The following is a 56,555-nucleotide window of genomic DNA, read 5'->3' on the forward strand; positions in this document are numbered from 1 at the left end:
TGCGGCTCGCGAAGTACGGCGTCCCCCTCGCCCAGACGGCCCCCGCGGGCCTGGCGGCGGCCGGCATCGAACCCGTACTGCTGCCCCCCGCGCCGGCACCCGCGACGGAACCACCGCAATTCCCAGCCGCACCCGACGGTCCTGACCCCGCGGCCGACGGCGGGGGAGAGCGGCTCGCCCTCCCGAAACCCGTGGTTGCGGAACCCAGCGTCGCCACCGGCGCTCAGCCGAGCCACACGAGGCAGTCGCTGGGCGAGCAGATCGACGCCAACGGCGTGTGCGCAGAGGCCTACCAGACCTGGCGCACCCACTTCCAGATGGAGCCCACGACCCGCCAGTTCGCGGCCTTCCTCCAGGACCGGTACGCCATCACCACCGGCGCCGGACACCCACTCTCCGACGAGCAACTCCACCCGATCCTCGTCACTCTGCGAGAGCGCTACACGACGGATGAGGCCACCACGGAGCAGGACCCCGCAGCGGAGTCCGTCGAGACAGGCGGCGACGTCGAGTGGGAGGAGTTCTTCTACCGCTCCTGGCAGGCCTACGTCCGAGAGTCCGGCCGGTATCCCGACGCGGAGGAGCTCGCCGGCTTCGTCTTCCAGCGCGACGGCATCACCGCTGTTGGCGGCAGGCCGCTCGCGGGCTCGGACATCGAGGGATTCGTCGAAGACTTCTGGCAGCGGGAGTTCGGTGAAACCTCACCGGCCCCCGAGGGTCACGCGGCGGCTGCGGTTTCGTCGGTCCCGTCGCAGGCCGGGCTCCAGGATGAGCGCAGTGAGGGTGCCGTGCCGAATGCAGCGGGGGCGCGTCGGCAAGAGATCCGGGTCCCGATCGGACCCGGCTCCGAGGGTGAGGACGAGTCGCCTGACCCCACTGTCGAGGACGAGCAAGAGGCCGACGAGTCGGCGGCGGTGCCGGGGGAGAGGGGCGCACTGACGACCGTCGACCGCTACTACCTCGCCTGGGCCGACTACCTGACGCAGTACGGCCAGGAGCCCCGAGACCGACAGCTCTCCGTCTTCCTCGCGGAGCAGCACGGCGTCCTTGGGCGCGGCGGACAGGGCGTCAGCCCGAGCACCCTTCGCCGATACCTCCCCGGCTTCCGCATCTACGCGGCCTGGGCTGCGCTCCGCGAACACACCGCGGTCCCCAGTGCGCAGGACGTCGAACGCGAATGCGCAACTCGCCAGATCTCAGTGCGCAAGGCTGCCGTCACGGCCGAGTTGATCGAGCCGGACCTGGTCGACTTCGAGCGCCGCTGGCACGCCATTCCGCGGGATGTGCGTCAGGCATCGGCCCAGTAGCGGAACCTGCACACAATCGTTCGCCGCGCTAAAGAGTTGCGCATTGTGGCTCTGACCTGCGGGAACACTCGAAGCGTGGCCGTAGTGATCCGCCATGGGCGGCGGTGCCGATGGATCCCGGAACACCGCCGCTGAGGTTGCGCAGTCCCGTGGGTCGAACCGCACGCCATCGGGCGACTCTCCCGTCGTCAGCCCAGGTGCGCACTCGCCCCCCTACGCGGGCACACCGACGCTCGCGCACCCCCGCGCCGCGCCGCCAGCGTCAGCCAGTCCAGTCTGGTCGCTACCGAGGCGACGCCGCTCCCGCCGCGATCTCACGCTTCCTGGAGCGCCCGGCGGAGCCGGTGCGGTCGAGGAGTTCATTGATGAGGTGCTCGGTCTCCAGTTCCAGCGAGAAGTCGAGGGCTCGGTTGACTTGCTGGACGCGGGCGATGGCGGTGTGGAGTCCCTGCCGGTTTCCAGCGGAGTGCTCGATCCGTAGCCAGTCCCGGTAGAGGAGCTCTGCCGTGTTGTCGACGTCGAGGCCGCTCGAGACCGCCCGGCGAGCCGCGGTGAAGTCCTGGTGCGGGCCCGCCGGAGTGCGGTAGGTGGCGACGGTATGCGCGACGTCGACGATCCTCGTGATCATCTCCTGCTGGTAGGGCTCCGCCCACGGCAGCGGCTTGCCGGCAAAGGGCGGGCCCTGCACAAGGGCGAGGGCCTCCTCCAGGTCGGGCAGGCCGGCGTGGCCCAGCGGCAGTGCGCGTTCGACGAGTCCTTCGAAGCGGGTCCAGTCGCACCGCACGCTGGGGGAGAGGTGGTAGGGATCGTCCGCCGCCTTGCGGCGCGGGACGTAGGGGATGCCGTCGGGGTTGTTGCCGAGGGCACGGCGCAGACCGCGCAGTCGCGCGTGCAGGGTGCTCAGGGTCCAGGGGCTGACGGGGTCCATGTCGGAGCAGACGATGTGGGCGCTGCGTCCGGGCCGGAAGTACAGCAGGGTGGCGAGTTGGGCGATGCGAGGGCCGTGGCCGTTGCTGTCGACGCCCGTCACCGTGACGGGCCCGAGGACGCGGATCTCTGGTGGGTGGGGTGCCTGAGTTTCACGCGGGTCCGGATCGCTGTCCTCGGCTTCGCCGCGGCCGGGGCCGCCGTCCCGGGCCGGCGCGTTGCTGTTCTCGGCAGGCGCGGCGTCCGGAGCGGCTGCGGACGGAGGCCGGTCCGTGTCTGTCTCGGCGCGTGGCGCACGTGATTGCAGCGGCGGTGCGGAGGGGTTGACGGTGGCGGCGAGCAGAGCGGGGAACACGTCATCATGCGCGTCTTCATCGGCGGGCGACGCCTCGGCGACCGCAGCCGGATCGTACGTGGCCTTCTCTTCGTCGTTGGGCCGCTGGACGTGGTCCGGCTCGGCTGGGACGTCCCGCCAGGACCCTTCAGCGGAGTGCGCCGGCTGCGCGGACAGCTTCAACGCGGTCGTGATCTGGAGGTAGGAGGCGTGCTCCAGGCGCTGAACGGTGATGTCGGTGCCGACGGGCTCGAGGCGTTGCGGCGCGTTGAGCGAGGCGTTGAGGATCTCCGCCTCCGGGAATTGCGCGGCCGCCGAACTCGCTGGCGCGACCAGGGTGACGGGTACCGGTCCGGCCTTGGCGATGATGTCGGCGAAGCCCCAGGCCTCGTCCGGGTCCAGGACCGCGGCACACAGCAACAGGTACGGCTGGCGGCTCGATTCGGGCATCTGGTGTGCTTCCAGCAGCCGTTCACCTACGTCACGCAGCGCGTGCGCGGGCTGCCGCATGTGGGCGATCCGTGCGGTGGGCAGCAGTTGAGGCAGGTCTTCGCCGAATCCGACGGTGACGACTTCGACTTCACCGGCCCAGGGACTCATCCCGAGTTCGAGGGCGAGCGAGGTGCACACCTCGGTGATGTGGACGGGGTTGCCGTCCAGCAGCAGGGCCGGGACGCGGGCGAGATCTACGAGGATCAGGTCGCCGTCCTCGGCGCTGCCGATGGTGACCAGGCCCGGATACGGTGCCGGAACTTCGCGGGCGGCGTCTTCGTCCAGGAGGACGGCGTCGGCGGCGAGCGTCCACCACCCGCCTGTCCCGGAGGCGAAGGGCGTGTACGGATCCAGGGCAAGGTCTTCGGGCAGTACCTCAACCGTGCGGCTTCCGATGCGCGCGGCGCGCAGCGGGGGAGGGGAGACCGGTGTCTCGTCCTGGCGCAAGTGGTGGGCCATGGTCCGCAGGGCGCAGTCGAGGCGGACCGCTCCGCCCGGCTCGGCGGCGGCTGCCAGCAGGGCCTCCGCCGGGGAGGTCTCTGTGGCGATGGCGATCTTCTGGCCTGGCGTGCGGCGGCGGCGCTGCAGCGCTCGGCGCAGGGCGAGAGCCGCGGTGATGGCCGCGGCGAGCAGGGCACCCGCGCCGAGAACGGTGCGCAGGCCCGGTGGTCTGTCCGCCGTCGACGGGTCCTTGGATGCTGCGGCGGGCGAGAGGCCAGCGGAGCCGGAAGAGTGCGGTGCCGCGCTCGCGGTCGGCACGCTGCTTGCGGACAGTGATGGCGTGGAAGAAGGAGCGGCCCGACCCGGGCGGTGCTCTGTGGTTGACCGGCCGGGCGTGGTCGGGGCCGATGACGCCGGCGTGGACGCGCCCGGCTGCTGAGGGGAGGCCGGCGTGCTGTCGGGTTCCTGACCGTTCCGGGGTGCGTGGCTGGCGGGGGGAGCGCTCTCCTGGGAGTCGTTGTGCTCCTGGTCGTCGCTGGGCTGCTTATCGACCGTGGCGGCTCCCGGCACGGTGACCTGCTGTCCGGGGTAGATGGCATCCGGGTCGGTGATCGGAGGTAGTCCGTCCGGCTGGTGTGTGCCGCGGCTGGCCTCGAACAGCGCCGGCCAGTCACCGCCGTCACCGAGTTCCTTCTCCGCGATCTTTGACAGGTAGTCGCCCGGGCGGACCGTGACGACGTGCTCGGACTGCGGCGTCTCGGTGGCCGGGGCGGTGGCGGCCTGTTGCGTGCGGATCCCGTCCGCAGGGCCTGAGGTGTCGGGCATGAGGAGCCGCCATCCCGGTTGAAGGAAGCTGCTGGGCTGGAACGTGTTTCCGTCGGCCATGGTCCTGCCCTTGTTCAGGGCGGCGATCTCACGCCAGCGCTCACCGTCGCCCAACTCCTGCTCCGCGATCCCCCACAAGCTCTCCGCCGGCCGCGTCTCCTTCACCGTGTACGTGGTCGGTGCGGCCGCGGCCGGAGCTGACGTCGTCGACGCTGACGAGGAAGGCGCGGACGTCGCCTGGGGCGACCGGGCCGGCTGACCGGACCGGTGGGCGACGGTGGCTGAGGGAGTGGCATGAGCGTCGGATGCCAGCGCGGTACCGGTGGGCAGGAGAACCAGGATGCTGCCGATGAGGAGAGCCGCGGCACGCTGTGACGCGCCCAGCCCGCGGGGCGCGTGCCAGGTCCGCCCGCGGAGTTGAGCGATGAGCTCGCGGACCGCGCAGAAGGTGAACTGTGCCCAGCCGATCCAGCCCACCGCGGCGAGGAACAGCAGAACGACCGCGCCGGTGTCCTGGCGGTCCAGCAGGTGGGTGAGGTCGTCGTGGGTGGCGGCCCAGATGACCGGGGTGGCCCAGGCCAGCAGATACGGCAGGCCGGCGACGGCGGCCGCCAGGGCGATCAGGCTGATGACGGCCTTGAGGATCCGGCGGGCGGCGCGGCCCGCGTTCGCGGCGGGAGAGGAGGTGGTCGTCATCAGGATCCTTCGGGCGCGGTGACGCCGTGCAGGAGGGTGGCTGAGCCGTGTCCGGTCACGGGCAGGGAGCCGATCCCGACGGCCGACAGGAACTTCGTGTCGTAGGAGCCGGTGACGGTCACGGCGAGGGTCTTTCCGTCGCCGGACACGCTGAGCGTGCCCGTCGCTCCGGCGGAGTACAGGTACGCCTGGGCGGCGGCCTGGGCGTCCTGGGGGGCGACCACCACCGCGGTACCGCTGATGGCTTTCGCCGGATCGATGGCCTGGCCGCCGGCCCGGGCTGCCTCACCGGCGAGGTAGTCGGCCCGTTCGGTGGACCGCATCTTGCTGCCGCCGTCGACGGCGACGCCGATGATGGCGATCAGCGCGAGGACGCACACGGCGACGAACACGGTGACGCCACCCCGGTCACCGCCCCACCAAGGCTCTCGCGTCTGCAGGTGGATCACCTCCACCGTGGCCTTCGGCCATCCCTCACGGCTACTCGCCACGGAATGCGGTGCGCAGTGCATGGAGTGGGCTCCGTTTCGTGTGGGGGTGCGATCACTGGACGCCCACGCCACTTTGAGACTGAGGGGGCCTGCGAGTGGGCAAGGTATTGCCTCCGACCTCGTCGGCAGAGGGGAACCCATGTGATAGCGGTGCGCGTGCACCATCGGGTGCTCGAAACGCTCGGTGGAGTTGCAGTTCTGGTTGCGCTGGCCGCGATCGTCTGGCTTCCGGGGATGCTCTATCCACCCCTCACCTCGCGAGAGCTCGGGCACGTAACCGACCAAGAGAAGCGTGTGAACCTGCAACAGGCGCAGTCTCAGATCCAGAACGACTTCCGCGGCCAGTTGCTGCAGGCCATAGGCGGATTGGTCGTCGTCGCCGGTGCAGCGGCCGGCTGGCAACAACTGAGACTTGCCCGCGAAGGGCAGATCACAGAACGCTTCACGCGCGCCATCGACCATCTCGGCAGCGAAACGCTCGACGTCCGGCTTGGAGGCATATATGCCCTTGAACGAGTTGCGAAGAATTCTCCCGATGACCGCCCTACCGTCACGGACATTCTGAGCGCGTTCATCCGAGAGCATGCGCGGTGGGCGGTCGGCGCTCCTGACGGACCCGAACACCCCACCGCCACCGTGGACCTTCGCGTGCCCTGGCTCACCGCCCGCGCACCAGACGTGCAGACTGCCCTGTTCGTCTTGGGTCGCCGCCAGCGCCACCCTCAGGAGTACACGTTGTACCTGTCGCGAGTGGACTTGCGCAGGGCGCTGCTCGAGGGGGCACAGATGGCAGGTACCAACCTGCGACACGCCAACCTGTTCCGTGCCTACATGCCCGATAGCAACTTCGAGGGCGGGCAGATGATGGACATCGATCTGCGCTACGCCAACCTGCGGGGCGCCAGTCTGCAGAGCGCAGACCTGCGCGATGCGCACCTGGAACACGCTGATCTGCGGCGAGCAACCTTGCGTGGCGCGGACCTGAAAGGGGCGAACCTGGCGCATGCCAACTTGGAGGGTGCTGACCTTGCCGACGTCCAAGCCGACGACAGGACCATCTGGCCAGAGGCGCGCCGGCTCTAGGCTGACCAGCCGCGCCAGGAGAAGAGACGCGTACGAAAGACGGCAATCGGGCATTGGTCACCTCCCTCGGGGAGCTGGGCGCCACAACCGAGAAACCTCAGAGGGAACGAGCCCCGCAGTTCGCTGCCGGTACTGATCGACTACTGAGGACGCCGTCGACGTGAGGGTCCTCGCCCCGGGCACGCCCGGGAGCAGCAGATCCGAGAGGGGGACCGTGCAGGTCACGGTCACCGTGACGGTCCCGACCTGGCCGACAGGCACGCTCAAGCCGCCGGTTGCGACGCTGACGCTCGTCGACGAGCACCTGATGCCCTGGTCATTGAGGGACTCCGCGGCCGCGGCGTGCGCGGCGCGCTGCGCAGAGCCGACCGTGCGGTGGATGGAGGCCTCCCGTGCGGCGTCCTCGGCCGCAGAGTCGATCTTTGAGCCGGAGGTGACGATGCGGCCCCCGGCGATGGCCAGGCACAGAAACATGATCAGCGCGGGGAGGACGATGGCGGCCTCGATCGCCGCACTGCCCTCATCACCGCAGCATCGGTTGGTCCATCGGGCCCTGCTTCGCACCTGGTTCACTCTCCCGGGACGGTCCAGCGCTCCACTGGGCCGGACGCCGACTGGCTGAGGTGCAGGCCCGGCAGGCCCGGAATCATCGACAGGGCCGTCCCGGAGACCTGCACCCGCACCCGCTGCCCGTCGCTGCCGGCGGCGATGCTGTAGCCGATCAGGCTGTCGCCCGCACTGCGCCCCAGCACGCTCGCCGCCCGCGCCCGGCCGTCGGCGGGCCCGGCCTGGTAGGCGCGTGCGGCGGTGAGGCCTTCGCGGGCTGCGGTCAGGGCGATCTGCCGGGCGTAGAACCACAGGGACGCCTGGACGACCGCGATCGTGGCGAGCAGCACGATCGGGAAGACGATCGCCATCTGGATGGACGTGTCTCCGCGGTCGTCGCTCCAACGCCGCTCCTCCCACCAGGCCTTCAGCCGATCGTGGGCGGACATCACAGGCCGGTGAGCTTGCCGTTGTACTTGTTGATCACGATGGTGATCGTTCCGGCGATCAGTACGGCACCCGTGATGCCGGCCGCCCAGATGATGACGGTCGTGATGCTGACGTCGCCGCGGTCCGGCCGGCACGATGCCTTCTGCAGGCGGGAGCGCAGCCGGATGCCGCACACGTGGACCACGCCGATCGCGCGGGCTCCGATGGTCTTCATGATCTCAACTCCTTCGGTGAATGAGGGGGGGTGGGCGTCAGACGGCGAGCATGCGGATCACCGCGGGGAACGCCATCAGCAGCATCACGAGCACCGCGAGGAGGGCACCCGGGGCGGTCATCTTTTCGCTGGCCGCGTTCGCCTCCGTGGCCTGTACGGCGAGCAGTTCGGCGTTGAGCGCTGCGGTGCGGGCCCGCAGCGCCTGGTACACGGCGGCGCCGTCGGTGGCCGAGCCGCGCATGATGTCGGCGACGTCGGTCAGGACCGGCAGGTCGTACTCGGCGGCCAGTTCCGACAGCGCCTGGTAGGGCGGGATCTTCTCCATCCGGGCCCGGCGCAGCGCCGCCTGCAGATACAGGAACGGCCAGCCCCGGCCGACGTCGGCGGCCTTCTCCAGCGCCTCGCCGGGCCCGGCGTCGGCGGCACGCTTGAGGGCGACCAGGTCCAGGTAGGCGGACAGGGCGTGCGCGAACTCCTCCCGGGCCCGCTTCGCCTCGTCGCGCACGGCGAGATCGGGGGTGATGAACAGCAGCCCCGCGGCCAGGAGGCCGACACCGGCGGGCATATAGAAGGGCAGGCCCACCCCGGCGATGATCCACGGGATCGTCGCGATGACCGGGCAGAACAGGCCGAGCGCGGCCAGCGCGGTCTTCTTCAGCATGAACCGGCCCGGCCCCTGCCCGAGCAGCGCGAGCTCCTTCGTGGGGACCCGGACACCGGGGAGGTGCTCAAGGCGGGACAGCAGCCACCGCCCCCACGCCTCGTCGCGGTCCGGCTCAGGCGCGGGCGCCTTCAGGGCCGCCGGGGCGCTGCGCGCGAGAGCGGGCCCCAACGCCGCCTGCGGGAGCAGGAGTTCCCGCACAAAAAGCGCGGTCCCGGCGCCGACGGTGCCACCGGCCAGGAGAGCAGGAACCAGGTTCACGACAGGACTCCTTCGGGCTCCCGGCCGGCAGCAGGGGCGTCCGCATCCGGGGCGGGCGCCGGGAGCCGGACCGCGCTGGACGGGTCGGTGACCAGGAACCGCGGGATGCGGCGGAACACGCCCAACTGCCGCATCAGCGCGAGGACGGCGATGAAGGTGGCGGTCAGGAAGCCCAGGACGAGCTGGCCGAGGAGCGTGGAGTAGGGACGGGTGTAGGAGGGGACAAAGAACCCGGCCACCACGACACCGACGGTGATGGTGGTCATCCACCGCACCGTCGTGCGGGGTTTCGCCCGCGCCGCCTCGACGTCCCGCTTCTTGGCGACCTCCTCGCGGACCGTGCCCGCCAGGTCCTCCAGCCCGTGTGCAAGGCCGGGACCGCGGTCGTTGACGGACAGGATGAGCGCGGCGACCACCCGGTCCGCGGTCACGTCGTTCAGTTCATCGGCGAACGCGCGGAGCGCGCCCTCCGGCCGCCACCCCAGCCGCAGCCGGTCGGACAGGTTGATGACCTGCGGGGCGATCTCCTCCGGCACCCCCTGGCGGCTGGTCATCATCGCCTGCTCCAGGCCCATCCCCAGACGGAGCAGACCGGCCAGGCGCTGCGTCCACTCCGACAGGCCCTCCAGCTCGCCAATCCGTTCCTGCGCCATCCGGGCCGGGCTGACAAGCCACGGAACACCGATGACCGCACCACCCAGCAGCACGCCGCCCGCGAAGTTGCCCGAGACCAGCCACACCGCGACGAACACCACGCCGGCCACAGCCGCCGTGGCCCGCCGACGGCCCTGCACGCTCTCGCCCTGCCCGGTCCGGGCCGTCCACGCCCGCCACCGTTGCGCGAGCGTGGCGCCGCGCGGCACGGTGGTGCCCACGGCCCCCGCGACGACGCCGATCAGCCCGGCCACCGCGGTCATGCCGCACAGAAGTCCCCACACCACGGTCACCGGCCCGCCACCACCTTCAGCGGAAGCGGCGCCGCCCAGGCCCCGTAGGGCTGCTGGAGCAGGGCGGAGTCGAAGCCGACACGGCGCAGGTCATCGACGCAGCCCGGGTCCATCCGCGGCACCGCCCGCAACTCCCCGAACTCGGCGCCGGGTGAGAACACTTCGTTCGTCGCCGGCCGCCCGGACTCACCGATCCCGGTCACCTCCAGGACGTGCGAGACATAGCGGTGACGGCGGCCGCCGATCCGCGTCTCATCGGTCATGTCGACGTACACGATGAAGTCCAGACCGTTCGCCGTCTGACGGTAGGCGAGCTGCTCGGACAGGTTCTCCTGGGCGAGCGCGTACAGCTCCGCGATCCGGTCGAAGACGATCCCGGGGCGCCGGGCGTGGATGGTGCACAGATTGCCGCCGGAGCCGTTCGTCAGCGCCTGCATCATCGCCACGACCTCGCGGCCGCGAACCTCGCCGACCACGATCCGCTCCAGCGACATCCGCAGCGCCGGGTGAATCAGGTCCAGGAGCGTCACCTCACCGGCGCTGCGGCCGGCCGCGTCACGCTCTCCGTTCGACTCGCGTCCGACCAGGGAGACGACCTGGCGGTGGTAGCCGTTGGCGTGGGCGAACAGCTCGTCCTCGGTCTGGATGGTCGCGAACCGTGTCTCGGGGTCGAACTCGCGGAGCATCGCCCGCAGCAGCGTCGTCTTCCCGGCCTTCTGCTTGCCCGCGATCATGATGTTCTTCTCCGCACGGACGCACGCGCCGAGGAACTCCCGCAGCACCGGGTCGATGGTGCCCAGGCGCACCAGGTCGTCCAGCCCGGCGTGGGAGACGCGGTGCCGGCGGATGACCGCATAGGTCATCGGCCCCAGCCCGGTGATCGCCTGCAGGCGGGAGCCGTCCTGCAGGGACAGGGCCAGCGTCGGGTTCGCCGTGGAGATGGTGCGCTCGCTGTGCCCGGAGCCCCGGGCCAGCTCCCGCAGCAGGTCCAGGAGTTCTTCCTCGGAATCGGCGATCGGCCCGACCATGCGCCGCTCACCGTCGCCGTAGTCCAGCCACACCTCGCCCGGGCCCTGGATGATGATGTCCTCGACGCGCTCGTCGTCGAGGTAGGGCTGCAACCGGCCCGCGCGGAACAGCAGATCGTAGACGGCACGCCGCAGGGCGGCATCCTCCGCCGGGGCCATCGCCTGCGCGTCCGACCACAACGCGACCGCCTCATTGATCCACTCCAGGCAGCGCTGCTCCTCACTGTCCCGGCCCACGTCCGGTGACGCCTTCAGCAACTCCTCGCGCTGCTTGGCGACCTGCGCCGCGATGTGCCGCGCCACCCGGTGATCGACCGTCGCCTGAGGCCCCGCCGTGCCGAGGACCTGCGTGCCGGCCACACTGCCGACATTCCGGCCGGGGGAGACGTTCGCACGGCGGACCGGACGAGAGGCCCCGGACGGGACGGCGGCGACGGGTTCGGTGTGCAGAGGCCTACCGCGCACGGGCCACCTCGCCTCCCGCAGCCCGCGTCCCGGGATCCAGGCGTGCCCGGCGCACCGCAGCCGTCTGAACCAGCAACGTGCTGCACGTGCGGGCGGCCTTCATCAGCGCCGCCCTCTCGAACCGGCGGGGCTGTTCCGCGCCATCGGACAACACCCGGGCGTCGCCCGGCGCATACGGCAACGTCGCCACGACCGGAACCTGCAGGACCCGCTGCACCTCACCTGCCGGGTAGGGGCCCTCGTTGATCAGGACCACGCCGACACCGCCGATCCGCTCCTCCAGCGCCCGCACCCGGCCCTCGGCGGCCTGCAGGCTGCGCAGGGTGTTGCGGACCACCACGAACACGGCGTCGGCCTGCTCGGCGAGCTCCCCGGACGGGCCGAAGGCGCCACGGCGCCCGAGGTCGATCAGGACATCGTGGCCGTGCTCCGCGTCGATGCCTCGGAAGATGACACCCAGGGCCTTCCACACCGACCCCAGGCTCGCTGCCTGCGCGGGGTCGGTGATGCCGGGCAGCAGCAGCCGGTCGTGCGCCGCCTCCCTGGCTCCGTCCTCGCCGCCCAGGTCGATCAGCTGGCGCCAGAAGCTGTCGCCGAGATCGCCCTGCCGGGCGGCGACCGACAGGTTGCGCAGCCCGTACCGGTCGCCGAGCGTGCCCTGCAGCAGCCCGTGGAGCACCGCGCTGCCGTCGGGATCGCACTCGGCCAGGATCATCCGCCGACCCGGCTCCAGCGGCCAGGACAGCAGCAGCGCCAGGGCAGTTGTGGTGACACCAGGCGCGCCACTGCATCCGGCCAGGGCTACGACGGCCATCAGCGGCCGTCCGCGGCGGCGAGGACCAGGCGCAGGGTGCCCGCGGCCACCCAGGCGGCGGCCGTGGGACCGTCCGTGGCCGAGGTCGCGACGTCGACGACCACCACACCGGTGCCCGGCGCGGCACCGGAGGCCTTCACCACCCGGCCCGGCACGGTCTCCGGCCCGCTATCAGGATCCTTTTCGGCGTCCGTCGCTCCTTGGGCGGGGACGTGTACCAGCAGAACCTTCTGGCCCGGCACCAGAGCGGTGGCCGGGACCTGCTCGGGCTTCAGCCCGATCGGCACCAACTGCTCGCCCGGCTTGACCAGCACGTCGCTGGTCACCTGGGAGTCGGCCAGGAGGGAGCCGGGCTTGAGCTCGACGGCGGCCCGCTTGCCGACCACCTGGTCCAGGGCGCTGGCCCGCACCGCCTCGACGGCCGGGTCCAGTGCCACGGATGCCGTGCCCAGATCGGCTTCGGTGAGAACCTGACCGACCTGGACATCGCGGGCGACGGTCACGACCTCGGTGCGGTGCCCGACCTGCAGAAGCAGGACCGCAACGCCCGCGCCGCCAGCGGCAACCAGCGCCAGCGACAGGGCGATGACGCCCGGCCGCCGACGGCGGGCCGACACCCGCGGAGGTGTCACCGCCCGGGCCACCTGCTCTTGCTGCTGTGGTCGGCTGCTCAGCTGTGTGTCTGTGCGTACCTGGGTCCTGCTCACCGTTGTGTCCTCCCGACGGCTCTACCTGACGACTTGAACTTCGCCGACGGCTGCCTGCACGTTGCTCTGACGGACCTCCGTGAGCTGGCCGGCCGCTCCGCCGCCCTGCCAGTCGATGGTCCACGTCGACGTCGCGGTCACCGCGAACGTGCCGCCACCGGCGCCGGCCGACGTCGTGGAGTACAGGTGCCCGCACGTCGGCGACGGGGCCACGCCCTCAGACGCCGTGTACGGAGTTCCGGGACCGTTGCAGGTCACGGACGTGCCGTCGCCCATCGTCCACACGATCTTCGACACCTTGGCCGTCGCGGTGACGGTCACCCCGCCGGCCGTCGCGGACGCGGTGTTCGGCCCGTAGGTGGTGGCGCTCTGGTTGACCCACATCCACATCGGGACACCCACCGTGTACTTCCCCGCCGCTCGAGGGCTGGCGATATCCGGACCGAGCAGAGTCATTGAGTCGATCGCGCGCTGGGCCAACTCCTGGGACTCCACCTGGGGCGCAGGAGGCTGGCCCTCCGGGACGATGATGAAGCCGTCAGGATTATTCTGACCGCCATCCGAGCAGGACATGAAGTACATGTCGTACTTCTCGGGGTCCTGGTCCTTCCAAGCCGGGTGCTCGGCCGGCGGCTTGGGCTCGATCTTGATGTACGCGCATTTCAGATGGTTGTCCCTGCTCCCACTGCCGCTCTGTGAGCCGTCTGCCTGCCCCTCGCCGCCGGTCTCGTCACCGGCGCCGGCGCTGACGCAGAACTTGACGAGATGGCAGGAGCCCGCTCCGACCTCGGGGCCGTCATCACTGGCGTGTGCTGCCCCTGCGGTGCCCGCGATCGCCAGAGCGAGCGCGGCCGCGAGGATTCCCAGGCGTCGCGTCAGCAGGCCTTCTCCTGCGCAGCCATCTTCGTGACCATCCACGTGGTCCCCCACTTTTCGAGTGTCGCGATGCTGACGTATCTCAGGAGCCGCCCCGAGGGCAGCCGGACCCTCTTCTTCGAGGTCTTGTCGACCAGCGTCCAGGCGGTGATGTCGACGCAGTCGGTGAGCGTGGCCCGAGGGATGGCGCCTGCTGTGACCTTGGGGTCTTCCGGGTGGATCGCCGGCTTCCCTGTGGCGATCTGGCCGGCCTCGCGCAGCACCTTGAGGTCGGACTCGATAACCAGCAGGGCACGGGCCGTGGTGGTCTCCCTCAGGCCGGTCCCTGCCGACGAGGCCTTCGCGTAGGCCTTGACCGACGCGTCCCACGAGTCCCTGTAGACGCCGAGCACCGTGGCCTTGTCGTCCAGGGCCGTCGCCGTGGGCGCAGGCGAGGACGCAGAGCCGGACGTCGCGACGGTGGGGCTCTTGGACGCCGGCGCTTCATCGGCGCTGTCCGAGCACCCGGCAAGAGCCACCAGACTGCCAGCCACCACGACAGCGGTGGCGCAGTTCCGGACGCGGATGAAGGAGTGCCTCATCCCCGGACGGCGTACTCGTGCTGCAGTCACGTTGTCTCCCGTGCGACGCGTGCGTCGCCCTCGAAATCGACCGGCGGACGGTGGTCTACATCCGCTGCTTGGCAGGTCGGAGGTGGTGCGGTTCCGTGATCGAAAGGCTACGCACCGGCAGGTCAACTGCCTACCTGCACAGGCCGGTTCACCTGTGCAACAGCGGAGGAAAGGGGGCATCTTGACTGACCATGTCGATTTGTAGGTGAGTAGATTTCCAGCCGCCCAAACTGGTCGGCGCCCGGTTTGTCCACCGCGCGAAGGCCCCGCCCCGCCACACACCCATCACCCCGCAACCGGGCACGCACGCCGCCGGAGGCGGCTCCTCGCCGCAGAGACCGGTCACGTGTAGCGCCTCTGTAGCCCGGGGACCTCAACGTCGCTGGGGGCTTGGTCGGCGAGGAAGGCCGTGACGCGCTCGAACTGCTCGGCGGCCCGCTGGGTGAGCACACGGAGGGGCAACGCCGCGGCGTTCTGGAGGGCCGCATGCTCCAGGGCGGGAACCCCCTGGGGGCGGGCCTGGTCGGCGAAGAGCGTGTCGAGGTGGGGCCCGCGCAGTTGTACCGGACCCACGCGATGACCGTGCACGTTCAGAGAGACGTAGTGGTGGAAACGTTCCATGGTGGCGACCCGCTCGGCGCTGGGAGTGTCACCCCATTCCGCGGTAATCGGCGCGATCGCGGAGATCGATCCCGCGGTGGTGGCCAGCGTGGATGCGTTCTGGACCAGCGAAAGGCGGACCGCTGCGGGCAAGCGGGCCAGGAGCTGTGTCATGCCGTGGACCTGGCAGCGGTACTTGCGGAAGTCCTCGAACATGGCGGCGATGGTCTCGGGTGCCGCACCCGTCAGCGTGATGAGCTCGTCGAAGTACGGGCGGAACGGAACCCGCTGGTCGTCCGGGGTGTCCCGGCGCGATCGCACCGCGCGCAACAAGTCCCGTGCGAGCAGGGCAGTGATCAGCCGGTCGGTGGGCCCGCTGCCGCCCGGGCACACCCACACGATCATTCGAGAGTCCATCGCGGTGCGGATGTTGTACGCGCCGACCGGCTGGCCGAGGAACGCCCGGGTGACGGGGTTCGACGACAGGCGGGCGATGGGGTTGAGGACCACGCCGAAAGCGTCCGGGGGCAGGGTCGGGAAGACGGCATCCCACCAGGAGCGCGTCTCCTCGTCCAGCCGGCCTGCCACCGCGAGGAGCGCCGCCTGGCGGAACGCGGCATCGGTCAGCAGGGCCCGCACGTGGAAGATCGTGGACTGGTCCTGGGCGCGGCCGGCCTGGCAGGCGGCCTCGTTGACGGTGACCAGGACGGCCAGCGCGGAGGTCAGGATGGTGATGGCGCGGGGCGCGGTCACGTCGTCCCAGCCCAGTGCGGAGGCGTAGGCGTCGGTGATCGCCTCGACGACCTCGTGCGCCGACTGTCCGTTCTGCATGCCGAGCGGATTCCACGAACTCACCCGGGGCGCCGGCCCCAGGCCGTTGAGGTCGATCAGCGCGATCCGCTCCATCAGCGGTTCGTGCGCGAGGAACGGGAGGGCCCGCGGCCAGGAGTCCCGGTGCGGGTCGAGGAACAGGAGGCCGCCACCGGCGTGGGCCCAGCCGATCGCCTGTGCGAGGGCACGTTCCGTCTTGCCGCCACCCGCCTTGCCCACCCCGACCTCGAACAGGGTCTCCTCGGCGTAGGTCGCGACCAGCCGTCGCCGCCCGTCGGGGCCTTGGTAGATGCCCTGGAGGAGCAGGTCTGGGTTTCCGAACTCGAACGTCGGTAGATCACTGGCCAGCACGGGCAAGCGGCAGTGCACGGTCGGCGGCTTGAGCAGGCCGGTCAGTTCCTCCAGCCGCACCCAGTTGGCGCGCGGCGGCTGGCAGTGGCCGAGGTCCCAGCGCCGCTCGAAGCCCTTGCGGGTGGGCCAGTGGTCGGCCCCCACACGCCACGGTCCCAGCCGCCATCCGCGCATCGCCCACCGGGAGCGGCCGCCAAACACGTCGAACGCGGCCTGGAGTTGGGCGAGGCGGGCCTGGGCCCGCCCTTCGATGTTCGAGGCGCACAGGACGAGGAGTTGCACGCGAACGAGCTGGTCGTCGTCGGCGAGCTTGCCCAGCGCCTGGGCCGGCTCGACGCGGCGCGGGACCGGGGGCATGACCAGCCTGCGGCCGGGGCCGCCTGAGCGGGGCTTGCCACTGAGGAGTTCTTGCAGGTGCCAGCTGAGCGAGTCGTCGATGCCGGCGGCGTCCTGTCGCAGCCAGCGGGCCGCCCGCCGTGCCTCCCGGTGCTCGGAGCGGCGGGCAGCGCTCATGAGCTGAAGCCGCCTGGCCTTCAACGCCCACTTGGGGGCGCGCTGGATGTCGAGCCGGATCTCGGCGAGGTCGCCGAGGTCTCCCCGCAGGTCCGCCACGGCGTCGATGAGGGGCTGGAGCGGGTCGGGGACGAGGGGCACCTCGCGCAGGGGAGCGGTGGGCTTCCCGCGCAGGATGAACTCGGCCCGCACCGTGTGCCGGCGGGGCTTGTCGGTGATCGGCAGGCCCTTGATGACGGTGACGTCCGGACCGAACGGGTCGATGGACAGCAGACGTTGACCGCCCGCGGGCCCCTCGATGCGGTAGCGCAGCGGGCTGGAGCCGTCCGCTCGCATCCGGATCTGCACCGTCTTGGCGCGGCGAGGGGCCCACCAGGGCATGGCCGTGGACGCACGGGACAGTTGCACGCCGCGGCGGAAGATCTCCTCCAGACTCGGCTCGAAGTGCCTGTTGGGAACCAGCTCCAGGGCCATCCGTTCCTCCGACGCCTTGGCGGCCAGGCGCCGCACCACGTTCTGGCCGGCCGCCCACCCGGCACCGATGAGCAGGGCCAGCAGGTACCAGTGGTCATAGAGCCAGGCCACTGCATCGAACAGGCCGGTGACCAGGCCGACCACGTGTCCGGCCGCCGTGGTTTCGGCTGTGTTCAGGTACGGGGTTGCGGGATCCACGCGGGACCTCCGTTTCGCGTCGTGGGGGTGAAGTACCAGTCGGTGATGCGGCCGTCGGTGTAGGTGCCGCCGCGGTCGATGCCCGCCCACACCAGGTGCACCACCACCCGGCCCGCCGGGCCGTCACGGCGGGCGATGACGGCCTGGACGCGGAACCGTTCCGTGGCGAACGCCGGAGCGATCACCTGCTCCGTGCTGTCGAAGAGGCCCGGCCACTTCGCCCGTCCGACACCGGTGGCGTCCGCGCGCAGCAACACGGCACCTGCGGCCCGCAGATCCCGCTCGTCGTCGGCAGGCAGGTCGGCGGGCCATGCCGCCTCCAGCAACTGCTGGATGGCCCGGTCACCGGCCACGCCCTCACCGTGCGGGGGCAGGGCAGACATGCGGGGTGGCCCAGACGGCACGGCATGCTTCCCGCGTCTTGCCGCTGCCGGGGCAGAGGCCGCCGACGTGCTCGACTCAACCGCCCCGAGCTGGGGTCGGGACACCACGGGTGCGGGCGGTCCCGTCGGCGGCAATGCCTCGTCCTCGTGGGGCATACGCAACAGGAGTGCCCCTGCGACGGCGAGGATCAGACTCGCGACCAGGAGCAGGGCGGTGCTGCGGGCAGAGGGCGTTCTCACAGCAGCCGGGCCCCTCCCGCGAAGCCGGACATGGCGCTGACCGCGTCCAGTCGTACGACGCTCCCCGGTCGGGGAGCGTTGACCATCTGGCCGCCGCCGACGTAGATGCCGACGTGATAGATCGTCGAATCGTGGCCGGGAGCGTAGGCGTAGAAGACGAGGTCACCGGCCTTGAGCGCGCCCGTGCCCAGACTCGCGGGGATCCGCCGGCCGACGCCCGCCTGCGCGGCTGCCGTGCGGGGGAGGCGGATGCCGACGTGGGCGTACGCGTAGGTGGTCAGTCCGGAGCAGTCGAAGCCCTTGATGGCGGTGCCGCTCTTTCCGCTCGGGGAGCAGCAGATCCCGAACGATGCACCGCTCGCGTTGCCGCCGCCCCACGAGTAGGGGACACCGCGCTGCGAGAGCACCGCGTCGACGACGTCCTTGGGCTTCCCGGACACATGGCCCAGGTCCGGCGTACGGGCGGCAGCGGTGTACTGGTCGATCCAGCCCAGCACGTTCGCGACGTAGGCGTCGGAGTGGTTGTACTGCAAGATGGCCGCCTTCAGCTGAGAGCGCTGCGCGAGATCGCGGCCGTTGTCGCACAGGTATATAGCCGCGCCGAGAGCGGCGTCGTCGGCGTTGTGCGGGTCGGCCGTTCCGCCGCCGTTCGCGTCCTTGCCGACCTTCTCCCAGGTGGAGGGCAGGAACTGGAAGGGCCCCACGGCCCGTTCGCCGTTCGCGGTGCCGTCCCACTTCCCGCTGTCGGTGTCCGTCACGGTCGTGGTGTTGCCGCCGGCGCCGGAGCCGTTGAGGAGAACTCCGTAGATCTTGGGGCGGATGTCACCGTCTGCGGCGATGCTGCGGCCGATGGCGTGGTTGGACTCGACCTTCGCGATCCCGGCGAGGACCGGCCAAGCCATGCCCCGGCACTTCGGCACATGCTGGCCCACCTGCGAAGCGGCCTTCTTGTAGGCGGTGAGCATGCGCGGCGGGATGTCGGCCACGCTGCCGCCCTCGGCGATTCCGCCATCGTCGGCGGCTATCTGCAGCGCGGTGACGGCACCGATGGCGCCCGATATCGGCGCGGCGCAGCACACGGCCGCGAACATCAGCAGCCCGATCACACATCCCCACCGGCGGATCGGGCGCCCGGCCCGCCTCATTCGTCCTCGTCCCTGCGCTGGCGACGGGCCCGCTCCTGCTCCCGCCGCTGGCGAATCCGCTCGGCCTCAGGCGCGGTGCGCCGCAGCAGCTCCTGCATCCGCACGCGCGCCTCGTCACGCGTGGCACTGCGGGCGCTGCCGATCCCGGGAAGAACCGGCCTCTGAAGCCGGCTGCTCACCGGCGGCCGCACGGCGTTGCCGCCTCCCGCCGACGGCTGCGGACCCGGCGCCGCCGAAGCCGTGCCGCTCCCCGTCGAGGAGCCGCCACCACCAGAAGAGGCAGCCGAAGCCGTACGGCCGACACTGGCTGCGGCTGTCGCGGTCGGCAGGCGGCGGCTGGCTCGGACCTGGGAAACATGCCGTCCTGTGTCGCCCCAGGCGCGGACGTCCTCGCGGACGGTGTTGCCCCACACCTTCCGCTGCTGGCGGGCATCCTGCTTCATCCGGGAACCCTCCGACCCGGCCCGGCGCACGTTGGCCGGCAGACCGATCGTCGACCCGTACGCGGCGCGCCCGCTCCGGTTGAGGATGCGGTAGCCGCGGAAGCGGACCAGCCGGTTGTGGGCGCGGGTGGACAGCAGCGTGCGGTCCGTGTTCTGGTCGTGCAGCACCCCGCCAGACGTGCCGTCGAGGACCTGCCCGTCCTCGTTGCGGTACCGGTCAGGGGGCCCGCCGGGCCTGCGCGGACCGACGCCGCCTCCACCGAGAGGCCCGCCGCCTGCGGGACCGTGATCCGGGTTCCCGTCCCCGCCGGCCGTCGCCTTGCGCCACTTGGCGAGCTGCTCAGCGTCCGGTCGCTTGCCGATCAACAGCCAGCCGGTGCCCTTCGCTCCGAGCCGGGCGCCCAGGCCGCCCATGGCGGCCGCCGCGGTGAGCGGAGCAAGACCCCGCCCGGCTTCCGCGGTCGCATCGGCGAGGAGCCCGCCCGTGTCGACGGGCATGCCGGCCCCATCAGTGAACGACGCGAGCGCGCCCATCAGACGATGCCGGGTCCCCAGCAGACCGAACCGGCTGACCCCACCGGCAGCGAAGGCCCGCAGACCGCCGCCGTAGCCGCTCATTCCCGTCGGCAAGTTCATGGCGAGCGCCGCGCCGAGCTCGCTGGTGTCGCCGGGCAGGTGGGTGCCGCCGACCTTGGCGTAGCGCATCCGCATCGCCATGCGCTGCCCGAACGAGGTGATCCCGGTCAGCAGGCGGCGGTGCCCGGCAGCGCCCGCGATGGCCAGCACGTCGATGAGCAGGATCCGTTCCACCATCAGGTCCGGACCGTTGGTGATGGTGGCGTCCACGGCGATGCCGAAGAACGGCACGAACGCGCAGATCCCGACCAGTGCGAGGATCGCGATCCCCCAGAGGGACAGCCACTTCCACACCGACTGGCGTGCTGGCCCGGGCAGCATGGCGGCGATGAAGGTGATGCCGCCGAGGGCGGCGGCCGCCGCGCAGATGCCCTGGGTGCCGAGCAGGACGATCGCGGAGGACAGCAGCATGCCGCAGATGAACAGTGCGGCGATCAGGAGTAGGGCGGCGCCGCCGACCCGCGACCAGGTGGGCTTCTGCGCGTAGGCGGCGCTGGCTTCACCGACCGGTCCGGCCTTCTTCATGTCTGCAAGGAAGGCGGCGAACTCAATGTCCTCGTCGCTGACGAGCGCGTTGGAGACATCGAGCAGCTCTCCGCCGGGAGTGAACGCCGGCAGCCCGGTGTCGCCGCCGGTGCCGGCGTTGTCGCGCTGGCAGTACTCCTTGGCCGGGCCGATGAGCGCACCGCAGGGATCGTCCTTCTCGTCGCTGTCGCCGTCCTCAGCACCTGCCTTGTAGGCACCGGCAACCCACTTCAGATGGACCGCGTACGCCTTGCTGTCGGACTCCTTGGCGGGGTCGAGGATGCGTCCGTACTGCAGCAGCATGAACGGCTTCACGATCAGCGCGTTGGTGATCGAGTCCTGGAGGGGGCGGGCAACGTCCGTCGAGGAGACGGGGGCTTCGGCCTCCTGCTGAAGGCACTTGATTTCCGCATTGCCGGCCATGCCCTCGCACGGGCCCAGGCCGGCGAGCTTGCCGCCCCAGTTGTAGGAGTTGACGCTCTGCTGGGCCACCTCGGCGGCCACCTGCTGGGTCTGCCCCAGTGGGCCGTCCTGGGTGAGCAGGTAGTCGGGGCGGACGAACGCGGACGCGGCGAACGCAGCAATCAGCAGGGTCAGGAAGATCTCGCCCAGACCACGGCTCACCCGGCCGCGCACGATCATGAACCCGGCGAAGACAAAAGCCCAGGCGAGCAAGAGCCCCTTGAGGCCGAGGGTGTCGACGACCACGTCGTTGTAGGCGTCCGAGACCTTCTGCGCCGGACCGGTGAGGATCTTCAGCAGCGGGAACCGGAAGGCGACCTCGATCGCCCAGCCCGCCAATCCCACCAGTAGCCGGATGGCGGCGAACAGGCCGGACAGGGCGAACGCAAGGGACTGCGTCTTGAAGCTGACGATGGAGCCGCCCTCGGCACCCAACTCGTAGCCGTTGATCGGCACGCCCTCGGAGGAGGGGATGTTGAGCGGGGCGAGGAGGTCTCCGGTCTCGCTGTTGCTGCTCGCCGCATACACGACCTGGCTGTTCACCATGACGAACACGCCGGTGAGTAGCACGACGAAGCCGGCCGAGCGGAGGGTGCCGCGGTCTGGACGCCACATGTCAGCGCCGCCTCTGCCCAGCGGCACTGCGCCGCCGCCACACCACGAGGCCGGCCAGGCCCGCACCGGCCGGCATCAGCCTCCACGCCGCACCGGCAGTGTCCGGCTGCTCGGCGGAGACGGAGTTCGTGGTGCCGCGTTCGCAGTAGTCCTTGGCCGGGCCCACGACCAGGGCGCACGGATTCCGGTCCGTGGGGTGGGCGTCGGCGGCGAAGGCCTGCCCCGCATGCGGCCACCACGCCTCTGGGACACCCACCCCGACGGCCAGGACGAGAACGCCGAGGGCGACGGCGATCACAGTGAGGACACTCGCGGCCGCGGCCAGGCGCCGGGAGCGGTCCCAGGAAGAAGAGGTCATTGGACGAACTCCTTCGAGCGGGTTCCCGCGCTCTCGGCGGCCCCCGGCTCAGGCATCGAAAGCGAGGCAGTTCTCGTGCGGCGTCCGGGTGTGGTGGTGATCGCCGAGGCGATGCGGTCGATGCGGGGGATGACGGCTTTCACGCGGCCGGTGTTCTGCCGGGGGCAGGTCAGCAGGAACTCGCCCTCACGTCCGCGCTGCCCGACGGGGGACAGCCCTGTCGTGACCAGCCGCACCAGCTCCGGATCGTCGGCGTCGAGCCCGACGAACTCCAGCCCCCGGCGCGCGCGTTCACGGTCTGCGGTGCGGGCCAGTGCCCGGTAGGCCATCAGGCCACGGTCGGGGCCCAGTTCCTCCGCGTCGTGGGATGCGGCGAGGAGCCCGGCGCCGTGCTTGCGGCCGTCGTGGAGGATCTCGTGGACCAGCGCGGTGCCTTCGGCGGACGATGTGAGCCAGTACAGCTCGTCCAGGACCACGGCGGTGAACCGCTCGGGGTCCTCGAACGCGGTCTGCCGGGCGATCGCCGCGATCAGATACAGGACCGCGCGGCCGATCAAGGCCTCCAGCGGCTGCTGGTGGAGTACCTCGGGCTTGTCGAACGCTGCCTTCGGCGGCAGCTTCAGCCCGCTCGTGGTGATGACGATCATGTCGGAGCTGCTGGACGCGTCCAACCTGACCGGCGGCAGGTCGGGGTCGAACACCATCGCCGCCAGTGAGTTGGTAGCCACGACGCGGATGAGGCCGGCCAGGGTGGCGGCCGCGTCCTGCCGCTTGCCCGCCTCCCTCCCGGCCATCTCCTCAAGAACCTCCAGCACACGGCGCATGGACGGCGCCTCGCTCGCGGCGGCCTGTTCCACGGCGTGGTGCAGGACCTCCCCGCTGGTACTCATCGGCCCGATGCCGAGCTGCAGGGTGAGATAGGACAGGGCATAGTGGCGTCCCTCGGGGCCTGAGAACATGCGCAGCGGGTCGATGGACACCTCCGCCTGCGCGGCGTCGATGATCTGCACGCGGCCCTTGGCGGCACTGCGCGCGAACGTCGCCCACTCGCGGACCGGAGTGCGGTCGATGCAGATCGCGCAGCCGCCCCGCGCCCACACCGCCTCCGCAATCAGCTTCTCCAGGACGCTCTTGCCCGCCCCGAGGTCCCCGACGATCCCCATCGACGCGGAGGCGTCCTGCTTCGGCGCATCCGCCACGTTGATCATCACCGGGCGGGTGGTGCCGCAGTCCAGGTCGATACCCAGGAACATTCCGCTGGGGTCGCCGAGCTCCGCCGTGGTGAACGCCCCGGACAGGGCCCAGTCCTCGGAGACCTGGTGCTGGGTGAACTCCCGCACCACACCCGGCCGCGCGGTAGCCGGAAGGCCCATGGTGAACAGGGCTTCCTGGAGGCCGGCCGGACGCACGGCCCGGTAGTCGGCGCCGCCGAGCAGCGCGGTCAGCGCCCGGGCCCGGGCGTCGCAGACTCCGGCGGTCGGCCCCCACACGGTCAGGACGGTCACGGACTGCACCTCGACCTCGACCGACGTCCGCGACAGCCTGGCGTCCAGTTCACCCAGGTCGCGGGCCGCGTCGTTGAGGGACGCGGGCATGCCGGTGGGGCGGGCGTCGTACTGGTCGGCCTGGTCGATGAGCTCGTTCTTCTTGTGCCGCACCTGATCCCGCGCCTTCTCCGCCGGCACGAGCGTGAGGTCCACCGTGTAGTCGACAGGGAAGTCCAGCAGCTCCAGCTGCGCGAACAGGTCCGCGGCCGCCTGGCCCACGGTGGGCGGGCACTCGGCGAGCGCCAATTGCGCCTGGTAGCCGGTGCCGGTGTCGGACTCGACCTGGAGCCAACGCCGCCGCAGCGGGGAACCGGAGTTCAACCGCCACCAGGCGCTCCGCCCCGAGCGGGTGAGCTGACCCTCGCCCTTCAGATCGTCGACGTCGTCGACCGCCGGATCGATGCCGCCTTCCTGGAGCCGCACCTGTCCGAGATCGGCGTAGCTGGGGGAGTGCAGCACTCCATCGCGCAGCCGGCTGCCGTAGAGGTCGCTGCGTTCCGTGTCCGTGAGCAATGGCTCCGGCATCCCTCGGTGCAGGGCGTGCTGGATCATCCACACGACCTCGGCCGGGCGGGCCGGACGGAAGGCAATGCCGCCGGCGAGCGCCGCCTCCACCTGGGAGGCCTGCTCGCGGTACGCGTTGACCTCACGACGGGCGACCGGCGCGGGCCGGATGCCCAGCAGCGGGCCAAGCTCGGCCCACATCGCGCCCCAGGACGCTGACACCTGAAGGCCAGCCGTCTCGGTCTTCAACGGGACGGCCAGCCACAGCGTGCGGCGGTGCATCTCCTGCCCGTCCAGCAGGTCCAGGGTCGCTTCGACGTTCTCCGCCCACGGATGCGGCCCGTCCACCTCGCCGTCGGGCTCGACACCGTCGAGCATGCGCAGCGCCACCTCGCCGGGATCGACCTGCGCGCACAGTCCGTACAGACGCGGCGCTCCGGACAGGGACCGCACCAGGTGGGTGATCTTCGACAACTGTTCGTCGCGGACCGCGGCAGGTACGTGGGTGCCCTGAACGGTCTCCTCGCGCCGCCCGTCGACATCCGGGCCGGGGTGCAGCCGGTACAGGGCCCACACGCTGCCGTGCGTCGACCAGACCAGGTGACCGGCGATGTGGCGGACCGGGATCCTCACAGCGTGACTCCGTTCCGCTCGGCGAGGGCGAGCAGCTGCTGCACGCCAGAGACCGGCCCCGGAGGGGCTGTTGGCCGGGCCGCGGCGGCACGGCGGCGCGGTGCACGTCGGCTGGGCCTGCGGCCCGCAGGTGCAGGCCGCCTCGTCGGCGAGTGGGGGAGTGCGTCCTCGATGGTGAAGCCGCCGAGGACGGGGCGGGCGGAGCGGTCGCGTGCAGCCCGGCCGCCGATCCGGCCTCCGCGGGGCTGCCAGCCCAGAAGCAGCCATCCCAGGGCCGCCTGCAACGGCGCGCGGCCTCTGATCTTCGGCCGGCGGACCATCCAGATGGTCAGCAGCCAGGCCGCGATCGGTAGAGGGCCCATCCAAGACCACCAGCTGATGGTCTTGATCAGGAGGAAGCAGCCGCCGACCGCGACTGCGATCTGCGCCGGGGTGTAGGGCCCGAGCGGGATCTTCCAGTCGGCGACCTTCCCGAGCACCCACGGGTGACGGCGCGCGGAGGTGTAGAACCGGCCCACCCGTCCCTCGACCGCGCTCACAGCGTCCCTCGCGATCCAGCGGCCGTGTGCCCGACAGAGCTGACACGCTCGACGATGCCGGGGACCGCGGGGGCGCTCTTCGACGGGTTGTTCACCTCGTCCTCGAACATGCTCGCCAGGTCCTCGCGCGAGTTGTACAACCCGAGCGCGATGATCATGAGCATCAGGGCGCCGATCCCGGCCTTGAGGCTGAACTTCTGAATCATGATCACGACGACGAGGCAGAGGAGACCCGTCTGCAGGCCCTTGGTCGCCCACTCCTGGAACATGTTGATCCACGAGTTGCCGAGGTCGTTCAGCTCACCGGCGAGCAGCACGCTGTGCACCGTGTTCACCGCTCACCTCCGGCCCGTGCGGCCCCCGACTCCAGAGCGGCGACTTCCCACCGGCCCGAGCGCGCCCGCATCACGAGCTCGTACGCCAACGGCCACCGTCCCGCCGCGTCCCACGCCTCCACTCGCGTGGCGATCCGGATCCGGGTGCCGTCGCCCGGCACCTCCTCGGCGGCCGCCGCCTTGTCCACCGCCAGGACCTGCCCCACGGTGACCCCCGTGTACGGGGCCGGAGCGACTGCGGTCAGAGCAACGCCGGGCGCCAAGTACCGGCCCACCTCGCCGCTGCCCGTCAGGTAGGCCCCGAGGAACTCCCCGACAGCGGACGACAGGTCGCCGTCCGGGACCGTCACGCCATACGGCGACGCCGCAGCCTCGGCCCGACCGGGCCCGGGCACCACCGAAGGCGGGCCGGTGACGGTAAATGCCGCGCCCGTACGGTCCATTGCCACCGGCACTGCGTAGTAGCGCACCGAGCCGTCCGCGGACTGCGCAGCAACTGTCACCGACCACGTGCCGCCCCCGCGCTGCGCACTGCGCACCGCCGTGACGGATGCCGGCTTCGCCTGCGCACCGGGCGCCGGGTCGGGCAGGTCGACGTCCGGCGCCAGCGCCTGCGCAAGCCGTGCCTGCGCACTCGTGGCGTCGTCCGCGGTAGTGCGCAACCAGGTGGCGAGGAACAGTTGCGCATAGCCCGCCGGGTCGGCCGCGGCCGCAGCAGTGCGCACTGCGGTGGGGGTGGCTGGTGCCGCTGCCGCTGCCGCGACCGTGGTCGGGGTGGAGGCGAGTGCGACGGCCAGGGCGACCGGTCCGGCTGCGATGACCGTCCAGACCGCGAGGCGTGACAGCCGCACGCGCCGCCGCATCGCCTCCAGGTTCGCGCCCGCAGCCATCGGAGCAGCGGCGCCGCCCGGGGCCTGCTTGGCAACAGACATGGTCGAACTCCCAGGTCAGAAAGGGTGATTGCTGACCTTGAGACAACCGGCCGGCCCCGACCAGACCACCGACCACCAGACCCCGACCACGGTCACGAAGGGGACACGAATCCCATGGTCGGGTCTGTGGTCGGGTCTGGAATCCGCCGAAGGGGCGACCACAGACCCGACCACATCCCGAACCTCCGGACGGCGAAATCCCAGGGAGTGACGTCGCCCGAGATCCCGGCCTGAAACGCCCCCCAGCGCGGACACACGGCGCAGCACCGGAGGAAGCCGCGCCCACTGCGCAATAGGGGACAGCGCACGCTCGGTGAGGTTCTCAGCAGAGGGACCCGAATAGCACAAGTTGGGGCTGTCCCCTGCACGCGCTTTGCGCCCCGTTGCGCAGCGTCCCCAACGTGCCCGTCGACGCTGCGCAGTGCATAAGAAGCAGAGTGCGCAAGGCCACTGCGCAACTCCTGAAGCTGCAGCGACCCGACCATGAACCCGACCACGGTCGACAGCTCGGAGTTGCCGGATCGTGACCGATGGTCGGGTCTCGTGGACGCCGATCTGGTCGGGTCTCCCGAGTGTGCTGACTGCATGAACCGCACCCACGCCTCCGCACGGGAGACCGCACGCCGACCGACCGCCACGTCATCACCGACCGGCCCCTGCCGCCCTCGGTCCGCAACTCTGTCGGTGCGATCGTCGCCGCGCGGCTCCGCGCGGCCCAGGCCTACTCACCGCCCTCCACGGCCTCCAAGCACGACTACACGCCTGGCTCCCGTCTCACGCGCAGGAAGTCCGTGCGACGGCAACCGCGGCCGCACGGTGACCGAGGTGCTGACCTACCGGGCTCTCACCGAGTGCGCCGGCCCCACCACCGCGCCCGGCGATGACCTCTGCCGGGCCTGCCTCGGCTGGCCGCTCTGCCGCACCTGCCCGGGCCCCACCCGCAGACGCACCCACCCCGCCAGCGACGGCCGTTGCACCACGTGCGCCACCGCCTGACCAGCCCACCAGAAGGACGACACCGTGACGGACACGCTCAACTTGCGCCCAGCCTCGCTCGGAACGCCCCCGCGGCCCTTCCTCGACGCCCTGGGCCCATGGGAGACGGAACGCTCCCGGGCGCTGCGCACCGGCCATCGACGGGACGGCGCCTGTTCGCCCGACTGCCAGCCCGAGCTCGTCTACGAGCGCGGGCGGTGGGGCTGGCTCGCATGGACCGTCCCGTACGACGGCACGCTCCCCGACCTCCCCCATCACATCGGCGTCCTCGCCCCCGCAACGACCCGCATACAGCGTCTGGCCGTGCGCTGGCTGACCCGGCGCCCCGCCCGCCGCGTTGCCCTGCACCCCAGCGCTCCGGGGTCACTGCGACCCTGGACCCTCGCCGTCGCGCTCACCAGCCTCGCCGCCGGCCTTGTCGTCATCGTCCACGGCGCCCCGTGGGACATGACCTTGCCGGTCATGCTGCTGGCACCGATGCTGGCCGCTTGCGTTCCCGGGCACCTGGACGCCTGTGCCCGGCAGCACGTGCGCACCGTCCATGGCGACGCAGCAGTCCGCTACCTCCAGCGCCTGACTACGGTGCAGACCGTCCTCACCGGGGCTGCGACCCGCACCGACCGCTACGAACTTCGCCGGCCGGCCGAGATCGGTCAGCACGTGCTGTGGGATGCGGCCGGACTGCTGCAACACCAGGACACCCGCACTGCGTCGGCAGGACTCATTGCCCGCGAACGGCTCATGGTCCAACTCGCCGACCAGGTGACCTCAGCCCACACGCGCCTGACCGACCAGGCTGCCCCACGACAGCGCGGAGCCGCGCGACCGCTCGGTCCATACCCGCCCGCCCCCACCCCATCGACCGAGCGGGGGTCGCACCCCGCACACGACGATCCACACCCGAAGGGAAGCTTCCTCGTGTCCCAACGAGACGACACAACCCGCAACACAGACGTCTTCCTGCTCTTCGCTCACGAGCCGTACTACCCCGACGACGGCGCGCAGGAGATCAACACCACCGCCGTGGCCGCCGACACTCTTCTTCACCCGAAGGTGAAGCAGCCTGACGGCGCCCGGATCCACGCCCTCCTCACGCAGGGGCGTCGGCCTGGCTGCATCGTGCCCCTGGCGACGCTCACCCACGAACTGGGGGGCGGCGACAAGTGGCCGGCGGTCGGCGACTTCGAGCGCGTCACCATCGACCTTGTGGCCCTCGTTCGGCGCCAGCTGTGCGACGCACTCAGCCTCGGACTTCCCCACGTGGAACGAGCCCTGGTCTGCATCGGACCAGGCGCAGACCAAGAGGTACGGATCTTCGATTCGGCAACGGGAGACTTCATGGCCTACGGGCAGGACGATCGCGCCGCAGTCCTGACTGAGGTCCGCCGGATCCTCACGTCCACCAAGTTAGAGAGGCCCCTGTGACCCGGCGATCACCTACTGCCGGCCCGGTGAACGGTATCCACCGGTCTGGGATTTCGTACGCCCGCCCGCCAGCAGCAGGCCGAGTCGGGCGGAGCCGCCCTTCTGGTGTCGCCCGCACGAGGGTCGCTGGCTGCGCGGGAGAACCGGCGTCTGCTGAGCGCGCTCAAGGCGGCCAGCCGGATGCGGATGACCGGCGCACACTGGCATCTGCTCCTCACCACCAGCCGGCAGTCTTTCGGCCCGCGCAGCCAGCGCGCCCAGGCGCTGTACGCGGTGCTGGGGGAGGTGGCGGCTCAGCACGCGGCGCCCGCCGAGGACGAGGGCGCTGGCCCGCAGGCTCGCCATGTTGAGCAAACCGTTCGCCACCGTCACTGAGACCGGACAGCAGCACACCCGCCCTGGCCCGGATTCTCCGCTGAGCGGATGATCGACGTCTGGGAGGACCTCGGCTCCCTCGCGGAGGTCCAAGTCATCGCCACAGATGAGGACGACCGGGCGACACGGAGCAGCCTGGAGACCGCCGTCGCGTTTCGCCGCCAGCTGGTGTCGACGCTCACGTAATGCCTCAGCGGCAGGGTCAACTTCCCCGCCCAGACGTTCGAACCCGATGGTCCCGTAAGCGGCCCTGTCAGTCCCTTCTGCAAGCATGCCGTCGTGACAACCACATCATCTGATCAGCGCCCTGCCGAGGACGCCCTGGAGTTCCTGCGTTCCGCCTTCGAGACGGAGTGGCGCGAGCCGGCGCTGGGATACGACGGTGTCTCGGCGTGGGAATCCGAGCACGGGGTCGTGCTTCCTGAGCCGTACCGGAGTCTGATCACCGAGATCACCAACGGCTCGTCCCTCGGACCGCCGGAAGATGGCGGCCTCCTCCCTTTGGGCTGGCTCCCACCGGACTGGCCGTACGACAGGGAGCGGAGTCCCGCCGCCCCGTTCCCGCTCCAGGAGGCCTGGTCCTGGGAAGGCGAACCCCTCGCCGACGACCATCACGAGCGCGTCGCCGACGTCTTCAACCACGGCTCCATCGTGCTGGGCACCGAGGACGGCCCCTCCTACTGGGTCCTGGTCGTGACCGGTCCCCAGCGAGGCAAGGTCTGGGTGGTCGCTGAAGTCGGCGCCTACCCGTATCAGAGGCCGGAGGTCTTCGGCTTCCTGGAATGGGTGCGGCGCTGGCACGCTGGCGACGGCTGGTGGGACTGACCACAGCCCGCACCGAGCCCGATGCCCGATGGCGGGCAACCGGCTCGAACGCATGCGTGGGGAAGTTGACGCTGCTGCTGGGGAATTACGTGACGTTCCACAGCTGGCTGCCGCAGCCCGGTGGGTGCAGGAGCACCACGGCACAGAGGTAGCGGACTCCTTTGTCACCTACCTCGGGAACGCGTCCTCCAGGAGCGCTACTCCGCCCGCACCATGAGCTGCCCGCAGAAGCACGCGGGGGCACGACACCCCCACCCCGGCTGCCGTGGAGCCAGATCAACTCCGTACCCCGCTGGTCCCCGAGGGCGTCCGTCCGGTGGTGCCCAAACAGGTGCTTACAGACAGCGGTTCGTCACGAGTTCTGAAGGCACCTGCCGATGCAGCCGAGTCGTGTCGGCGGCTCGCAACAGGGCTGCCACAAGGTTTCAAGATCGCTTGACCTTGCCCCAGAGGGAAGGGCGACAGTGTCTCCGTAGATCACACGAGCGAGCGGTGTGCGCTCGCCAGCTGGGCAGGACGAAGAGGGGAGTTCGAGTGACGGCGACCTGCGTCATTCTCGATATCGGTGGCGTGCTGGAGATCACGCCGGAAACGGGGTCGGTGCAGCGCTGGGAAGAGCGGCTGGAGTTGCCCCTCGGCACTGTGCATGAGCGGCTGCGCGACGTGTGGCAAGCCGGGAGCGTCGGGAGCATCAGTGAACGAGAGGTATTCGAGCAGGTGGCAGCACGCTTGGGGCTCGACGCGCCCCAGGTTGAAGGCTTCATGGCTGATCTCTGGGCGGAATACCTGGGAAAGCCGAACGAGGAACTCATCGCTTATGTGCAAGGGCTGCGAGGAAGCTGCAGGCTGGGCATCCTGAGCAACAGCTTCGTTGGCGCCCGGGAGCGGGAGACGGCGCTGTACCACTTCGACGAACTGGTCGAGCAGATCGTGTACTCGCACGAGATCGGCATCGAGAAGCCGGACCCGCGTGCCTTCGAGGCCGTACGTGCCAGCCTGGAGGTGCGGCCGGAGAGCTGTCTGTTCATCGACGATTTCCCAGTCAATGTTGCGGCTGCCCAGGCGGCGGGCATGCAGGCGCATCTGTTCGAGGACAACGCCCGGACGATTACGCGCATCGCAGCTCATCTGAACGCTGGTCCCCGGGTTGCAGGGCCTGTCCCGCTCGGATGACGTCGGCCTGGCCGGCCTTCAGCGGTTGCCGGACAGGCGGTGGAGCGGTTGATCAGCCCGCTTCTGCGTGTTCGGCACGGGCTCGGGTGCTACTGAGCTTTTCGGTTCGGGGTGACGTTGACGGTTCTCGCTGAAGGTGAGCCGGACTTGGTATGTCGGGACCAGCTGGCTATTCGTCTCAGTCGCACCAGCGACACCTCCAGCCGGACGGGCTGGGGCACTAAGCTCTTGCTCATGGCCGACGATCATGCAAACCGGGTGTCGAAGATGAGCGAACGTGAGTACTTCGCCCGCGTTGGCGATCGACCCGGCATGTTCGTAGGCAAGACCTCCTTCCACATGATGACCGCTTTCCTGATCGGCTACGACCAGCACGCCAGCCGCCACGGCGGCCACGGACTCGCTGGCTGGCACGAATGGCTTGTCACCCGCCGTGGCCGAGACTGCCAACATTTCTGGCCCGGCAAGGTCCTTCACATCGCCCTTCCAAACGGCTGGGACAACATGTGGAACCTCTCGGATGAAGACGAGGAGCGTGCGATCAAGGTCCTGTTTGAGTTGCTCGATGAGTTCGCTGCCGAGCGCGAGGCAGCGCACGGCTCATAGACCTCAGATTGGCTGCGACGCCGGGCCGCACCGTGTCTCGCTCAGGGTGAACCGCTGTCCGTCAGGGTCTCGTCCCAGTTCGCCTCTACCGAAACGGGACAGACATCATGGTGGCGTCGTGATCAGCCCCGTCTCGGCGATGAACCCATCGAGCAGGTCGGGCCGGTACTGCATCCGTTTGAGGCGAGTGCGGGCCAGCCCGGCCAGGCCATCGATACTGCAGGGGGCCAGATTGCCCAGGCTCTTCTTCAGGTGGGCCCACACGCCCTCGGCCGGGTTGAGATCCGGAGTGTAGGTCGGGAAGCGGAAGACTGTCAGCCACGGCCGCTTCCCGATGCGATGTCCCGATCTGCCCTTCTTGGCAAGCGGTCCGGCTCGCGACGCCCTCACAATTCCGTCCACGCTCGTGCCGCGCCACCACCCAACGGCACCCACACGGCCGCAGTAGGTCCGTGCTCCTCGGCATCCTCCAACACGGCTGCTCCCAGGGGTACTTCGCGGGAAAAGGCTGCGACGAGCGGATGCTGCGTGACCATCGCCTGCAGATCGCTCACCCGGTCGTTCAGTCTCGCTCGAGAGGCCCCGGTCAGCACGAACAGCACACGTGGAAAGACCGGGTACCAGCGCAGCCACGACGGCCCGGCAGGGGGTGCCTGTCGGCGACGGCCGACCGATTGTGCCTCGTACCGGAACAGACGGGCGTACTCGATGAGCTTCACGGCCAGCCGCTCACTGCTCATGGTCGTACGGTCGACCTCAACGAAGGCACGCAACTTGCGGCGCTCCTCACCGTCGACCGCGGTGTAGTACATGAGCGCGTCGGCCACGATCCGCTCACCGTCACCGATCACGTGCGAGACCTCCGGAGTCCAGTCCCAGGGGCCGTGCTCATGTCCCAGCCGCCGGGCATCCGCTGCGAAGGCCAGGTGTGCGCGCACGACTGCGAGCGTGTGCGAGGTCTTCAGCGACGCAGCCGTTTCCGAGGTGATGGGGTAGGCATGCCGGCCCCGTAGGACGGGCAGGTCCCGGGTCACGCGGGCACCGTGCGGGGTGAGGTACCAGGCCTTGGTATGAGACCTGCCTGGCCTCGGCGGCTTCGTCCAGTCGATGAAACCGTCGGCGCGCAGCTTGCTCAAGACCCGGGATATGACCTGTCGCGTGCTCAGTGGGCACAGCATCTGGTGCAAGTGGTCGGACGTGGCGATGCGATGTTGAGCAAGCGCGGCCAGCGCCTGGTGGCGCAGAGGCTCTGAGCTCGACGGCCTGCGCGTGGCAGGCGTGTCCTGTGCTGGGTGGTTCATGCAGCGTCCTTTCGAGGCGTGTCGCTGCCGCGGAGCGTGCAGTGCTCCCGGCCGCAGTGGTGAGCGAACCGACGAGGAGCGCGCCCCGAGGTCCCGTGAGGTGCGGCCCGCACGGCTGTGAGCAATCCGTCGGACCTGATGCTGACGAGAGAATCAGTGACCCCCGACCCGATCCCCGACCACGATGCCCCGACCACGGTCACGAACATGAAACGTCTCTTGATCCGCGGAGGGTGATCGCCGTTGCGGACCCGACCACGGGCCGCGCCGTTGACGGAAGGGCTCGCTCTGTGAGGTGTGTTTGATCCCAGGCCAGGTTCTGAAATGACCGTCCGCCTGGGCGGGGACGCGATGGGGTAGGACGTAGAGAAGCCAACGAGAGAGGCGCGCCGAGTGGACGCTAGCGTCGCAGCGATACTTGGTGCAGCGATCGGTGCTGTCGGTGGTGTAGGCGGCGGACTGCTCACCCTCGGCACGCAGCTCCGGAGTCTCGAAGCTCAGCATCGCGCGGAGGAGAAGCGCTGGCTCGCTGATCTTCGCCGCGAGACCTATACAGGCTTCGTCACCTGCGCGAAGCAATTCTCCAATGCCGTCTGGAAGGCATCCGATCTGCTTCATGGCGAAGGCGCTGTCGAAGAGTGGGAGAGTGCCCGCTGCAGAGTGCACGACGCCTGGACTCAGTTCAGTGCCGCGTCAGCGGCGGTCACGATGGCAGGCCCGCACACGGTGGCTGCGGCCGCTGAGGATCTGCGAGAAGCTCTGAGGCTGTGGGAGTTGGCGACTGGCACCTGGATCCGGGCTGCGATCCGGCAGGGTACTGGGAGTCTCGCGGAGCACGACCGGCAGTTCATGGCCGGGTTCGAGGCTAAGAAGCCCCTGGAGGTCGCGTTCCAGGTCGCCGCACGGCGAGCGTTGGGAACCGATACCTGAGTCACCAGAAGCTTCGTGCCGGTAGTGCCGGGGCGCTCGGCAGGCTGGACGCGATGGCCGGTCCGCAGCAGCAGATGCTGCTGCGGGGCGTGGTGGCGAGCCACGCCATGCCGGCCATCGTTGCGGCACCCGGTCCGCAAGGGACCAACGACCCGTAACCGGGAGCCGCGTTCAAGAGGCGGTGAGACAGGGCCACACCGCCAGGTCCTACTTTCTGGACTTGCGCTGGGTGGCCTGCTCGAGGATCCGCTTGCGTGTCCACCGTCGGCGGCCGCCCTTTTCAGTGAGGGCGTCCGGAGTCTGCAGCAGGGGGAGATTGCCCTGGGCAAGGCTGCTGGAGAAGGAGCCGACGCTCTTGTAGCCGAGCAGCGCCGCGGCCTGGGACGCGCCCAGAAGCTCTTCGGGATTGCCGTCGACAGGAACATCAGGCAGCGCCGGCGCCTTCCGCGTGGAGCCGATGTGCTGCCCGCTGCCGGGCCGGCTCTCCTGCCAGTCGAGAAGGGTCTGCGCCCGCCACAACTTACGGCGGTACGGACGATCGGGGGAGCCCATCTCCTCGACGACGTCCGGGGCGGGGAAGTACCCGGGGTGGTCGCGCAGGAAGTTGTTGACCTGGCTGATGTTCTTGTAGCCGAGGAATCTCGAGGCGTCCGCGGCGTTCAGGAGGTCCCCGGGGTCTCGGGAGGGCGGCGTGTGGTCGGTGATCCTCGCCAGCTTTCGCTGGGCGAACCACTTGGTGACCGCGGCGTGGTCCCACAGGCGGGCGCGCCGGCGCATGTCGGCGATCTCCGGGAAGCCGTTCTCGGCGCGCTTGTTGTAAAGGCCGCTGATCCGCGCCGACGTCAGACCCTGCTGGTCCGCGATCTCAGCGGCGTCAGCCAGGCGAGGCTTGCGTCGTGAGGTCATGGCGGAACCGTCCGTCCGTCGGCAGGCGAGCCAGCCTGCCCGGCGCGCTACTCCCATAATGGCAGAAGGTTGTGATGGTGGTCTACCACGCTGCCCAGGTTTTCCCGGGCAGTAGACCTCACCCCTCTGGAATCAGACACACACCGCGTCGCGCGGCATCCTCAGCCATCTCCGAATAGGCCATGGCCGCCGGAGTCATCTCCCACTCGGACAAGGCGAGCAGCAAGACCAGCTCATCTCGGTCCTGCGAAGCGTCACACGGCAAGCCGGCCGCGCTCACCGTCGCCACCAGGACCTCGGGCGACACTCCGGCGACACGATTCGCAACGGCCCCGCGCACGCTTTCAAAGCCCTGCTGATACAGCTCGTTCGCCTCTTCCAAGAGCCGCAGCAACAGAGTCTCGTCGCGACTGGCCAGTGTGGCCGCGGCGAGTTCGAGGAGTCGCTGGGTGGTCGTTGTCACCATGACAGTGTGCCTTCCGAAGTTGAGTAGTGGGGCGTGCCGGCCTCAGGTCGAGGCTTCCGGCGGGGCGGTGGTGGGCGCGGGCCAGATCGACGGACCGCGGGGTCGGGCCGCATCTGCTGCACGAGCAGGAGCAGGTGGACTCCTAAAAATCGTCGGGAAGCCTGGTGAGGGCACGCGTAGAGGGCACGCCGTAGTTCCAGCTGTGGCAGTGAGGGGCGTAGTCCATATCCGCCTCGGTGAACCGGAGGATCCAGATACGGCCCACGTGGCGAAGGCAGACATCCTGTCCGCCAATCCGGAGCGTGATGCCTAGGGGGCGGTCGGCTTCGGCGATGGCGGCCTGATCCCGGGCGCGGAGGTACGCGGCGGATTCCGTGTCGGCTGCTTCGGAGAGGCAGTAGCCGGGGCCTTCGTAGCGGATGATCCAGGGCGGATAAACGGCGGTCATGCCGCTGCCTCGCCTTGGACCGCGCAGCCGTCGCACAGGGCACGGCCGCCTTTGCGGGCCAGGTCGGTCTCCTTGCGGGGCTCCAGCTTGAGTGCTGCCCGCACCTGCACCTGGAGTTCGGCGAACTCGGGTCCGTCGTCGGGGCAGATGATGCCTGGGTCGGGCGCGCCGCAGGTCTTCGCATGGCGGATGAGGTCGGTGATGCGCCAGTCGGCGCGGAAGCTGTCGCCCCGCACCTGTTCGACCTCGGCATACAGGTCGGCGACCCGCGGCCGCCGTCCGGTGGAGAGCAGCGTGTCGCGACGGCCGGCGTAGACGCACAGGGAGCAGGAGCAGCGGGAGGTGCCTGCCCAGTCCCCGGCGCCGGGGACGGAGTCGTACGTCCAGCAGTACGGAACCGGCGCCGTGGCGTGCCATTCCCTGACGGCGTCGGTGGACCATTCCTTGACGGGCAGCCACTCGTCGACGACGCGGGCGCTGTTGGACTGGACGTTGCGGAAAGCGGGCCGCCTTTTGCGGTCGGGGCCCTCGTCGCTGCGCAGGCCCATGACCTTCAGGATTCGAACCGGGCGGCCGAGCTCGCGCTTCATGCGGGTCACCATCGGTGTCCAGGCGGCGGAGACGACGCTCTCCTTGGCGGCTTTTCGGCAGTAAGGGCTGCCCATGCGGGGGAAGCGGCCGTAGGCGGCGATCTCGGTGAGCAGGCTGTGCGGCATCCGCGTGCCGTCGGGGGCGGGGAGCGTGCGGGTGACCTCGATGTGCCGGTCGGCCGGGATACCGAACGCGGCGCTCTGCAGGGCGGCGAGTTCGGACACCCCCGGGTAGCGGACGCCGTTGAAGACCACGGCCGGCCACTCCAGCACGCCGAGACTGGAGTGGTAGGAGATCACCCGGTCAACGACGCCGGCGCGCTCTGCGGCCTCCATGAACACGCAGTTCATGACCGCGGAGTCCTTCCCGCCGGACAGCTGGGGGGCGAGCAGGTCGTACGAGGCCAGATCAGGGGTCTGCAGGGGGCGGTTGGCGGAACGCGTGGGCATGACGACTCCAACAGGATGGCGGGGCGGGGCGGTGAAAGGCGAGTGCGCGGGGCTGAGCGCAGGAGGCTCCGGTACACCCGCTTCAGGAGGGGACGGGCTCGGGGTCGGGGTGCTTGGGGTAGGACTGTTGGACCGGCAGGCCGAGCCGGATCTCTTCGCGCTCGCGGCGGGTTCGGCCGAGCCGGAACACCCAGCGGTGGGGACCGCGGTGACGGACGTTGCGGGTGCCGACCGCGGCCAGGGCCTCGCGCAGCCACAGGGCCGGGTCGGCGCCGGGGCGCGGCCGCGGCGCTCCGAGCGCGATGAGCTGCTCCTGGGCGTACCGGTAGCCCTGCTCCCGGCGGCGGATCTTCTGCGCGGTCCGGTCGTTGAAGACCGTGCCGTCGGGCAGCACCTTCACCGTCCGGGCCGTGGCCCGGCCGGCGTAGACCGCGTTCGTGGCTGCGTAGATCGTCCCGACGTGCCCGGGCATCACCAGGACGCCGGAAGCGGTACGCCTGGGGACAGGATCGGCGAAGGAAACGACGCCCCGCACACCGTTGTCGAGCAGTGCAGCGTGGCAGCGCGCGAGGAGCCAACTCTCCGAATTTCCCGGGCACTCATCCAGCAGAACGAACCGCGAGCACACGACGGATTCGGTGAAAGGGCGCAGGTCAGGGAAGGGCTTGGTCAGGACAGCGCTGCTGACCGGCACTCCGAACACGGCGACGCCAACGAGTCGGCGCCTGCGCCCGGAGACGTCGTACATCCCAAATTGGATCTTCGCGGCCGGGTAGGAGTGGGAGTAGTGGTGGGTGAGGACGAACTGCTTGCCGGGCTCTTCGTCCTGGATGACGTCCACCCGGTACCGGCGTGCGTCGAACCCGCCGTCCCGCACGTGCCTCCAGGAGTGCTGACCCACGCGCCATCGCTGGCACCAGGGAGAGACGCTCGGTGTCTCGGCGAGGTCCTCGAACGGCAGGACCTCCTGCACAGCTCCGGTCACGACGCCGCCCTCCCGCCCGGGAGTTCGTCCTCCTGGTCGGAGGCGTCGAAGAGCCAGAGCTGCGCCTCCTGAACACGCTGCGGCGCGGTGATGTCGTCAGGCGCGGTCTGCTTCTCGCGCACGGTGTGGGTGCAGGGGCAGATCCACCGGCACGGTCGCTGCCCGGGTGCCCAGCGGATCACGGCAACAACGAAACCCTTGCCGTCCGTCATGGTGCCGGCGTGCTTGTCGACGCGGGGTCCGCCCGTGCTGACGCACCTGTCGTGCCGTTCGGTCATGCAGGGGTTGCAGATCCCGCTCTCGCAGGAGCACCAGCGGTGGAACCCGTGGGGGTAGGCGTCGTCGATCCGGCGCACTGCCTCGGGCCAGGCGTGAGCGCGGACCCAGGCGCCTTTCTTCTCGCTCATGGGAGAGGCGGTGGGGGAGGGGACAGGTTCGAGGATTCCCAGGATTGCAGCGCCGACGTGACGCAGGCGGGTGGTCATGGGTGGGCTCCAAGGCGGGTGAGGTGAGGTGATGCGGAGTTCGGGCATCTGGCCGGGAGGCGAGAAGCGGCAGTGGACGGTGCAGAGGGCCGCGCGATGTGCTGGCGGCCTGTCGTGACGCGTACCGGGTCAGGTCTGTTGGGAGTTGCGTGGGCGTCGGTCCGGTCGCGAGCCGGGATCCGCGGCCGGGACTTCGCGGCCTCTGGTCGTGGCTCCACAGCCCGGCTTCCGGGGTGGCCTGAACGCGGCGGGACCTGCGGTTCGAGAGCCATCTCCAGCGGCGAACGGTCTGCGCTGGCCAGAGGGCTCGTCCGCGACTCCGTGTGGGGGGCCGCGGACGAGCCGCTGCTGTCAGGCGTCTCGGGGGCGGTGCAGAGGCAGAGTGTGGAGCGCTGCGGGGATGCCGGTCAGGCCCTGGGTCTCCAGCGCCGTGCCGAGGGTGTAGTCGGACAGGTCTGCGCCGGCCTCGATGAGCGTGATGAGGGCGGTGAAGCAGGTCGTCCCGAGCAGCCGGGAGCTGCCAGGGGTCTGGTCGGGGAGCTCGGGCATCGGAGCGAGTGTGATCGTCTTGCGGTGGCCCTCCCACAGGGACGGCTCCCCGTACTCGGCAAGGAAGGCGCTGTAGGCGTTCTTCTCCTGGCGCTCGTTCCAGATGGTCTCCGCGGTCCGGTAGGCGGTGCGGGCGGCGTCCCGGATCGCATCGCGCCGCCGCGCCACCGCCTGATACCGCTCGTGGGCGGCGTCGGCTCGCTGGACCAGGTCGCTGTCCAGGCTGAGGACACTGGCCGTCTGCCCCCATGAGGCCTCCCAGGAGCGGCGGTCTCCCTTCTGGTCCCAGGTGCGCTGGCCGAACGAACTGCCCGGTCCGGCGACCGGCTGCTGACGCCGGTCCCGGCGCCAGCGGACGCCGTAGCCCTCGACCGTGACGGGTTCCGCCTTGCCGGTAGCTGGGCGGTCCTCGTCGACCCGGCCCCAAGAGCTGACCGTCCACACGACCACGGCGTGCGTGCCCTGAAGGGTGACGGCCGCGACCTCCCGGCCGGGAAACTCCGCGCGGGCGAGCCGGGCGGCCTGCTGGGCGAGGACTTCGCGCTCCGGGCCGCTCAGGTGCTCCGCCGGGGTGGCGCCCCGGTCCCAGTTCTCCCACCGCGGTGTACTGCGCAGAACGGTCCAACGGTTGGGGCGCGCCCCGGGCAGGACCCACTCCCGGCTGTCCCGCGCCAGCCCGCGGCGGGTGTAGGTGTGCTCCGTGACGAACGGACCGTCCGCCTGCGCGGTGAGGACGACGAGGTGACCGGCGTGGGTCTGGGCGATCAGGAGCACTTCCTGGTGCCGGGCGGCCACGGCCTCCACGACCTCCTCGGTGGCGCGGCCGTGGCCGGTGCGCCGACGGCGGCGGAACTCGGCCAGGATCTCCCGGGCGGCCTTGGCGTCGGCGTCGGCGCCGCGGCCGGTCAGCGGGCGGTGCACCCGGTTGGCGAACTTCCACCAGTCGACCAGGCTGAGAACGGCCTCCTTGGCTTCTTCCACGCGTACGCCGGCCTCCTGCATCAGCATGCCGACGGCCATCTGCCGGAACGGCGCCTCGGCGGCCCGCTCCTGCGCCTTGGCGGCGAGAGCGGCATTGATCACCGGCACCATGTCCAGGTAGTGCGCCCGGTCGACCCGGTTCCGCAGGAAGGCGCGCAGCAGGTCGGGATCGGCTGCGTCGTAGGCCAGGACGAAGGAATCATCGGCGCGCACCGTGCACGAGGCGCGGACCCGCGCGGGCCGGGGGCCCCGGTCGGTCCACACCTCGTCCGCACGCGCGTAGCGGATCACCAGTCCTCCGTCCGGACGGCGCTCCTCGATCGTGTGGACCGTGCCGGGGCTGGGGGCGTCGGCGGTCGGCGGGTGGAGGCGGGAGTGACCGCGCCGGTAGTCCTCGCGGCCGTACGCCAGGTCGCGGAAGGCCGTGCTCCTGCTGGCCACGATGATCCGCATGCCGGTCCTCAGCTGCGCGTTGACGCGTTTGTGCCAGTTGGTGAACCGCTCGCTTCCGTCGCCGAGCGCATAGGCGTCCTCGGCGTCGGGGACAAGGACGACCCGGCCGGCGTCGATGGCGTTCTGGTCGAGGAGGTTCAGCCCCTGCTCGGGGTGGGGGTGCAGGATCGTGGTGCGGTCGGCCAGCCCCTGGAGCAGCAGGCCGACCTTCATGTACTGGCGACGGGTGGCGTCCGCGGTCTCCTCGGCCTTCTCCCACTGGTGACTGCCCGGCTCCAGCGGACGCCCCTGGTGGTCACGGAACAGGCTGGCGAACTCGTCGGCGGCCGGGAACAGCCGCCCCTGCAGCTTCAGTTCGTTGAACACCGCGTAGAGGCGGTCACCGTTGCGGACCAGGAAGAACGTTGTGGCGTTCGCCTTCTTCATCGCGGCGTTGAACCAGGGGTCCGCGCCGTAGTGGCGCTCGGTGCGGCTGGGCACCAGGGCGACGATGCCCTTGGGCTCCGGCAGGACCTGGGCCAGGTGCCGGTCGTCGGCCAGCAGCCAGGCGAAGAAGTCGTCCAGGCCCTCGACGTCCAGGCCTCCGCTCTCGGCGGCCACCATGCACTCCTGATCCGCGCTGAGGACCATCTGCCGCAACACCACCGGCGTATCCGCCTCCGCGGGTTCGCCGTCCCGCAGCGTCTCGATGCCCTCCTCGATGCCGAGGTACAGGGTGATCGCCTCGATCCCCTCCTGCATGCGCGCGGCCTGCGCCTTCAGCGGCTGAAGCATCCGGTGGGCGGCCCGCATCTGCGCCTCCATCAGATCCCGGAGCCGCTTCCTGCGCCGGTCGATGTCGTCTTGCAGGTGCTGCAGCCGGGCGAGCTGACGGACCATGCTCGCCTTGGCCTCGACGGCCTGCTGGCCGGCGGCCTGAACAAGCGCGGTGCCCGGCTCGCCCGCGGGCTCGGCCGCGGCGGTCAACCGCTGCGCCTCGGAGCTGAGGTGCGCGAGTTCCGCGGTCAGCTGGGTGATCTCCGCGGCTGGTTCCGGGTCGGGGCCGGTCTGGCGCGGGGCCGGGACGTGGTCGGTCATAACAGTCCTCCGAAGGTGGGCCCGGCTTCTGGTGTGCCGGGGTGGCCGGGCCTGCCGTCGGACAGGCGGGGCGCATGCAGGGACGGCCGGTTCGCGGTGGAACGAACTGCTCTGCCGGGCCGCCATGGCGCCGGGCCGTGGGGCACGATGGCGACCCGGGCCCGGCGTCACGGCTACGGGGTGTGCGGGGTGGATCAGAGGTCGCCGGGGGTGTCGCGATGGACGGGGCACGGGCCGAAGCCGGCGCCCTGGCTGGCGGGGTGCACGTGGCGGGTGCCGGACAAGGTGCAGGCCGTCTTCGGGTCCTCGTTGCAGAACTCGACGCAGGTGCAGTCCTGGATCTCGTCCAGCGCGTCATCGCTGCTGACCCTGGGCAGGCACCGGTGCCGGTCGGCCATCCGGTCCAGGCGCTCAAGAGTCCAGCCCTGCCCGTCGAACCCTGCCTGCGTAGTGATGGCGCCGCACCCCATACAGCGGACCTCTTCCGCGACGGTGTGGCTGGTGCCGGAGCTGGAGATGACCACCTCGAAGCCGTCCCGGGGCAGGGTGTCCGGATCGGCCAGTGCGGCGGTCTCGGCCTCGCCGGTGAGGAACTCCAGGAGCGCCAGGGGCAGGTGGAGCTCGTGTCCGCGCTGGTGGACGCTGCGCACGGCGGCGCCGACGCTCCCGGATGCGGCACGGCGGAGCCCGTCGACCTCTGCGGTCAGGCGCTCGGCCTCGGCCTCGGCGTCCAGCAGACGGCGCAGGACGGGCCCCATCTGCTCGCCCATGAACACGGTGAGGCTCAGACGGGGAAGGGCGGGGTGGACGTGGTGCGTGCAGGTGTGCACGTTCTGCGTCAGCTGGTGGACCAGGCCGTCACGGGCCGCCGGAGTGTCGCCCAACAGAGCGGCCATCCTGACGCGTTGGTCGTGGCTCAGAGGCGAGGGAGCCATGAGGTCCTCCGGTTCGAGTTGTCCTACAGGGAGTAAGTGAGGTGTTGGGGGCGGGAGTTCATGGACATTGCGGATTCGCCAGTGCGTCGGGCTCCAACGAGATGGCGTCGGGACGCGTCAGGAGCAGCTATCGAAAGTCGCTTATAAGCTACACCTCGTGTCGCGTATAGGCGACACCCCTGTGTCGGCTACCGTTTGCTCATGCCGAACGAGCCCACTGACACCGCCGACCCCGCCGTTCTGGCGCGCCGGCAGGCCCTCGGCAGGCGGTTGAAGGAGCTGCGCAGCCGCGCGGGCCTGTCCCAGGCCCAACTGGCGCTGGCCGCAGGAATGAACCGCGTCTTCTACGTGGGCGTGGAGGGCGGCCGGCGCAACGTCTCCGTGGACAAGGTGTTCGCCCTGGCCGACGCCCTCAGCGTTGACGTGGAAGACCTCTTCCGCGACTTGAACAGCCTGATCACCGATCCTGAGCCCAGGTAACCCGCCGCGCGCGATCGGGGTCGAGGCGCGCGGGCCCAACTGCCCCCGCCGCTCACCGGCAACGCGGTGATGGACGGCAACGGGCCGAGGACGTCCAGGAGGGACGCGCCACCGACGGGCCGGGCGGTCATGTCGGGTCTCCGAACAGTGTGGGTGTGATGTGGAGTTCGTTCATCCACGCCAGGAGGCGGGGGAGGTTGGTGTCGGGGCCGAAGGCGAGGTAGGTGCCGTCGGCTGTGGTGCAGCCGAAGGCCTGCGCGATGCGCAGACGCCGGCGGGAGTTGACCCGGCCCATGTGGACAGCCAGGCCGCGGTCGCGGGCCTGCTGGGCCAGACGGTGGGCGGCTGGCGAGGTTTTCCACTCGGTGGAGCCCGCGAGGAACAGCACGTCGATCGCGTCCCAGGGGATGAGCCCGTCCTGTTCGCTGCCATCCTGGGCGGCGAAGGCGACGGGGATCCCGAGCGAGCGGATGCGTCCCAGCCAGGGCAGGGATTCGGCGAGGGTGGCCGCGGCGTTCATGGGGACGTCGGGGGCCACGGCCCACAGGCAGAGGTCGGGCCCGTAGCGCTGGACGGTGGCGGTGAGCCACGCGAACCAGGCGTCGGCGCCGGGCCAGCCCTTGCCGAACTTGCCGTTGTCGCACGCGTAGTGGGCGCTGGCCGGGATCAGGTTGCCCTGGGCTGGGGTCGTCATGCAGCCGAGCAGGCCGGCCTGCATCGCGGCCCGGACCTCAGGCCCGGAGGGCGTTGCCAGGTACAGCACGGCGCGGGCCAAGCTGGAGAGGGGCGCGGGAAGAGGGCATGCGGGCACGCATGAGGAAGTCCTTCCGGACGAAACAGCGGGCGGGAGAGGGCGGTTCAGGCGAGAGGCAGCTGCGCGGTGGCGCCCGCGAGGTGGGCCCGCCACTCCTTCTCGAAGTTCTTGTCCTGTTTGTCGATCACGCGGGCGGGCGCGGTGGTGAAGAGTTCCTCCGCCATCGGCCAGGCCGCGCCGCGGGGGCGCAACCAGGCGCGGGCGCGCCCGTACTGGTGGTCGCGTTCTACGTCGAGGCCGTGCCGCTCGGACACGGTGGTGAGCCGGTGGGCGAGTTGCCCGGGCCGACCGAGGTCGATGCGTTCGGTGGAGCGCATGACGGGGCGGTGGCCGCCGTCGAAAGCGAGCAGGAACAGCCGTCGAACGCGGTAGAGCGCCCACGGCATTTCGAGCTCGCGCTCGAAGGCCTCCAGACAGGCCCGGTCTCGCTCCTGGGTGGGGTCGAAGAGCTCCAGGAGACTCTTCTTGCCGTAGAGCTTGGCGTTGGGGTTGAGGCTCATCGCCGTGTACTCCAGCCGCAGCACCTCACCCGCGATGCCGGGGTGGGTGCGCATGCGCTCCATGTGGGCGCCCAGCGAGCCCATGGAGATCGGGTAGCAGCAGAACGTGCAGTAGCTCTTGGGCCAGTGCACGCCGAAGCACTCCAGCAGGTAGCCCTCGCACTCCCGCCGGCCCCAGCCCCAGTCGACGAGCGGGAACTCACCGGTGCGGCCAGGGAGCTTGGAGTTGGCCTGGTCCTTCAGACAGCGCCCGGCCTCGTCGGCGTTGAACCCGATGATCTGGCGGAACGGGCGCCCGCCCATGACGCCGAGGATCCACCGGTCTCCGACGTCTCCCTTCGCACGGAGACTGCATTTGCGGGTGCCGGCCTGCTGGGGAACCGTGCCCACGGACTCCATCTCGTCCCACAGCGTCCACGCCCCGCGGGCGTAGAGGCGTTCGGGGTGGCGGGAGTCGTCCAGGACCGTGATCCCTTCGGCGGCAAGGTGGCCGTTGCGGGCGAGCTGGATGAACCTGACGCCGTGCTCGCGCAGCATCGGCAACGCGAACTCCTCGACCAGGAGGCGGGTTTCGGGCCACTCGCTTCCGGTGGCCATGTAGAGGACGACGGTGCGGTCCAGGTCGATGCCATACCCCGCGGGGTCGGTGAGCATCTTCGCCAGATACGCCGTCGAGTCCGCGCCCAGGCCCCAGTTGATGACGGTGTCGATGTCATCGGTGGTGCTGAGGCCGGGCAGCGGCGGTGTGTAGGCGCTGCTGCTGGGCATGGCGGGCCTCACCGCGTGCTGGGCGGTAAGGAGCGCGCGGAGTGTTCCGGCACCGCGGGGAAGGGCGCGCTGTAGGGGCGGACAAGCCGCGAGGCGTGTGCCCTGGCGACGTCCCAGTTCTCGGGGCGCGCTTCCTTGGAGAGCAGCAGGCAGCAGCTGTCTTCGGGGTCGGTGGCCGTGTCGCCGGGAAGGTCGATGGGGAGCTGGTCGAAGAGAGATCCTGCCTGGTGTAGGCCCTGGACGGCTTTGAACAGTGCGCGGGGGTCCGCCGGGTCGAGGCATCCCCAAGCGTCGGCGAGGGGAGAGCTTTGCGGCAGTGCCGGCAGCCGCGCGTAGTCGTCGCCGAACTCGAAGAGGGCCCGGCCGTCGCCAGCGAGCACGCTGTGCAGCGTCATGGAGCCGTTGAATGGGTCCTCCTCCAGGACCAGGTAGGCGGCTGCGCCGCAGTACTGGGCGCTGAGGGTGTCGGCGATCAGCAGGGCGAGAGCGTTGGCGGCTGCGCGCAGGCGGTCGGTGGCCTCGATGAACGCGGGCCAGGTGAGAGGGGCGGTCACGGCGGATCCCTTCTGGGGCCCGTGCCCGGATCGGGGGAGGTCCGGGCACGGGCGGTCTGGGGGTGGTCAGAGCAGTTCGAGCGCTCGCGCGGGGCTGGGGCAAGGGAGGGCGCGGCGTTCGGCGATCAGGCGGGCGTTGCCCCCGGCGCGGACGCCTCCGTCGGACGGGACGGCCAGCAGGGTCCGCTTGAAGGTGATCGCGGCCTCGGCGGTGCGCAGGGCCTGGGCGTGGTCCAGGGCTTCGATGAGAATGACCGCGCGGGAGAGGGCGGCGAGGAGTGCGGCGCTGGCTTTGAGGGTTGCGCCGCTGGTCACGGTGCCTGGCCGGTAGAGGCTGACGGCCGCGCCGCCGTTCTCGGTGATGGTGTTCAGGAGCGGGGCGTGGTTGTGGGGGTAGGCCTGGTCCAGGCCGCGCGGCAGGACGGCCAGCGTGGGCCCGCCTATGAGGTGGGCGGCTTCGTGGGCTGCGGCGTCGACGCCGTAGGCGAGGGCTGCGGCGACGGTGTGTCCGGCCTCGGCGACAGCCGTGGCGAACGCGGTGGAGCGCTCGATGGCCTCCGGGCTGGCCGCGCGGTTGCCGGTCACGACGACGGTGCTTGTGGCCAGTTTGGGCAGCTGGTCGTGTCCGCGGACCCACAGGCCCAGCGGGCAGGCGGGGCCGAGGTCGGCCAGGGCACCGGGCCACTGCGCGTCGGTGGGGATGACGAAGCGGCACGTCAGCTGGCCGTTTGAGAGCTCGGTCTCCGGCCGGTACTGGGCCAGGCGGCCGGTGTTGTCGAGGCGGACACGCTGCTGCCATACCTCGGCGGGGGAGTACTGGGCGAGGTCGGCGGCGACCTGGTCGGGTGTGAAGTGGCTGGAGAGCGCGGCGAGGGCGGCACGGTCGGACATGGCGGCCTTTCGGATACGGCGCGGCACCGGCAGGCGAGCGGTGCCGCGCCCGATGGGCGAGGCGAAGGGAAAGGGGGAGACAGTCAGCTGCCGACGCGAAGGGGAGAAGCGTCGGCGGCCGTGGAGGCGCCGGGCGCGGACCAGCCGGAGGACCGGCGTTCGTCCCACCAGCCGGGCGGGTTGCCCGGTCGCCTGGTGGCCGGTTCGGAGGCGGCCTGCTCGGTGGGCTGCGGCGCAGGGGGCGGAGTGACGGGGGCGGCGGCGCCCGGGCCGGGCAGACCCGCATCGGTGTAGGCGATGTGCTCGCGCAGGCTGACCCCGAGGTCGTCGACGCTGAGGCGGATCGCGTTGTCCTTGATCTCCGTGATGCGGCCCCGGACGAGGACGGCCGTTCCGCTGACGAGTGACTCGGTGGCGTTGCGGGCGATGTCGTCCCAGGCGGTGCACACGTACGGGATCGGGGTTCCGTCGCGCCATTTCTGGGTGGCGGCGTCCCATTGCCTGGGGACTTCGGTGAGGCGGAACCGGCAGACCGCCAGCCCGCCATCGGTGAAGCGGATTTCGATTTCGCTGGCGATGGTGCCGGACACGTGCGTGATGGGCGGGAACATGCGAGCACCTCCAAAAGCAATAATAGTGTATCTTCGGTGGGCGTCAATCCCCCCTCCACCAGCGCATCCACCGCGCCCGGCGGACCAGCCTGCGCAGCCGCCGGGACCGCGCTTTCGCCGGTACCGGCCGGGCGCCCGCGCTGAACACCGTGGCGTCCTCGACCTTGACATGCAGCGGGACTGTCACGTCGCCGCGCACCAGATCCTCGATGGTGGTGTCGAGGTGCACCGACACCCGTACGGCCTGCATCTCAGGGTCCAGGTAGGCGAAGACCAGTACACCGCCGATCTCGATGCAGGGCAGTCCCTCGTCGGCGGGGCCGGTCATCGGGTGGAAGACAGCCGCGCTGTTCGCCTGCGCGCAGAACTCCTCGTCAGGGAAGCGGAAGCCGTCCGGCGCGGGCATCGTGGACGCGAGCCTGCCGATGTCGTCGGAGTACAGCCAGTAGTCCTCATCGCCGCGTTCGTCCTTGGGCCCGTAGTACAGATCGACGGCCCTTCGGTCGCTGGCGGGCGGGGAGTCGGGGATGCCGTCGGCTCCCCACACGTTGTCCCAGTTGGCGCGGGCGTGCTGGGCCAGGGAGCCGAGTGCGGAGGCCTCGTCGGCCCACAGCGTCACGACGTCCTCGTGCCGGTCCTGGCGGCGCAGGACCCAGGCGCTGCCCGCGACCCAACGCGCGCGGGCCGGCGCGCGGGTGAAGTCGAAGTCGGCGAGCCACATGCCGAGGATGTCGACGACGTCGGCGCCGGGCCAGTCGCCGGTGCGCTTTTCGAGGTTCTCCATCTCCTCGTGCAGGTCGAGGACGGCTGCACCCTCGGGCGTCAGCGGGTCGGGGGTGATCACGGGAGTCTCCTTCGGTGATGACGGCGCCCGGGAGCGGGAGGCCATGAGGGCCCGTCCAGGTCGGTGCGCAGCAGGTTCAGCAGGTCTTGCTGCTCGGGTGGGAGCGTCGCGTTGCGCAGGAGCCGTTTACGCAGGACGGGAACGTCGAGGCTGATGCCGGAGATGACGCCGGGCTGGTCATCGGGGCCGGTCAGGCGGTACTCGCGGGTGTGGATCATCCAGGCTTCGTACCGGTCGGCCCGGGCGCCTCTGCGGGCGGTGTGGCCCTGGTCGGGCGAGCGCTCTGGGCAGGAACAGGACGGGTCGGTGCAGCGGCGCCCGGCGGGGTGGCCGGCCAGGACCGCGCGGCTGCGGTAGTGCGTGACGGTGCCGTTGAGCATGGGGCAGTACGCGGCGGTGTAGGGCAGGCACTCGGGGTGCAGGGCGGGTTCGGGTGAGATACCGCGGACTGCGTCGGCCGGGCGGACGATCAGGAAGCAGCGTTCCTCCAGCCGTTCGGCGCAGATCTGACACAGGCGCCGTACGAGAGCGGTTCGGGCCCGCTCGGCATCGAGGCTCCCGAACGCGGCGTGGCCATCATGGATCAGGGACACATACGGCACGACCAGGCCGCCCGCGAGCGGTCGGCGCGCGCAGCGTTGAGGTATCGAGGGCATCGGCCACGTCCTTGGATCAGAAGGGGCGGCTGCCTGTGGTGGCAGCCGCCCGGTGGAGGGCGTCAACTGTCGGGCGACGAGGGCGGCTCGGAGGTGTCGCCGGTCAGGAGGTCGTCCAGGGGGAGGTACTGGCACTCGGTGGCGTCGTGCATGCGCAGGCGGAGCCAGCTCAGGTCCTGCCCGGCCGTCAGGACGGCCTCAGCGCCGATGGCGACACTCCGTGGGTAGGTCGTGCCGTCGTCGAGGTCGGCGCAGACGACGATCAGTCCCGGGCGGCGCGGCATGTGGCGGAGTGTGAAGGTGGCGTAGCTGCGGTCATCGAGGAGTACGAGCGGGGCGAGTTGGTACTCCTGGGCGCTGAACAGCACCGACGGCATGTGGCGGAGCGCTATCCGGTTGGGTAACAGGCCCACCGGATCGTCAGCGAGGCTGTCGCTGATGACCAGCACCGGCTGGAGGGGCCACACGGGGTGGACGTCGTCGTCCGGGAGGCAGAACTCCGCGTTGAGCGCCGTGTCGGTGATGACCCACGGTTCCGGATCGTTCCCGTGCCGGGGCCGATGGGCGGCGTCGTGGAAGGAACGGACCTCGCGGATCTCGGCGCCTGCGGCGAGAGCGGACATCAGCCGCTCGCGATGGGTCTGCTGACGGGGCCCGAGGACATACTCGGCGTCGAAACTGCGCGAGTTCTCCTGACTGGGTCCGCCGCTCGCAGATGTGAAGCGGAACAGGAACGAGGCGGCCTCGACCATCTCGGTGGTCATGTCCACTTCGTAGTGCTGGTCTGTCAGCGAGGCGGTGTCCAGGGCGGTGCGGAGCGTGTGGCTTCCGCGCACGGGACGGCTGCCGAAACGCAGGTGGTCGAGCAGGAGGTCACGCTGGGCGGGGGAGAGGCGGACCAGCATCACAGGCCGTCCTTTCATGAGAGGTGGATGAAGCCCGCGGTGCCATGTCGCGGAGAGGGCGGCCGCTCCTGTCCTGGCGGAGGGAGCCCGCCACGGACTGAGCCCGTCGCGGTGCGCCTCCATGCCGGCGGGCTGGCGCACGCTCCGGGGGCCAGCGGGTGTGCTGCCCCCGGAGCGCCGGTGCTCAGGAGTCGGTCGGGTCGTCCAGGTCGATGCACGAGGCGGGGACCTTGGCCAGCCGGAAGCGCTTCATGCTCCCGGGGATCTTGAAGCGGGGGTTGTCCGGGTCCTGGCGGTGGCGCAGTTGGATGGTGGCTTCCTCGGTGAGGAGGAAGTCGAACCTGCTGCGGGTGCGGTTGGGCTGCTGGACGGTGCCGGTCAGCCCGCGCAGGGACGCCGGTCGGATGCTGCCGTCGATCTGTCCGGTGCGGCCAGAGGTGATGACCGGGCGCCTTTCGGCGTCCAGGTGGAGCAGGCGGGAGGTCGCTGCCTCCTGGACGGCGGCGGCTGTCTCGGTGTCGGGGAGGCCGCGGACGAACGCGCGGACCTCGTCGAGCGTGGTCATGGGGGAGGCTCACTTCCTGTTGTGGTGAGAGGAGCCGGGCGCCGGATCTGGCGCCCGGGGCCGGGGTGGCCGGAGTGCGCGCGGGGCCCGGTGGGTGGTCGCCACCCGCCGGGTATGCGCGACGGGTCAGCCGAGGGGGAAGAGCACGAGCGCGGCGACGGCGTCGTCGGGGATCTCGGGGTACAGCTCGCGCAGCTCTTTGTCCTTGGCCAGGGCGCTTTCCAGGGGGTAGACGTCGCCGTGGAGGCCGTAGACGGGGGAGTAGCGGTGCTGGCTGTAGGTGCTGAACGGTGAGTAGCCGTTGCCGCTGGCGTCCCGGCACAGGACGACCAGCGTCTTGCCGGGCAGGCGCGACCAGTCGTTGCGCACCAGGTAGCGCAGCACATCGAGCGTGAGCGGCTGGTCGAGTTGGGCGGTGGTCTGCTTGGGTTCGGCGGGGCTGGAAGACGGCATGACGAACTCCCGGTGTTGCCGGTCGTGGTCGGGTGGGGAGGGGGGGGGGGGGGGGGGGGGGCCCGGCCCCCGGGGGGGGGGGGGGGGGGGGGGGGGGGGGGGGGGGGGGGGGGGGGGGGGGCCCCGGCCCCGGTGCGTGAGGGTCAGGCGGCGTCCGGCGTCTTGGGCCGGTGCTGGGTGACGGCCTGGTCCTCGACCTCGGACAGGGCGTAGCTGCCGTTGTCGGCCTGGCCGAGTGCTTCGAGGAGCAGCAGGTAGGCGGCCTGCTGTGGGTTGGGGGCTTCCCAGAGGTAGGCGGGCCGGTAGCGGACCATGTCGTAGGTCTTCGGGTCGCGGATGTCGGCCTCGAAGGCGGCGGCGACCTGGGCGAACAGCACGTTCGCGAGCTTGGCCTTCGGCAGGGCGGCGGCCAGTTCCGCCGCCGCCGTGTCCTCGCCCTCCTTGGCCCCCAGGAACCGTGCCACGTCGGCGGTGTCGCCCTTGCTGGCCCACTTGCCGTAGAACTCGGGCAGCTCCAGCAGCACCTGCTGAGCGAAGGTCCGCGCCTCGTCGGGCAGGCTCTTGCCCTTCACCAGGCGCGTCACGAACTGCTGGCGGGGTCCGGCTGCGGCCTTCCACGCCCGGTTGCAGGACACGACCCGCGCCCGCTCGGCCGACTTCTGGGCCGCCTGCTCCTCTTCCTCAGCGCTGCGGCGCGGCTTGGGCTGCTTGCGGACCTTGTGGCCGTTCTCGGCCGGTTCGGAGCAGTGCCAGACGGGCTGGTTGTCCTCGTCCAGCCTGGCGCAGTGGCCGTGGCAGCCGTGGTGGTTCTCGGCGGTGAGCGGGGCCCCGAGACCGGTGGTGAGGTCCGACAGCGGCCGGACCGACTTCCGCTGCTCGTAGGAGAGGGAGGACAGCAGGGCGACGCCGGACTCCTGGAGAGCTGTTTTGGCGTCCTCGCGGGCCTTGGTGCTGGCCTGCTCCTCCGTCAGAAGGGCGAACTCCTGGTCCCAGTGCCCGCGACCGCCCCGGCCCTCATTCTGGTCCTTCGCCAGTGCCCTGAGCAGCCGCTGCGTGGCGTTGGGAATCTCCTCCACCTCGGTGAGCTGCGCGGTCTGCTCCAGGTCCATGCCCCCGGCCGTGGCCTGCCGCAGGGTCGCGTCGTCGAGCTTCTGCGCCGTGCGCAGGTGCTTGACCGCTCCGCGCTTGAGGCCCATCGCCTTCACGGCCCTGGCCTGGTCGACCTCGTCCATGCCGACCAGGGACAGTTCCTGGGCCCTGAGGGTGTCGCGGGCGTCCATCTCCTGGCGGTGGTCGTTCTCCACCAGCGACAGGAAGCGGGTGTAGCCGTCCTTCTCCACCAGGTCGCTACGGACGAACGCCTTGACCATGTGGAGGGGGCGGCCCTCCTGCTCGGCCGCAGCGTTGGCGATCTGCGCGGCCTGCGCACGCCGCCAGCCCTTGAACACCCCATAGGTGCCGTCCGGCTTGGGCCGGACGCTGATGGGCTCCTCGACGCCGAGTTCCCTGACGGACGTGATCAGTTTGTCGTCCGGCTCGGTGTCGTGCTCGCGGGCATTGCACGCGTCACGTACGAGCTGCGCCGGGTCGAGGTGGGTGATCTGCTCGACGGCCCCCTCGTGTTCGGCGGGCGTGGTGGTCGAGGTCGAGACGGCGGTGGCCATGTGGCTCTCCTTCTCCTTGTCTCAGCGGCGAGTGCGGGGTGTAACTCCCCGTCCGGCTATATCAATAATAGTGCATTTATGGGTAGTGGCTAGATGCCCTCCGACCTGCGAAAACGTGAAGCCTGGAGCTGCTTTCGGTCCAGGTCGTGTATGAGGAGCTAGGACGGCCCCGACAGGACCGCGAGCCCTCGGCGCTCGGTGAGGCAGGGCAGGGCATCGCTCCACTGCGGCGCAAGAGCGCTCCGAGATCCCGGGGCGGCGCGATCAGCACGCCGTAGACGGCATACACGGACGACGTGACGGACATGCCGGCTCCTTGCGGTCGGGGCGGTGAAGGGTGAGGGTGCCCGCACGGGCTTGGGCTCAGGCCGTCATGCGGGTGACCTGACGGGTGGGCAGGTGGACCCGTAGGACGTCTTCATGGCCGGGCGGGTCCACCGCCGCGAGCCGGTTGAGTGCGGCAGCCAGCTCTTGGTCGGCGAACACCGTGTCTGTCAGCTCTGCCTCTCGCGCCGGTACAGGGACGGCGCTGGTACGGGTGTGCCGCAGGTCCGGCATGTCCTCGGTGCTGGCGAGGGCTGCGATGAACGGGCTCCAGGTGAGGCCTCCCGCCGCCCTCCGCTCCGTCGGCGTGAAGTAGGCCGCCACCGGCGCTGCGGCGCCCTCGTCCTCTGCTGTTACGAAGGCGATGACCCGGTCGACCACGGCCTGGCGCAGCTTCTCTTCGGTGACCGTGAGGACCTCGATGGTCAGTGCCTCCAGGGACTTGAGCGGGAGGTGGGTGAGTGCCTCGCGAACCAGTGGTGCGGTCGGAGTGGCAAGCGCTGCGGCCAGATCGCGGGGCTTCATGGGAGTGGGTGTTCCTCTCTCTCGGCGGGCTCGGTGTCCGATGGTGGGCTCTACAGCTCCAGCAACATCAATAATAGTGAATTCTTCTGGGATGTGAACCCGCCTCTGAACTGCGACTTTGATGAAACGTCACTACGTATCCATCGCAACTGCGCGCGCAGTCATGCGGCGAGGGTCTCAACGCACGGTGCGCTTGCGCGAGGTTGATCCGACGGGAGGGGGAGCGGCGCCGGGCGCACGGTGCCCGGGTCGCCCTCCCTGATCCGCCCGCACGTCTTGAGTTTGCCGACGTCGCCGCTGACGTCGGCTTCGATCGCGTCTGCTCCGTCGTCGGGCAGGATCTGCACGGCCACGACCTTGTTGCGGCTGCGGGTGGCGCCGACGACGATTCCGCGGCGTTCGGTGCCGGTGTCCGGACAGATCCAGGCCACCCATGAGGACGTGTTGAAGGGCGTGCTGCTGGGATGCGGGACAGGGTCTGCGGCGCGCTGGCGGCGGAGTTTGTCCAGCAGGCTGGGACCGGCCTTGATTTTCGTGAGGTCGACGACGGCGCCGCGGTCGTTGACGGCCCGGCGGAACCGGTCGTCGGCGAGAACCTGGTCGCGGGTGGCGCCAAGGGCGCCGGCCCACTCGGCGCGGACGGCGCCGAGGTCGGACCCGGTGAGCAGTACGCGGCTGCGGTAGCGGCCCTGGCACAGGCTGATGCGGTTGTCCTCGATGTGCCACCGGAGCAGAACGCCGGTGGTGTCGAGCTGCTGGTACGCCCACTTCTTCAGGCGGCTGACGGCCTGGTCGGTGGCTTTCCGGAACCGGTACTGCTGGGTGTAGTTGAACGGGTCTTTCGGGTCGGGGATGCAGGTGATCCAGTGGGCGGCGCGCTGGGTGTGGCGGTCCCAGTCGCCGGGGAATCCCTCGGTCCAGGCAGCGTCTCGGGTGGTCTCGGGCAGTTCGGTGATGGTGCCGTCTTCGTCGATCCACGCGGACAGGATCAGCACGGTGACGGGTGTATGGCGGAGTTCCCACTCGGTGCCGTAGAAGTCCCCGGCCTCGGACGTGATGTGGACGCGGTCCCAGTCGGCTGACAGGGCGATCGAGCCGCTCCACCCGGCGGGTGCGTCGCAGACCTCCCACGCCTCGGCGGGCTCGGCGTCGGTCCAGGGAGCGCCCCTCTTGGAGCGGTCTCGGCAGCGGCAGACGGTGAACCCCGCACGGAGTTCGGCAATCAGCGGGTCATCCGGGCTGATGACCCTCCACGAATTCACGACGCAGCTCCCCTCGGGCCGTGTGCAGACAGGGCGGTGGCGCCCGGCGCCGGGCGCGGTGTGCGGGCGAGGCCGGGTTCGGCTACGCGCCCGGCGGCTGGTCGGCTCCGGGCGCACTGCCGGTGGCCTCGCGTCGGTGCTGCTCGGCCCTGGCCCGGGCGCCGAGTTGGGAGGGGGAGGTCGTAGACCAGCCACAGGAGCACGACGCCGTGGTGGAGCCGTCGTACATCTGCCCGCCTTTGCGTTCACGTCCCACCATGGTGTTTCCGGGGCGGTCGTAGGGGCGGTGCCATCCGGCGGGCTCACCGGTGCGGGTCATGTGCCGGGCCTCGTGCGCGCAGAGCAGTCGCAGGCCGGCGTCGGCCACGGCGGCTACCTGGAAGTGGTCCCACTGCGAACCCTCCAGCCGTCCGGCCAGGCCGGGGCCGGTGGTGCTGCGCAGCTCCAGGCGGCCGTCGGGCCAGACGCGGGCGGTGGCGCCGGGCATGCTCCAGCCGACCGATCCGTCACTGAGCCGGGGGATGCCGTTGCGTTTGTCCGGCGTCATCCGCGCGAGCAGCCGCACGGACACCATGGACGCCGACGGACGGCAGCGGTCGGCCGATTCCGGGGCGGCTTCGGCGATGGCCGCCAGCCACGCCGGGGCCAGCGGATACGCGTCCAGGTGGAAGGTGAGCAGAGCTGCGCGGGCGCGGCCGTTGCCGCACCGTACGGCGGCGCGGGTGAAGTCGCCGTGCCGGGTGTACCGGCATACGAGCACCGGGCCGCGGGCGGTGGTGAACCAGGCCCGTTGGCGGTCGGGGAGCGTGGACAGGTCTGCGGCATCCAGAGGGGTTCTTGCAGGAGACACGGCTGTTCTCCAATCGCGGGACAGACGACGAGGCGATACCGGCTGGGCGCGGCTGGTGAACCGGCGAACGTCGCACGCCGGGGCATCCCAGTTCAGGGGCGGTGAGCTTGCTGAACTCGGGTAACGCCACGGTGTGCGCGTGCGTGATACGCCGTCGGACCTGGTCGTCCGGGAGTGAGCGGGGGTTTCGGCTCCGGGTTCGCTGTGCTGTGAGCAACAACGGCAGGCAGACGCGCCCTGCGGCGTCGGCGGGGGAGCTTTGGCGCGCCGGGACGCTATGTCCGCGAGGCCGGCGCACAGGCAGGGACGGTCTCCCGCAGCGCCTTCACGTCGAACCTCGCCCGTGCGGGTGCCGCAGCACCCGCACGAACTGAGGGTCAGGTCGTCAGGCGGGTGACCTGGCGGCTGGGCAGGTGGACCCGCAAAAGGTCCCCGTGGGCAGGAGGGTCGAGAGCCGCAAGCCGGTTGAGTGCTTCGCTCAGATGAGGGTCGGCGAGGATCTCCTCGGCCAGGGCCGCCTCCTCCTCCGGCACGAACACCGCTGTGGTGTGGGTGTGGCTGAGGTCCGGGATGTCCTCGGTGCTGGCGAGTGCCGCGACGAACGGGCTCCACCCCAGATGCGTGCCCTCCGCCGTCCTGAACTCCGTCGGCGTGAAGTACGCGGCCACCGGCGCGCGACCCTCATCGGACCGTCCGGCGGTGAACGTGCTGACCCGGTCAACCACGACACGCTCCCACCCCGACCTGGTGGCCGCGAGGACCTCGATGATGAGCTCGTCCAGGGCATGCGGCGGCATGTGGTGCAGCGCATCTCGCACCGTCGACGTGGTCGGCGTGGCCAGGAGTCCAGACAGTTCGAGGGACTTCATCAGAGGTGTCCTTCCGTGTTCGGTGGCGGCTCATGACGCACCGCTCGGCTTGCTGGCGGGATTAACGCGGCGCCAACAAGTTCAATAATAGTGCTTTATTTGTGAGCGTAAACCCACCCCTGAGCTGCGGGTTCGTCGCACGTGGACAGGTCAGCGTCGGTGAGCGGGGGCATGGGCTCGGACGCGGCAGCAGTCCTTTCGTGCGTGTCTAGGGCCGGGGGCGGGCGTGGCGGGCTCGGTGGTGCGGGGTGTCAGAAGGTGCAGGTTCCGGCGAGGGTGTGGCGGTCCGCAGTCGCGATGGTCGCGTTGCCCCGGACGCACAGGTCGCGGGTCCGGGCGAGATCGCGCCACCAGCGGGTGTTCGCGTCCCATGCGCTCTCGCCGACGATGAATCCGTAGAAGGTGCCGCCGTCGTACTTGCGGTACTGGTTCAGGCCCCAGGCGTGGTTGTCCTCGGCGGCAAGGGGTGAGGACAGTACGGCTTCGAAGACCGTGCGCACTGTGGTGGCGGCCCAGGAGTCGGCCGGGTGAGGGTCGGACTCGAAGAAAATGCCGCGTGCTTCGGGGTCGATGCCCTTGTGTGAGGCGATGGTGAGCGGGCGGGCGACGTCGTCGGGGATGACG

Annotated in this window: 56 protein-coding genes and 1 pseudogene (1 of these 57 running past the window's edge); 10 read left to right on the plus strand and 47 right to left on the minus strand. The window is 70.4% G+C overall.

Translation table 11 applies throughout. The annotated features are described in order from the left end of the window. A pseudogene (locus ACIBLC_RS37950) lies at positions 1–1,307 on the plus strand (hypothetical protein); the annotation flags it as partial. 283 nt (positions 1,308–1,590) lie between these two features. On the opposite strand, the gene ACIBLC_RS37955 reads toward ACIBLC_RS37950, so the two are convergent. After that, positions 1,591–5,022, minus strand: a complete 3,432-nt coding sequence (locus tag ACIBLC_RS37955) for a hypothetical protein (protein WP_399216026.1) — start codon at positions 5,020–5,022, stop codon at positions 1,591–1,593. Continuing rightward, positions 5,022–5,468 (minus strand): pilus assembly protein TadG-related protein, encoded by a 447-nt coding sequence (locus ACIBLC_RS37960; protein ID WP_399216099.1) that lies wholly within the window; start codon positions 5,466–5,468, stop codon positions 5,022–5,024. Before ACIBLC_RS37960 ends, ACIBLC_RS37955 begins: the two co-directional genes overlap by 1 nt. A gap of 186 nt (positions 5,469–5,654) precedes the next feature. On the opposite strand from ACIBLC_RS37960, the gene ACIBLC_RS37965 reads away from it, so the two are divergent. Beyond that, entirely contained in the window at positions 5,655–6,596 is a 942-nt protein-coding gene (locus tag ACIBLC_RS37965; protein ID WP_399216027.1) for a pentapeptide repeat-containing protein, read from the plus strand. 57 nt (positions 6,597–6,653) lie between these two features. Here ACIBLC_RS37965 and ACIBLC_RS37970 read toward each other — a convergent pair whose 3' ends face one another. The 19 genes from ACIBLC_RS37970 to ACIBLC_RS38060 form a co-directional block, all read right to left on the minus strand. After that, positions 6,654–7,169 (minus strand): TadE/TadG family type IV pilus assembly protein, encoded by a 516-nt coding sequence (locus ACIBLC_RS37970; protein WP_399216028.1) that lies wholly within the window; start codon positions 7,167–7,169, stop codon positions 6,654–6,656. After that, positions 7,166–7,591: a TadE/TadG family type IV pilus assembly protein gene (locus ACIBLC_RS37975; RefSeq protein ID WP_399216029.1), complete on the minus strand. Its 426-nt coding sequence runs from the start codon at positions 7,589–7,591 to the stop codon at positions 7,166–7,168. Before ACIBLC_RS37975 ends, ACIBLC_RS37970 begins: the two co-directional genes overlap by 4 nt. Next, complete coding sequence (locus tag ACIBLC_RS37980; RefSeq protein ID WP_399216030.1) at positions 7,591–7,806, minus strand: hypothetical protein; 216 nt, start codon at positions 7,804–7,806, stop codon at positions 7,591–7,593. The genes ACIBLC_RS37975 and ACIBLC_RS37980 overlap by 1 nt, the downstream gene beginning before the upstream one ends. A gap of 37 nt (positions 7,807–7,843) precedes the next feature. Next, positions 7,844–8,728 (minus strand): type II secretion system F family protein, encoded by an 885-nt coding sequence (locus ACIBLC_RS37985; RefSeq protein ID WP_399216032.1) that lies wholly within the window; start codon positions 8,726–8,728, stop codon positions 7,844–7,846. After that, on the minus strand, positions 8,725–9,675 hold the full coding sequence (locus ACIBLC_RS37990) for a type II secretion system F family protein (RefSeq protein WP_399216033.1): 951 nt from the start codon (positions 9,673–9,675) through the stop codon (positions 8,725–8,727). The genes ACIBLC_RS37985 and ACIBLC_RS37990 overlap by 4 nt, the downstream gene beginning before the upstream one ends. Then, complete coding sequence (locus tag ACIBLC_RS37995; RefSeq protein WP_399216034.1) at positions 9,672–11,168, minus strand: CpaF family protein; 1,497 nt, start codon at positions 11,166–11,168, stop codon at positions 9,672–9,674. The genes ACIBLC_RS37990 and ACIBLC_RS37995 overlap by 4 nt, the downstream gene beginning before the upstream one ends. After that, complete coding sequence (locus tag ACIBLC_RS38000; RefSeq protein WP_399216035.1) at positions 11,158–11,982, minus strand: hypothetical protein; 825 nt, start codon at positions 11,980–11,982, stop codon at positions 11,158–11,160. Before ACIBLC_RS38000 ends, ACIBLC_RS37995 begins: the two co-directional genes overlap by 11 nt. After that, positions 11,982–12,689: an SAF domain-containing protein gene (locus tag ACIBLC_RS38005; RefSeq protein ID WP_399216036.1), complete on the minus strand. Its 708-nt coding sequence runs from the start codon at positions 12,687–12,689 to the stop codon at positions 11,982–11,984. The genes ACIBLC_RS38000 and ACIBLC_RS38005 overlap by 1 nt, the downstream gene beginning before the upstream one ends. Positions 12,690–12,710: 21 nt before the next feature. After that, positions 12,711–13,607, minus strand: a complete 897-nt coding sequence (locus ACIBLC_RS38010; RefSeq protein ID WP_399216037.1) for an ATP/GTP-binding protein — start codon at positions 13,605–13,607, stop codon at positions 12,711–12,713. After that, on the minus strand, positions 13,565–14,176 hold the full coding sequence (locus tag ACIBLC_RS38015; protein WP_399216038.1) for a hypothetical protein: 612 nt from the start codon (positions 14,174–14,176) through the stop codon (positions 13,565–13,567). The genes ACIBLC_RS38010 and ACIBLC_RS38015 overlap by 43 nt, the downstream gene beginning before the upstream one ends. Positions 14,177–14,518: 342 nt before the next feature. Continuing rightward, positions 14,519–17,143, minus strand: a complete 2,625-nt coding sequence (locus ACIBLC_RS38020) for an ATP/GTP-binding protein (protein ID WP_399216039.1) — start codon at positions 17,141–17,143, stop codon at positions 14,519–14,521. Continuing rightward, positions 17,119–17,526: a hypothetical protein gene (locus ACIBLC_RS38025; RefSeq protein WP_399216040.1), complete on the minus strand. Its 408-nt coding sequence runs from the start codon at positions 17,524–17,526 to the stop codon at positions 17,119–17,121. Before ACIBLC_RS38025 ends, ACIBLC_RS38020 begins: the two co-directional genes overlap by 25 nt. Positions 17,527–17,762: 236 nt before the next feature. Next, positions 17,763–18,872 carry a C40 family peptidase gene (locus ACIBLC_RS38030; RefSeq protein ID WP_399216041.1) on the minus strand — a complete coding sequence of 370 codons (1,110 nt, stop codon included), beginning with the start codon at positions 18,870–18,872 and terminating at the stop codon, positions 17,763–17,765. A 35-nt stretch (positions 18,873–18,907) separates the two neighbouring features. Continuing rightward, the gene (locus tag ACIBLC_RS38035; protein ID WP_399216042.1) at positions 18,908–21,592 is read right to left on the minus strand and encodes a hypothetical protein; all 2,685 of its coding nucleotides are present in this window, start codon (positions 21,590–21,592) and stop codon (positions 18,908–18,910) included. Position 21,593: 1 nt separating this feature from the next. Continuing rightward, complete coding sequence (locus ACIBLC_RS38040; protein ID WP_399216043.1) at positions 21,594–21,950, minus strand: hypothetical protein; 357 nt, start codon at positions 21,948–21,950, stop codon at positions 21,594–21,596. Beyond that, on the minus strand, positions 21,947–24,634 hold the full coding sequence (locus ACIBLC_RS38045; protein ID WP_399216044.1) for an ATP-binding protein: 2,688 nt from the start codon (positions 24,632–24,634) through the stop codon (positions 21,947–21,949). The genes ACIBLC_RS38040 and ACIBLC_RS38045 overlap by 4 nt, the downstream gene beginning before the upstream one ends. Next, entirely contained in the window at positions 24,631–25,173 is a 543-nt protein-coding gene (locus ACIBLC_RS38050) for a hypothetical protein (RefSeq protein WP_399216045.1), read from the minus strand. The genes ACIBLC_RS38045 and ACIBLC_RS38050 overlap by 4 nt, the downstream gene beginning before the upstream one ends. Beyond that, positions 25,170–25,508: a hypothetical protein gene (locus tag ACIBLC_RS38055; RefSeq protein WP_399216046.1), complete on the minus strand. Its 339-nt coding sequence runs from the start codon at positions 25,506–25,508 to the stop codon at positions 25,170–25,172. Before ACIBLC_RS38055 ends, ACIBLC_RS38050 begins: the two co-directional genes overlap by 4 nt. Beyond that, entirely contained in the window at positions 25,505–26,440 is a 936-nt protein-coding gene (locus ACIBLC_RS38060; RefSeq protein WP_399216048.1) for a conjugal transfer protein, read from the minus strand. Before ACIBLC_RS38060 ends, ACIBLC_RS38055 begins: the two co-directional genes overlap by 4 nt. Before the next feature lie 1,020 nt (positions 26,441–27,460). Here ACIBLC_RS38060 and ACIBLC_RS38065 point away from each other — a divergent pair. The 6 genes from ACIBLC_RS38065 to ACIBLC_RS38090 all read left to right on the plus strand — a co-directional run bounded on the left by ACIBLC_RS38065 (position 27,461) and on the right by ACIBLC_RS38090 (position 31,840). Continuing rightward, the gene (locus tag ACIBLC_RS38065) at positions 27,461–28,861 is read left to right on the plus strand and encodes a hypothetical protein (RefSeq protein ID WP_399216049.1); all 1,401 of its coding nucleotides are present in this window, start codon (positions 27,461–27,463) and stop codon (positions 28,859–28,861) included. A gap of 105 nt (positions 28,862–28,966) precedes the next feature. Then, entirely contained in the window at positions 28,967–29,236 is a 270-nt protein-coding gene (locus tag ACIBLC_RS38070) for a hypothetical protein (protein WP_399216050.1), read from the plus strand. 48 nt (positions 29,237–29,284) lie between these two features. Beyond that, entirely contained in the window at positions 29,285–29,422 is a 138-nt protein-coding gene (locus ACIBLC_RS38075; protein WP_399216051.1) for a hypothetical protein, read from the plus strand. 93 nt (positions 29,423–29,515) lie between these two features. Next, complete coding sequence (locus ACIBLC_RS38080; RefSeq protein WP_399216052.1) at positions 29,516–30,061, plus strand: SMI1/KNR4 family protein; 546 nt, start codon at positions 29,516–29,518, stop codon at positions 30,059–30,061. A gap of 534 nt (positions 30,062–30,595) precedes the next feature. After that, positions 30,596–31,234, plus strand: coding sequence for an HAD-IA family hydrolase (locus tag ACIBLC_RS38085; protein WP_399216053.1), 639 nt, complete (start codon positions 30,596–30,598; stop codon positions 31,232–31,234). 234 nt (positions 31,235–31,468) lie between these two features. Then, a complete protein-coding gene (locus tag ACIBLC_RS38090) occupies positions 31,469–31,840 on the plus strand; it encodes a hypothetical protein (RefSeq protein WP_399216054.1) in 372 nt (123 codons plus the stop codon). Positions 31,841–31,945: 105 nt separating this feature from the next. Here the strand turns inward: ACIBLC_RS38090 and ACIBLC_RS38095 are convergent, their stop codons facing one another. Both ACIBLC_RS38095 and ACIBLC_RS38100 read right to left on the minus strand, forming a co-directional pair. Continuing rightward, a complete protein-coding gene (locus ACIBLC_RS38095; protein WP_399216055.1) occupies positions 31,946–32,242 on the minus strand; it encodes a transposase in 297 nt (98 codons plus the stop codon). Next, the gene (locus ACIBLC_RS38100; RefSeq protein WP_399216056.1) at positions 32,227–33,141 is read right to left on the minus strand and encodes a replication-relaxation family protein; all 915 of its coding nucleotides are present in this window, start codon (positions 33,139–33,141) and stop codon (positions 32,227–32,229) included. The genes ACIBLC_RS38095 and ACIBLC_RS38100 overlap by 16 nt, the downstream gene beginning before the upstream one ends. Before the next feature lie 393 nt (positions 33,142–33,534). Between ACIBLC_RS38100 and ACIBLC_RS38105 the strand changes: the two genes are divergently transcribed. Further along, positions 33,535–34,071 carry a hypothetical protein gene (locus ACIBLC_RS38105; RefSeq protein WP_399216057.1) on the plus strand — a complete coding sequence of 179 codons (537 nt, stop codon included), beginning with the start codon at positions 33,535–33,537 and terminating at the stop codon, positions 34,069–34,071. A 207-nt stretch (positions 34,072–34,278) separates the two neighbouring features. On the opposite strand, the gene ACIBLC_RS38110 is transcribed toward ACIBLC_RS38105, so the two are convergent. The 8 genes from ACIBLC_RS38110 to ACIBLC_RS38145 all read right to left on the minus strand — a co-directional run bounded on the left by ACIBLC_RS38110 (position 34,279) and on the right by ACIBLC_RS38145 (position 42,396). Then, positions 34,279–34,977, minus strand: a complete 699-nt coding sequence (locus ACIBLC_RS38110) for a hypothetical protein (protein ID WP_399216058.1) — start codon at positions 34,975–34,977, stop codon at positions 34,279–34,281. A 118-nt stretch (positions 34,978–35,095) separates the two neighbouring features. Then, on the minus strand, positions 35,096–35,443 hold the full coding sequence (locus ACIBLC_RS38115) for a hypothetical protein (RefSeq protein WP_399216059.1): 348 nt from the start codon (positions 35,441–35,443) through the stop codon (positions 35,096–35,098). A 142-nt stretch (positions 35,444–35,585) separates the two neighbouring features. Further along, positions 35,586–35,891: a hypothetical protein gene (locus tag ACIBLC_RS38120; RefSeq protein ID WP_399216060.1), complete on the minus strand. Its 306-nt coding sequence runs from the start codon at positions 35,889–35,891 to the stop codon at positions 35,586–35,588. Then, positions 35,888–36,931, minus strand: a complete 1,044-nt coding sequence (locus tag ACIBLC_RS38125; protein ID WP_399216061.1) for a phosphoadenosine phosphosulfate reductase — start codon at positions 36,929–36,931, stop codon at positions 35,888–35,890. The genes ACIBLC_RS38120 and ACIBLC_RS38125 overlap by 4 nt, the downstream gene beginning before the upstream one ends. A gap of 82 nt (positions 36,932–37,013) precedes the next feature. Further along, entirely contained in the window at positions 37,014–37,916 is a 903-nt protein-coding gene (locus ACIBLC_RS38130; protein WP_399216062.1) for a hypothetical protein, read from the minus strand. Beyond that, on the minus strand, positions 37,913–38,449 hold the full coding sequence (locus ACIBLC_RS38135) for a DUF6248 family natural product biosynthesis protein (protein WP_399216063.1): 537 nt from the start codon (positions 38,447–38,449) through the stop codon (positions 37,913–37,915). Before ACIBLC_RS38135 ends, ACIBLC_RS38130 begins: the two co-directional genes overlap by 4 nt. A gap of 303 nt (positions 38,450–38,752) precedes the next feature. After that, positions 38,753–41,461, minus strand: a complete 2,709-nt coding sequence (locus tag ACIBLC_RS38140; protein ID WP_399216064.1) for a hypothetical protein — start codon at positions 41,459–41,461, stop codon at positions 38,753–38,755. Positions 41,462–41,655: 194 nt separating this feature from the next. Next, the gene (locus ACIBLC_RS38145) at positions 41,656–42,396 is read right to left on the minus strand and encodes a hypothetical protein (RefSeq protein WP_399216065.1); all 741 of its coding nucleotides are present in this window, start codon (positions 42,394–42,396) and stop codon (positions 41,656–41,658) included. Between the two features lie 201 nt (positions 42,397–42,597). On the opposite strand from ACIBLC_RS38145, the gene ACIBLC_RS38150 reads away from it, so the two are divergent. Further along, the gene (locus ACIBLC_RS38150) at positions 42,598–42,876 is read left to right on the plus strand and encodes a helix-turn-helix transcriptional regulator (RefSeq protein WP_399216066.1); all 279 of its coding nucleotides are present in this window, start codon (positions 42,598–42,600) and stop codon (positions 42,874–42,876) included. Between the two features lie 127 nt (positions 42,877–43,003). On the opposite strand, the gene ACIBLC_RS38155 is transcribed toward ACIBLC_RS38150, so the two are convergent. The 16 genes from ACIBLC_RS38155 to ACIBLC_RS38230 all read right to left on the minus strand — a co-directional run. Continuing rightward, positions 43,004–43,639 (minus strand): hypothetical protein, encoded by a 636-nt coding sequence (locus ACIBLC_RS38155; RefSeq protein ID WP_399216067.1) that lies wholly within the window; start codon positions 43,637–43,639, stop codon positions 43,004–43,006. A gap of 95 nt (positions 43,640–43,734) precedes the next feature. Further along, entirely contained in the window at positions 43,735–44,958 is a 1,224-nt protein-coding gene (locus ACIBLC_RS38160; protein WP_399216068.1) for a hypothetical protein, read from the minus strand. Positions 44,959–44,966: 8 nt separating this feature from the next. Continuing rightward, complete coding sequence (locus tag ACIBLC_RS38165; RefSeq protein ID WP_399216069.1) at positions 44,967–45,512, minus strand: hypothetical protein; 546 nt, start codon at positions 45,510–45,512, stop codon at positions 44,967–44,969. Between the two features lie 66 nt (positions 45,513–45,578). After that, positions 45,579–46,403, minus strand: a complete 825-nt coding sequence (locus ACIBLC_RS38170; RefSeq protein ID WP_399216070.1) for a DNA-processing protein DprA — start codon at positions 46,401–46,403, stop codon at positions 45,579–45,581. 83 nt (positions 46,404–46,486) lie between these two features. Then, positions 46,487–47,014 carry a single-stranded DNA-binding protein gene (locus ACIBLC_RS38175; RefSeq protein ID WP_399216072.1) on the minus strand — a complete coding sequence of 176 codons (528 nt, stop codon included), beginning with the start codon at positions 47,012–47,014 and terminating at the stop codon, positions 46,487–46,489. Between the two features lie 43 nt (positions 47,015–47,057). Then, the gene (locus ACIBLC_RS38180) at positions 47,058–47,858 is read right to left on the minus strand and encodes a hypothetical protein (protein ID WP_399216073.1); all 801 of its coding nucleotides are present in this window, start codon (positions 47,856–47,858) and stop codon (positions 47,058–47,060) included. Then, on the minus strand, positions 47,855–48,514 hold the full coding sequence (locus tag ACIBLC_RS38185; protein WP_399216075.1) for a cell envelope biogenesis protein OmpA: 660 nt from the start codon (positions 48,512–48,514) through the stop codon (positions 47,855–47,857). Before ACIBLC_RS38185 ends, ACIBLC_RS38180 begins: the two co-directional genes overlap by 4 nt. Before the next feature lie 62 nt (positions 48,515–48,576). After that, entirely contained in the window at positions 48,577–49,437 is an 861-nt protein-coding gene (locus ACIBLC_RS38190; protein WP_399216076.1) for a hypothetical protein, read from the minus strand. Between the two features lie 166 nt (positions 49,438–49,603). Beyond that, a complete protein-coding gene (locus ACIBLC_RS38195) occupies positions 49,604–49,984 on the minus strand; it encodes a hypothetical protein (RefSeq protein ID WP_399216077.1) in 381 nt (126 codons plus the stop codon). Positions 49,985–50,110: 126 nt separating this feature from the next. Continuing rightward, complete coding sequence (locus ACIBLC_RS38200) at positions 50,111–50,437, minus strand: hypothetical protein (RefSeq protein WP_399216078.1); 327 nt, start codon at positions 50,435–50,437, stop codon at positions 50,111–50,113. A 143-nt stretch (positions 50,438–50,580) separates the two neighbouring features. Next, the gene (locus tag ACIBLC_RS38205) at positions 50,581–52,101 is read right to left on the minus strand and encodes a ParB/RepB/Spo0J family partition protein (RefSeq protein ID WP_399216079.1); all 1,521 of its coding nucleotides are present in this window, start codon (positions 52,099–52,101) and stop codon (positions 50,581–50,583) included. 363 nt (positions 52,102–52,464) lie between these two features. Continuing rightward, entirely contained in the window at positions 52,465–52,950 is a 486-nt protein-coding gene (locus ACIBLC_RS38210; protein ID WP_399216080.1) for a hypothetical protein, read from the minus strand. Between the two features lie 161 nt (positions 52,951–53,111). After that, positions 53,112–54,212, minus strand: a complete 1,101-nt coding sequence (locus ACIBLC_RS38215) for a hypothetical protein (protein ID WP_399216081.1) — start codon at positions 54,210–54,212, stop codon at positions 53,112–53,114. 82 nt (positions 54,213–54,294) lie between these two features. Then, positions 54,295–55,062 carry a hypothetical protein gene (locus tag ACIBLC_RS38220; protein WP_399216082.1) on the minus strand — a complete coding sequence of 256 codons (768 nt, stop codon included), beginning with the start codon at positions 55,060–55,062 and terminating at the stop codon, positions 54,295–54,297. Between the two features lie 377 nt (positions 55,063–55,439). Then, positions 55,440–55,931, minus strand: coding sequence for a hypothetical protein (locus tag ACIBLC_RS38225; RefSeq protein ID WP_399216083.1), 492 nt, complete (start codon positions 55,929–55,931; stop codon positions 55,440–55,442). 251 nt (positions 55,932–56,182) lie between these two features. Further along, a protein-coding gene (locus ACIBLC_RS38230) for a hypothetical protein (RefSeq protein WP_399216084.1) crosses the window boundary here: on the minus strand, positions 56,183–56,555 show its 3' portion. 77 nt of this gene lie beyond the right edge of the window; only the last 373 of its 450 coding nucleotides appear in the window; the start codon falls outside the window, past its right edge — the gene reads right to left on this strand; it ends in the stop codon at positions 56,183–56,185.

This window comes from Streptomyces sp. NPDC050535, assembly GCF_044457665.1.
GTDB lineage: Bacteria > Actinomycetota > Actinomycetes > Streptomycetales > Streptomycetaceae > Streptomyces.

Coding starts and splice junctions, on each gene's coding strand:
- ACIBLC_RS38225 (WP_399216083.1), bottom strand. CDS start 55,931: ATGAAGTCCCTCGAACTGTCTGGACTCCTGGCCACGCCGACCACGTCG.
- ACIBLC_RS38195 (WP_399216077.1), bottom strand. CDS start 49,984: ATGACCACGCTCGACGAGGTCCGCGCGTTCGTCCGCGGCCTCCCCGAC.
- ACIBLC_RS38140 (WP_399216064.1), bottom strand. CDS start 41,461: ATGACCGACCACGTCCCGGCCCCGCGCCAGACCGGCCCCGACCCGGAA.
- ACIBLC_RS37975 (WP_399216029.1), bottom strand. CDS start 7,591: ATGTCCGCCCACGATCGGCTGAAGGCCTGGTGGGAGGAGCGGCGTTGG.
- ACIBLC_RS38210 (WP_399216080.1), bottom strand. CDS start 52,950: ATGAAGCCCCGCGATCTGGCCGCAGCGCTTGCCACTCCGACCGCACCA.
- ACIBLC_RS38160 (WP_399216068.1), bottom strand. CDS start 44,958: ATGCCCAGCAGCAGCGCCTACACACCGCCGCTGCCCGGCCTCAGCACC.
- ACIBLC_RS38190 (WP_399216076.1), bottom strand. CDS start 49,437: ATGAAAGGACGGCCTGTGATGCTGGTCCGCCTCTCCCCCGCCCAGCGT.
- ACIBLC_RS38100 (WP_399216056.1), bottom strand. CDS start 33,141: ATGAACCACCCAGCACAGGACACGCCTGCCACGCGCAGGCCGTCGAGC.
- ACIBLC_RS38120 (WP_399216060.1), bottom strand. CDS start 35,891: ATGACCGCCGTTTATCCGCCCTGGATCATCCGCTACGAAGGCCCCGGC.
- ACIBLC_RS37955 (WP_399216026.1), bottom strand. CDS start 5,022: ATGACGACCACCTCCTCTCCCGCCGCGAACGCGGGCCGCGCCGCCCGC.
- ACIBLC_RS38090 (WP_399216054.1), top strand. CDS start 31,469: ATGGCCGACGATCATGCAAACCGGGTGTCGAAGATGAGCGAACGTGAG.
- ACIBLC_RS37980 (WP_399216030.1), bottom strand. CDS start 7,806: ATGAAGACCATCGGAGCCCGCGCGATCGGCGTGGTCCACGTGTGCGGC.
- ACIBLC_RS38035 (WP_399216042.1), bottom strand. CDS start 21,592: ATGTGGCGTCCAGACCGCGGCACCCTCCGCTCGGCCGGCTTCGTCGTG.
- ACIBLC_RS38000 (WP_399216035.1), bottom strand. CDS start 11,982: ATGGCCGTCGTAGCCCTGGCCGGATGCAGTGGCGCGCCTGGTGTCACC.
- ACIBLC_RS38060 (WP_399216048.1), bottom strand. CDS start 26,440: ATGTCTGTTGCCAAGCAGGCCCCGGGCGGCGCCGCTGCTCCGATGGCT.
- ACIBLC_RS38150 (WP_399216066.1), top strand. CDS start 42,598: ATGCCGAACGAGCCCACTGACACCGCCGACCCCGCCGTTCTGGCGCGC.
- ACIBLC_RS38135 (WP_399216063.1), bottom strand. CDS start 38,449: ATGCCCGAACTCCGCATCACCTCACCTCACCCGCCTTGGAGCCCACCC.
- ACIBLC_RS38115 (WP_399216059.1), bottom strand. CDS start 35,443: ATGGTGACAACGACCACCCAGCGACTCCTCGAACTCGCCGCGGCCACA.
- ACIBLC_RS38175 (WP_399216072.1), bottom strand. CDS start 47,014: ATGTTCCCGCCCATCACGCACGTGTCCGGCACCATCGCCAGCGAAATC.
- ACIBLC_RS38205 (WP_399216079.1), bottom strand. CDS start 52,101: ATGGCCACCGCCGTCTCGACCTCGACCACCACGCCCGCCGAACACGAG.
- ACIBLC_RS38110 (WP_399216058.1), bottom strand. CDS start 34,977: ATGACCTCACGACGCAAGCCTCGCCTGGCTGACGCCGCTGAGATCGCG.
- ACIBLC_RS38040 (WP_399216043.1), bottom strand. CDS start 21,950: ATGACCTCTTCTTCCTGGGACCGCTCCCGGCGCCTGGCCGCGGCCGCG.
- ACIBLC_RS38125 (WP_399216061.1), bottom strand. CDS start 36,931: ATGCCCACGCGTTCCGCCAACCGCCCCCTGCAGACCCCTGATCTGGCC.
- ACIBLC_RS38200 (WP_399216078.1), bottom strand. CDS start 50,437: ATGCCGTCTTCCAGCCCCGCCGAACCCAAGCAGACCACCGCCCAACTC.
- ACIBLC_RS38075 (WP_399216051.1), top strand. CDS start 29,285: ATGATCGACGTCTGGGAGGACCTCGGCTCCCTCGCGGAGGTCCAAGTC.
- ACIBLC_RS38145 (WP_399216065.1), bottom strand. CDS start 42,396: ATGGCTCCCTCGCCTCTGAGCCACGACCAACGCGTCAGGATGGCCGCT.
- ACIBLC_RS38185 (WP_399216075.1), bottom strand. CDS start 48,514: ATGCCCTCGATACCTCAACGCTGCGCGCGCCGACCGCTCGCGGGCGGC.
- ACIBLC_RS38170 (WP_399216070.1), bottom strand. CDS start 46,403: ATGTCCGACCGTGCCGCCCTCGCCGCGCTCTCCAGCCACTTCACACCC.
- ACIBLC_RS38025 (WP_399216040.1), bottom strand. CDS start 17,526: ATGTCTGCCCTGCCCCCGCACGGTGAGGGCGTGGCCGGTGACCGGGCC.